At 70.0% G+C, this 55640-nt stretch carries 60 protein-coding genes and 2 riboswitches (2 of these 62 only partly in view); of the genes, 27 read left to right on the top strand and 33 right to left on the bottom strand.

Going from position 1 to position 55640, the window contains the following annotated elements:
- The 5 genes from ACFWV3_RS30890 to ACFWV3_RS30870 form a co-directional block, all read left to right on the top strand.
- Positions 1-310 carry the 3' portion of a hypothetical protein gene (locus tag ACFWV3_RS30890; protein ID WP_382416328.1) on the top strand. The gene continues 119 nt to the left of window position 1, outside the view, so 310 of the gene's 429 nt are visible here — the last part of the coding sequence; the start codon falls outside the window, past its left edge; its stop codon occupies positions 308-310.
- 66 nt (positions 311-376) lie between these two features.
- Entirely contained in the window at positions 377-1057 is a 681-nt protein-coding gene (locus tag ACFWV3_RS30885) for a response regulator (RefSeq protein WP_382416326.1), read from the top strand.
- Entirely contained in the window at positions 1054-2436 is a 1383-nt protein-coding gene (locus tag ACFWV3_RS30880; protein WP_382416324.1) for an ATP-binding protein, read from the top strand. The genes ACFWV3_RS30885 and ACFWV3_RS30880 overlap by 4 nt, the downstream gene beginning before the upstream one ends.
- Positions 2437-2516: 80 nt before the next feature.
- Entirely contained in the window at positions 2517-2948 is a 432-nt protein-coding gene (locus ACFWV3_RS30875; RefSeq protein WP_382416323.1) for a GerMN domain-containing protein, read from the top strand.
- An 8-nt stretch (positions 2949-2956) separates the two neighbouring features.
- Positions 2957-3883, top strand: a complete 927-nt coding sequence (locus ACFWV3_RS30870) for an o-succinylbenzoate synthase (protein WP_382416428.1) — start codon at positions 2957-2959, stop codon at positions 3881-3883.
- On the opposite strand, the gene ACFWV3_RS30865 is transcribed toward ACFWV3_RS30870, so the two are convergent.
- The 9 genes from ACFWV3_RS30865 to ACFWV3_RS30825 all read right to left on the bottom strand — a co-directional run bounded on the left by ACFWV3_RS30865 (position 3873) and on the right by ACFWV3_RS30825 (position 12789).
- A complete protein-coding gene (locus tag ACFWV3_RS30865) occupies positions 3873-4349 on the bottom strand; it encodes a Uma2 family endonuclease (RefSeq protein ID WP_382416426.1) in 477 nt (158 codons plus the stop codon). The two genes, ACFWV3_RS30870 and ACFWV3_RS30865, sit on opposite strands and share 11 nt — an antisense overlap.
- 9 nt (positions 4350-4358) lie before the next feature.
- Positions 4359-5447, bottom strand: a complete 1089-nt coding sequence (locus tag ACFWV3_RS30860) for a CapA family protein (protein ID WP_382416321.1) — start codon at positions 5445-5447, stop codon at positions 4359-4361.
- A gap of 26 nt (positions 5448-5473) precedes the next feature.
- Positions 5474-6070 carry an SRPBCC family protein gene (locus ACFWV3_RS30855; RefSeq protein WP_382416319.1) on the bottom strand — a complete coding sequence of 199 codons (597 nt, stop codon included), beginning with the start codon at positions 6068-6070 and terminating at the stop codon, positions 5474-5476.
- A complete protein-coding gene (locus ACFWV3_RS30850; RefSeq protein ID WP_382416317.1) occupies positions 6067-6891 on the bottom strand; it encodes an FAD binding domain-containing protein in 825 nt (274 codons plus the stop codon). Before ACFWV3_RS30850 ends, ACFWV3_RS30855 begins: the two co-directional genes overlap by 4 nt.
- Positions 6888-9314 (bottom strand): xanthine dehydrogenase family protein molybdopterin-binding subunit, encoded by a 2427-nt coding sequence (locus tag ACFWV3_RS30845; protein ID WP_382416316.1) that lies wholly within the window; start codon positions 9312-9314, stop codon positions 6888-6890. Before ACFWV3_RS30845 ends, ACFWV3_RS30850 begins: the two co-directional genes overlap by 4 nt.
- Positions 9311-9826, bottom strand: coding sequence for a (2Fe-2S)-binding protein (locus tag ACFWV3_RS30840; RefSeq protein ID WP_382416314.1), 516 nt, complete (start codon positions 9824-9826; stop codon positions 9311-9313). Before ACFWV3_RS30840 ends, ACFWV3_RS30845 begins: the two co-directional genes overlap by 4 nt.
- 77 nt (positions 9827-9903) lie before the next feature.
- A complete protein-coding gene (locus ACFWV3_RS30835) occupies positions 9904-10995 on the bottom strand; it encodes an XdhC family protein (protein ID WP_382416312.1) in 1092 nt (363 codons plus the stop codon).
- Complete coding sequence (locus ACFWV3_RS30830; RefSeq protein ID WP_382416310.1) at positions 10988-11962, bottom strand: VWA domain-containing protein; 975 nt, start codon at positions 11960-11962, stop codon at positions 10988-10990. Before ACFWV3_RS30830 ends, ACFWV3_RS30835 begins: the two co-directional genes overlap by 8 nt.
- Positions 11959-12789, bottom strand: a complete 831-nt coding sequence (locus tag ACFWV3_RS30825) for an AAA family ATPase (RefSeq protein WP_382416308.1) — start codon at positions 12787-12789, stop codon at positions 11959-11961. The genes ACFWV3_RS30830 and ACFWV3_RS30825 overlap by 4 nt, the downstream gene beginning before the upstream one ends.
- Positions 12790-12818: 29 nt before the next feature.
- Here ACFWV3_RS30825 and ACFWV3_RS30820 point away from each other — a divergent pair, with 29 nt between their 5' ends.
- On the top strand, positions 12819-13202 hold the full coding sequence (locus tag ACFWV3_RS30820; protein ID WP_382416306.1) for a VOC family protein: 384 nt from the start codon (positions 12819-12821) through the stop codon (positions 13200-13202).
- On the opposite strand, the gene ACFWV3_RS30815 is transcribed toward ACFWV3_RS30820, so the two are convergent.
- Entirely contained in the window at positions 13199-14059 is an 861-nt protein-coding gene (locus ACFWV3_RS30815; protein ID WP_382416304.1) for a MerR family transcriptional regulator, read from the bottom strand. The genes ACFWV3_RS30820 and ACFWV3_RS30815 overlap by 4 nt on opposite strands.
- Before the next feature lie 122 nt (positions 14060-14181).
- Here ACFWV3_RS30815 and ACFWV3_RS30810 point away from each other — a divergent pair, with 122 nt between their 5' ends.
- Entirely contained in the window at positions 14182-14412 is a 231-nt protein-coding gene (locus ACFWV3_RS30810) for a PspC domain-containing protein (RefSeq protein ID WP_382416302.1), read from the top strand.
- On the opposite strand, the gene ACFWV3_RS30805 is transcribed toward ACFWV3_RS30810, so the two are convergent.
- The 5 genes from ACFWV3_RS30805 to ACFWV3_RS30785 form a co-directional block, all read right to left on the bottom strand.
- Positions 14413-15780, bottom strand: a complete 1368-nt coding sequence (locus ACFWV3_RS30805; RefSeq protein ID WP_382416300.1) for a beta-N-acetylhexosaminidase — start codon at positions 15778-15780, stop codon at positions 14413-14415. It abuts the gene before it with no gap.
- Positions 15777-16610, bottom strand: a complete 834-nt coding sequence (locus tag ACFWV3_RS30800; RefSeq protein WP_382416298.1) for a carbohydrate ABC transporter permease — start codon at positions 16608-16610, stop codon at positions 15777-15779. Before ACFWV3_RS30800 ends, ACFWV3_RS30805 begins: the two co-directional genes overlap by 4 nt.
- A complete protein-coding gene (locus ACFWV3_RS30795) occupies positions 16607-17491 on the bottom strand; it encodes a carbohydrate ABC transporter permease (RefSeq protein WP_382416297.1) in 885 nt (294 codons plus the stop codon). The genes ACFWV3_RS30800 and ACFWV3_RS30795 overlap by 4 nt, the downstream gene beginning before the upstream one ends.
- Positions 17492-17493: 2 nt before the next feature.
- On the bottom strand, positions 17494-18771 hold the full coding sequence (locus tag ACFWV3_RS30790; protein ID WP_382416295.1) for an extracellular solute-binding protein: 1278 nt from the start codon (positions 18769-18771) through the stop codon (positions 17494-17496).
- Positions 18772-18853: 82 nt separating this feature from the next.
- Positions 18854-19513 carry a copper homeostasis protein CutC gene (locus ACFWV3_RS30785; RefSeq protein ID WP_382416293.1) on the bottom strand — a complete coding sequence of 220 codons (660 nt, stop codon included), beginning with the start codon at positions 19511-19513 and terminating at the stop codon, positions 18854-18856.
- Between the two features lie 366 nt (positions 19514-19879).
- Between ACFWV3_RS30785 and ACFWV3_RS30780 the strand changes: the two genes are divergently transcribed.
- Both ACFWV3_RS30780 and ACFWV3_RS30775 read left to right on the top strand, forming a co-directional pair.
- The gene (locus ACFWV3_RS30780) at positions 19880-20485 is read left to right on the top strand and encodes an RNA polymerase sigma factor (RefSeq protein WP_382416291.1); all 606 of its coding nucleotides are present in this window, start codon (positions 19880-19882) and stop codon (positions 20483-20485) included.
- Positions 20486-20544: 59 nt separating this feature from the next.
- A complete protein-coding gene (locus ACFWV3_RS30775) occupies positions 20545-20967 on the top strand; it encodes a carboxypeptidase regulatory-like domain-containing protein (protein ID WP_382416424.1) in 423 nt (140 codons plus the stop codon).
- A gap of 920 nt (positions 20968-21887) precedes the next feature.
- Here ACFWV3_RS30775 and groL read toward each other — a convergent pair.
- From groL to ACFWV3_RS30755, 4 genes are all read right to left on the bottom strand, one after another.
- The gene (groL, locus tag ACFWV3_RS30770) at positions 21888-23507 is read right to left on the bottom strand and encodes a chaperonin GroEL (RefSeq protein ID WP_285642802.1); all 1620 of its coding nucleotides are present in this window, start codon (positions 23505-23507) and stop codon (positions 21888-21890) included.
- Positions 23508-23721: 214 nt separating this feature from the next.
- On the bottom strand, positions 23722-24951 hold the full coding sequence (locus tag ACFWV3_RS30765; RefSeq protein ID WP_382416288.1) for a serine/threonine-protein kinase: 1230 nt from the start codon (positions 24949-24951) through the stop codon (positions 23722-23724).
- 67 nt (positions 24952-25018) lie between these two features.
- Positions 25019-25225, bottom strand: coding sequence for a cold-shock protein (locus tag ACFWV3_RS30760; protein WP_030470913.1), 207 nt, complete (start codon positions 25223-25225; stop codon positions 25019-25021).
- 78 nt (positions 25226-25303) lie between these two features.
- A complete protein-coding gene (locus tag ACFWV3_RS30755) occupies positions 25304-25945 on the bottom strand; it encodes an AIM24 family protein (RefSeq protein ID WP_382416286.1) in 642 nt (213 codons plus the stop codon).
- A 71-nt stretch (positions 25946-26016) separates the two neighbouring features.
- On the opposite strand from ACFWV3_RS30755, the gene glp reads away from it, so the two are divergent.
- The 4 genes from glp to pssA all read left to right on the top strand — a co-directional run bounded on the left by glp (position 26017) and on the right by pssA (position 30525).
- A complete protein-coding gene (gene glp, locus ACFWV3_RS30750; protein ID WP_382416283.1) occupies positions 26017-27210 on the top strand; it encodes a gephyrin-like molybdotransferase Glp in 1194 nt (397 codons plus the stop codon).
- Positions 27211-27238: 28 nt separating this feature from the next.
- On the top strand, positions 27239-28657 hold the full coding sequence (locus ACFWV3_RS30745) for a M48 family metalloprotease (RefSeq protein ID WP_382416281.1): 1419 nt from the start codon (positions 27239-27241) through the stop codon (positions 28655-28657).
- A gap of 204 nt (positions 28658-28861) precedes the next feature.
- Positions 28862-29557, top strand: coding sequence for a phosphatidylserine decarboxylase (locus ACFWV3_RS30740; protein ID WP_382416280.1), 696 nt, complete (start codon positions 28862-28864; stop codon positions 29555-29557).
- On the top strand, positions 29557-30525 hold the full coding sequence (gene pssA, locus ACFWV3_RS30735) for a CDP-diacylglycerol--serine O-phosphatidyltransferase (RefSeq protein ID WP_382416278.1): 969 nt from the start codon (positions 29557-29559) through the stop codon (positions 30523-30525). Before ACFWV3_RS30740 ends, pssA begins: the two co-directional genes overlap by 1 nt.
- Before the next feature lie 69 nt (positions 30526-30594).
- On the opposite strand, the gene ACFWV3_RS30730 is transcribed toward pssA, so the two are convergent.
- Complete coding sequence (locus ACFWV3_RS30730; RefSeq protein WP_382416276.1) at positions 30595-30801, bottom strand: hypothetical protein; 207 nt, start codon at positions 30799-30801, stop codon at positions 30595-30597.
- Between the two features lie 79 nt (positions 30802-30880).
- Here ACFWV3_RS30730 and ACFWV3_RS30725 point away from each other — a divergent pair, with 79 nt between their 5' ends.
- Complete coding sequence (locus ACFWV3_RS30725; protein WP_382416274.1) at positions 30881-33034, top strand: AAA family ATPase; 2154 nt, start codon at positions 30881-30883, stop codon at positions 33032-33034.
- 373 nt (positions 33035-33407) lie between these two features.
- Here the strand turns inward: ACFWV3_RS30725 and ACFWV3_RS30720 are convergent, their stop codons facing one another.
- Complete coding sequence (locus tag ACFWV3_RS30720; protein ID WP_382416272.1) at positions 33408-34016, bottom strand: LytR C-terminal domain-containing protein; 609 nt, start codon at positions 34014-34016, stop codon at positions 33408-33410.
- On the bottom strand, positions 34013-34294 hold the full coding sequence (locus ACFWV3_RS30715) for a DUF3263 domain-containing protein (protein WP_382416270.1): 282 nt from the start codon (positions 34292-34294) through the stop codon (positions 34013-34015). Before ACFWV3_RS30715 ends, ACFWV3_RS30720 begins: the two co-directional genes overlap by 4 nt.
- A 108-nt stretch (positions 34295-34402) precedes the next feature.
- On the opposite strand from ACFWV3_RS30715, the gene ACFWV3_RS30710 reads away from it, so the two are divergent.
- Positions 34403-34984, top strand: a complete 582-nt coding sequence (locus tag ACFWV3_RS30710; protein WP_382416268.1) for a peptide deformylase — start codon at positions 34403-34405, stop codon at positions 34982-34984.
- On the opposite strand, the gene ACFWV3_RS30705 is transcribed toward ACFWV3_RS30710, so the two are convergent.
- The gene (locus ACFWV3_RS30705; protein WP_382416266.1) at positions 34981-35916 is read right to left on the bottom strand and encodes an aldo/keto reductase; all 936 of its coding nucleotides are present in this window, start codon (positions 35914-35916) and stop codon (positions 34981-34983) included. The genes ACFWV3_RS30710 and ACFWV3_RS30705 overlap by 4 nt on opposite strands.
- A gap of 87 nt (positions 35917-36003) precedes the next feature.
- On the opposite strand from ACFWV3_RS30705, the gene ACFWV3_RS30700 reads away from it, so the two are divergent.
- The 3 genes from ACFWV3_RS30700 to thiD all read left to right on the top strand — a co-directional run bounded on the left by ACFWV3_RS30700 (position 36004) and on the right by thiD (position 39885).
- Positions 36004-36606 carry a LysE family translocator gene (locus ACFWV3_RS30700; protein WP_382416263.1) on the top strand — a complete coding sequence of 201 codons (603 nt, stop codon included), beginning with the start codon at positions 36004-36006 and terminating at the stop codon, positions 36604-36606.
- A gap of 709 nt (positions 36607-37315) precedes the next feature.
- A riboswitch (TPP riboswitch) is annotated at positions 37316-37438 on the top strand.
- Positions 37430-39070 (top strand): phosphomethylpyrimidine synthase ThiC, encoded by a 1641-nt coding sequence (gene thiC, locus ACFWV3_RS30695; protein WP_382416261.1) that lies wholly within the window; start codon positions 37430-37432, stop codon positions 39068-39070. It overlaps the preceding riboswitch by 9 nt.
- Positions 39067-39885 (top strand): bifunctional hydroxymethylpyrimidine kinase/phosphomethylpyrimidine kinase, encoded by an 819-nt coding sequence (gene thiD / locus ACFWV3_RS30690; protein WP_382416259.1) that lies wholly within the window; start codon positions 39067-39069, stop codon positions 39883-39885. Before thiC ends, thiD begins: the two co-directional genes overlap by 4 nt.
- Here thiD and ACFWV3_RS30685 read toward each other — a convergent pair.
- From ACFWV3_RS30685 to thiO, 5 genes are all read right to left on the bottom strand, one after another.
- A complete protein-coding gene (locus ACFWV3_RS30685) occupies positions 39882-40262 on the bottom strand; it encodes a VOC family protein (RefSeq protein ID WP_382416257.1) in 381 nt (126 codons plus the stop codon). The genes thiD and ACFWV3_RS30685 overlap by 4 nt on opposite strands.
- The gene (locus tag ACFWV3_RS30680) at positions 40259-40708 is read right to left on the bottom strand and encodes a MarR family winged helix-turn-helix transcriptional regulator (protein WP_382416255.1); all 450 of its coding nucleotides are present in this window, start codon (positions 40706-40708) and stop codon (positions 40259-40261) included. The genes ACFWV3_RS30685 and ACFWV3_RS30680 overlap by 4 nt, the downstream gene beginning before the upstream one ends.
- 76 nt (positions 40709-40784) lie before the next feature.
- Complete coding sequence (locus ACFWV3_RS30675; protein WP_382416253.1) at positions 40785-41540, bottom strand: thiazole synthase; 756 nt, start codon at positions 41538-41540, stop codon at positions 40785-40787.
- A gap of 1 nt (position 41541) precedes the next feature.
- Positions 41542-41742: a sulfur carrier protein ThiS gene (thiS, locus tag ACFWV3_RS30670; RefSeq protein ID WP_382416251.1), complete on the bottom strand. Its 201-nt coding sequence runs from the start codon at positions 41740-41742 to the stop codon at positions 41542-41544.
- Positions 41739-42716, bottom strand: a complete 978-nt coding sequence (thiO, locus tag ACFWV3_RS30665) for a glycine oxidase ThiO (RefSeq protein WP_382416422.1) — start codon at positions 42714-42716, stop codon at positions 41739-41741. The genes thiS and thiO overlap by 4 nt, the downstream gene beginning before the upstream one ends.
- 3 nt (positions 42717-42719) lie before the next feature.
- A riboswitch (TPP riboswitch) is annotated at positions 42720-42831 on the bottom strand.
- 26 nt (positions 42832-42857) lie between these two features.
- On the opposite strand from thiO, the gene thiE reads away from it, so the two are divergent.
- Positions 42858-43496, top strand: coding sequence for a thiamine phosphate synthase (thiE, locus tag ACFWV3_RS30660; RefSeq protein WP_382416249.1), 639 nt, complete (start codon positions 42858-42860; stop codon positions 43494-43496).
- Between the two features lie 31 nt (positions 43497-43527).
- Complete coding sequence (locus ACFWV3_RS30655) at positions 43528-44289, top strand: dioxygenase (RefSeq protein ID WP_382416247.1); 762 nt, start codon at positions 43528-43530, stop codon at positions 44287-44289.
- Here ACFWV3_RS30655 and ACFWV3_RS30650 read toward each other — a convergent pair.
- The gene (locus ACFWV3_RS30650; RefSeq protein WP_382416245.1) at positions 44282-44827 is read right to left on the bottom strand and encodes a TetR/AcrR family transcriptional regulator; all 546 of its coding nucleotides are present in this window, start codon (positions 44825-44827) and stop codon (positions 44282-44284) included. The genes ACFWV3_RS30655 and ACFWV3_RS30650 overlap by 8 nt on opposite strands.
- A 61-nt stretch (positions 44828-44888) precedes the next feature.
- Here ACFWV3_RS30650 and ACFWV3_RS30645 point away from each other — a divergent pair, with 61 nt between their 5' ends.
- Positions 44889-45788, top strand: a complete 900-nt coding sequence (locus tag ACFWV3_RS30645) for an NADP-dependent oxidoreductase (protein WP_382416243.1) — start codon at positions 44889-44891, stop codon at positions 45786-45788.
- A 50-nt stretch (positions 45789-45838) separates the two neighbouring features.
- On the opposite strand, the gene ACFWV3_RS30640 is transcribed toward ACFWV3_RS30645, so the two are convergent.
- Positions 45839-46834 (bottom strand): S1 family peptidase, encoded by a 996-nt coding sequence (locus tag ACFWV3_RS30640; RefSeq protein WP_382416241.1) that lies wholly within the window; start codon positions 46832-46834, stop codon positions 45839-45841.
- Between the two features lie 515 nt (positions 46835-47349).
- Positions 47350-47835, bottom strand: a complete 486-nt coding sequence (locus tag ACFWV3_RS30635; protein ID WP_382416239.1) for a hypothetical protein — start codon at positions 47833-47835, stop codon at positions 47350-47352.
- A 63-nt stretch (positions 47836-47898) separates the two neighbouring features.
- Here ACFWV3_RS30635 and ACFWV3_RS30630 point away from each other — a divergent pair, with 63 nt between their 5' ends.
- A complete protein-coding gene (locus ACFWV3_RS30630; protein WP_382416237.1) occupies positions 47899-48828 on the top strand; it encodes a threonine/serine dehydratase in 930 nt (309 codons plus the stop codon).
- Positions 48825-49727: a threonine/serine dehydratase gene (locus ACFWV3_RS30625; RefSeq protein WP_382416235.1), complete on the top strand. Its 903-nt coding sequence runs from the start codon at positions 48825-48827 to the stop codon at positions 49725-49727. Before ACFWV3_RS30630 ends, ACFWV3_RS30625 begins: the two co-directional genes overlap by 4 nt.
- Here the strand turns inward: ACFWV3_RS30625 and ACFWV3_RS30620 are convergent.
- Both ACFWV3_RS30620 and ACFWV3_RS30615 read right to left on the bottom strand, forming a co-directional pair.
- On the bottom strand, positions 49704-51161 hold the full coding sequence (locus ACFWV3_RS30620) for an MFS transporter (RefSeq protein WP_382416233.1): 1458 nt from the start codon (positions 51159-51161) through the stop codon (positions 49704-49706). The two genes, ACFWV3_RS30625 and ACFWV3_RS30620, sit on opposite strands and share 24 nt — an antisense overlap.
- The gene (locus ACFWV3_RS30615) at positions 51158-51913 is read right to left on the bottom strand and encodes a GntR family transcriptional regulator (protein WP_030480591.1); all 756 of its coding nucleotides are present in this window, start codon (positions 51911-51913) and stop codon (positions 51158-51160) included. The genes ACFWV3_RS30620 and ACFWV3_RS30615 overlap by 4 nt, the downstream gene beginning before the upstream one ends.
- A gap of 221 nt (positions 51914-52134) precedes the next feature.
- On the opposite strand from ACFWV3_RS30615, the gene ACFWV3_RS30610 reads away from it, so the two are divergent.
- The 4 genes in view from ACFWV3_RS30610 to ACFWV3_RS30595 are tightly spaced (at most 10 nt apart) and all read left to right on the top strand, a layout consistent with a single transcriptional unit that may run on beyond the window.
- Complete coding sequence (locus ACFWV3_RS30610; RefSeq protein WP_382416230.1) at positions 52135-53409, top strand: extracellular solute-binding protein; 1275 nt, start codon at positions 52135-52137, stop codon at positions 53407-53409.
- 10 nt (positions 53410-53419) lie between these two features.
- A complete protein-coding gene (locus ACFWV3_RS30605) occupies positions 53420-54415 on the top strand; it encodes a carbohydrate ABC transporter permease (protein WP_382416228.1) in 996 nt (331 codons plus the stop codon).
- Complete coding sequence (locus ACFWV3_RS30600) at positions 54415-55233, top strand: carbohydrate ABC transporter permease (protein WP_382416226.1); 819 nt, start codon at positions 54415-54417, stop codon at positions 55231-55233. Before ACFWV3_RS30605 ends, ACFWV3_RS30600 begins: the two co-directional genes overlap by 1 nt.
- Positions 55234-55236: 3 nt before the next feature.
- Positions 55237-55640 carry the beginning of a glycoside hydrolase family 3 protein gene (locus ACFWV3_RS30595; protein ID WP_382416224.1) on the top strand. The gene runs 1015 nt beyond the window's last position, so the window shows 404 of its 1419 coding nt (coding positions 1-404); the start codon lies at positions 55237-55239; the stop codon falls past the right edge of the window.

The raw sequence follows: 55640 nt of genomic DNA, 5'->3' as shown, positions 1-55640 counted from the left end.
GTGCCCCGAGCAACGCCGCCGCGCCACCGCCGCGCGGTCCGACTTCCTGTCCGTGACGGGCGACCCGGTGCAGGTCGCGCTGGTCGAGCAACGCCTGTGGACGCTGCTCGTGGCCCTGCGCCGGGCCCAGCCGGTGCGCGACGCGCTGGCGACCGCGGCTCCCAGGGCGGGCCGGGCGGCACTGGTCGCCGAACCCTCGCGCGAGCTGGCGGAGCTCGACCGCAGCTTCGACCGGTTCGCGGCCGCGCTGCGGGTCCTCGTCACCGACCCGACGCCGGAGCAGCTGCGCCACACCGCGGCGCTGGACTGAGGCTCGTTACGCAACGATGACATTCCTTGGACGTCCTCATGAGACCCGTCCGGAAGGCTGGAGGTCATGCCGCGCGTACTGCTGATCGAGGACGACGAGGCGGTCCGCGAGGGCCTGTCGCTCGCCCTGACCTACCAGGGCCACACCGTGGACGCGGTGCGCACCGGCGAAGAGGGCCTGGAACTGCTGACGAGCGTCGCCCCGGACGTCGTGGTGCTCGACCTGATGCTGCCGGGCGTCGACGGCTTCGAGGTGTGCCGCCGCATCCGCGCGTCCGGTGACCTGCCGATCATCATGCTGACCGCGCGCAACGACGACATCGACGTGGTCGCGGGCCTGGAGGCGGGCGCGGACGACTACGTGGCCAAACCGGCCCAGGCCCGTGTGCTGGAGGCCCGCATCCGCGCGGTGCTGCGCCGGTCGACCGCCTCGATGGTCGAGGTCGCGGCCGAACGCCACGGCGACCTGACGCTCGACCGCGACGGCCTGGTGGTGACGCGGCTGGGCAAGCCGGTGTCGCTGGCGCCGACCGAGCTGCGGCTGCTGCTGGAGCTCTCGTCGTCGCCTGGCCGCGTGCTGTCGCGCCAGCAGCTGCTCCAGTCGGTCTGGGACCAGGGCTACCTCGGCGACTCGCGGCTGGTCGACGCGTGCGTGCAGCGGCTGCGCTCGAAGATCGAGGACGACCCGGCGGCGCCGCGGTACGTTCAGACCGTGCGCGGTTTCGGCTACCGCTTCGGGCCGCTGTGACGCTTCGCCTGCGGCTGCTGCTCGCGTTCGGGTTCCTGAGCATCATCACCGCCGTGGCGGTGGCCGGGGCGGGCTACGTCCGTGCGCGCGACGCCATCGTGCAACGCGCGCAGGACAACGCCGTCGTCGAGATCACGAGCCGCGTCGAGCAGCTCTACCCGCTGCCGGCCCGGCCCCTCGACCAGGCCACCCTGGAGCGCATCGCCGCCAGGGTCTCCGGCCGGGAGGGCACGGCGCTGGCCTACGGCAACGGCATCACCTCGGGCAGCATGGACCCGTCCGTGATCACCCCGGAGCTGCGGACCCTGGTGGCGTCGGGCCGGGTCGGCTGGCAGCGCGTGCCGTACGCGGACGGGGTGCGGCTCGTCATCGGCATGCAGCTGGGCGTGGCTCCTGGCGGTCAGCCGTCGGGGATCGAGGTGTACGCGCTGCGGTCGTTCACGTCCGAGACGGAGTTCGTTGGCGAGCTGGCCCAGAACGCGTGGCTGATCGGCGGCGCCGGCCTGCTCCTCGCCCTGGGGCTGGGTTTCCTGGCCGCACGGGGTGTGCTGCGTCCCGTGCGGGAGCTGAAGCTCGCGGCCTGGCAGCTCGGCCAAGGCGATCTCACCGCTCGTGTGCCGGTGCGGGGCCGTGACGAGCTGGCGTCCGTCGCGACGACGTTCAACAGCACGGCCTCGTCTCTGGAACACCACGTCGGTGAGCTGCGACGGATGGAAGCCGACGCACGGCGGTTCGTGGCAGACGTGTCGCACGAACTGAGAACCCCTCTCGCCGCGATGACAGCCGTGACCGACGTGCTGGACGCCGAGACCGGTTCGCTGCCGGGAGTGGCGGGCCAGGCGGCCCGGCTGGTGAACCGCGAGACCCAGAACCTGACACGGCTGGTGAACGACCTGATCGAGGTGACCCGCTTCGACTCGGGCACCGCGGCACTGGCGCTGGACGACGTGGACGTGGCCGAGGTGGTGCTCTCCAGCCTGCGGATGCGCGGGTTCTCAACCGGCGTGACGACGTCGCTGCCGTCCGGGGTGCGGGCGCGGCTCGACCCGCGGCGGCTGGACGTGATCGTGGCGAACCTGGTCGGCAACGCGCTGCGGCACGGGTCGCCGCCGGTGTCGGTCCGGCTGTCGGTGGACGGCGAGTTCCTGGTGATCGCGGTGGCCGACTCGGGGCCGGGGCTGTCCGCGGAGGTGCTGCCGCACGTGTTCGCGCGGTTCTACAAGGCCGACTCCGCGCGCGGGCGGTCGGAGGGAAGCGGGCTCGGGCTGGCGATCGCGTGGGAGAACGCGCGGCTGCACGGGGGCACGCTGACGGCGGCGAACGAGCCGGGCGGCGGTGCGCTGTTCACGTTGCGCCTGCCGCTGGAGGGCGAGCTGTGACGCCGAAAATTGTCGGTGCTACCTGGAAGAATGGAATCCGGGGGACCCCCTGGAGGGGACCCCTGCGCGAGCTCGGCCTCGTGGCGCTGGTGGTGCTCGTCGTCAGCGCGTGCGGCATCCGGCCGACCGACCCAATCCCCGGTCTCCAGGCGCCGAACGGTCCCATCGAGAACACCACGCCGTCGCTCTACTGGGCCGCCGGCAGCTCGGTGGTCCCGATCAGCCGGTCGCAGGAGAGCCTGAGCGGCTACGACGTCATCGCCCTGCTGGCCCAGGGCCCGGCCACCGGCGAGCAGGCGCGCGGCCTGGCCACCGAGGTGCCGCTGGACGCCGCGCCCGCCACGATCAGCCGCGTGGCCAGCGGGCTCGACGTGACCCTGTCCAGCGACGTGTCGCAGCTCAGCCCCGTGGCCGTCCAGCAGATCGTGTGCACGTTGCTCGGCATCCAGCCGGTCGGCACCGTGAACCTGCGCGGGGGCGGACATTCGCTGGAGTACCTGAAGTGCGCTTGAATCGGGACGTGCACGTCTACTCCATCCCGATGCGCGCCCGGTTTCGCGGCATCACCCGGCGCACCGGACTGCTCTTCGAGGGACCGGCCGGGTGGGGCGAGTTCTGCCCGTTCGAGGAGTACGACGACGACGAGGCCATGGCGTGGCTCGCGTGCGCGGTCGAGGCGGCGAACGAGGGCTGGCCGGCGCCGGTCCGTTCGCGGATCCCGGTCAACTGCACGGTGCCGGTCGTGGAGCCGGAGCGCGCCCACGAGATCGTCGCCCGGTCGGGCTGTTCCACGGCCAAGGTGAAGGTCGCCGAGTCCACGCTCGCCGAGGACTGCGCACGGCTCGAGGCGGTGCGCGACGCGGTGGGGCCGCACGGGTTCGTGCGGGTCGACGCGAACATGATGTGGGACGTCGACACCGCCGTTACGGCGATCAAGGCCATGGACAAGTCCGCCGGCGGACTCCAGTACGTCGAACAGCCGTGCCGGACGCTGGACGAGCTCGCCGCGGTGCGCAGGCGGGTCGACGTGCCGATCGCGGCCGACGAGTCGATCCGCAAGGCCTCGGACCCGCTGAAGGTCGCGGTGTCGGGAGCCGCGGACATCGCGGTGATCAAGGTGGCCCCACTCGGCGGGGTGCGCCGGGCGCTCGAGGTGGCCGAGGCGTGCGGGTTGCCGTGCGTGGTGTCGTCGGCTTTGGAGACCTCGGTCGGGATGGCGGCCGGGGTGGCGCTGGCGGCGGCGTTGCCGGAGCTCGACTACGCGTGCGGGCTGGCGACGCTGCAGTTGCTGGACGGGGACGTCACCGGTGACTCGCTGGTGCCGGTGGACGGGTATCTGCCGGTGTTGACGAAGGCTCCCGTGCCGGATCGGGTTGGGGAGTTCGAGAGCGGTGACCTGGGTTGGGTGGAGCGGTACGAGCGGGTGCTGGCCAAGCTCAGTCGGTGAGCCGGTCGACCTGGATCTTCAGCGGGAACGGCTCCACGGCCTCGTAGATCCTGGTTTCCGCGGGAGCCTCCTGGTAGCCGAACTCCCCCGCGAGACGCATGGCGGCCAGCGACACCGGCTTGTCGAGGTCGATCATCCAGTAGAACGGGATCCCCGCGTCGGCGTACTCGGCCCGCTTCGCACGGCGGTCGGTGTAGCGAGAGCCCGGTGACAGGACCTCGGCCACGAGGACGACCTCGGACGCCGTGACCAGACTGCTCCGGCGGCTGCGCCGGACGACGATCAGATCCGGGCGCCGGACAAAACCGGGCTGGCCCGGTGGCGCCAGCTCCAGGTTCACGTCCAGGGCGTGGATCACCTCCAGTTCGTCGGGGAGCTGCCCCGACAGCTGCACCACGAGGTTCATGGCCGCGACGTTGTGGGTGGCGAGAGGGTTGGGGCACGCCATCAGACGGCCTTCGAGCAGTTCGAGTGGTCACGGCCGCGCCCGAACCAACCCCTGCTGATTAGCTCCCAGGCTGAACACCACACCCTCGGTCCGAGTGATCGCCTCAGTCCGACGAGCCGTGACAGGCACCCGAGTCAGGTCCACCAACCGAATCGGCGGCCCCAACTCGACCAAAGTCGGCGTGTAGGAAGCCTCCACCACCGACCACCCAGCAGCGCCCTGCTCGAACTTGAACCGCGCGATCGCCCCCTCCTCCGTCACCCCGCGGGGCTCGGAGTGGCGCGCGACCTCGTTGCCCAGCCCGTAGACCACCCACTTGTCGCCGATCTTCTCGAACGGCTGCACCACGTGGACGTGCGTGCCGATGATCAGGTCCAGCGCCGGGTCGGCCAGCAGCTGGCGGGCCAGCGCCTTCTGGTCCGGGGTGGCCTCGTGCTGGTACTCGTTGCCCCACTGCACGGACAGCACGACCACCTCGGCGCCGGCGGCGCGAGCGGCGCGGGCGTCGGCGAGGATTTTCTCGGCGTTGATCTGGTTCGCGCGCCACGGTTGGGGTAGCGGGATGCCGTTGAAGCCGTAGGTGAAGGAGAGTTGGGCCACGCGTACGCCGCCCGCGTCCAGGATCAGCGGGGCGGCTGCCTCCTCGGGCGTGCGGAACGAGCCGGTGTGCTTCAGGCCGACGGCGTCCATCGCGTCGAGCGTCGACTGGATGGCCGAGACGCCTCGGTCCAGCGTGTGGTTGGAGGCGGTGGAGCAGGAGTCGTAGCCCACGTCGACCAGGCCCTTCGCCACCTCGGGCGGTGCCAGGAAGGCGGGGTAGCCGAAGAACGGGCCCTCCTTCGGGCCCAGCGGGACCTCCAGGTGGCACAGGGCCAGGTCGGACTTCAGGGTGTCGCGGACGCCCGACAGCAACGGCAGGTAGTCGCGGCCCGCGGCGCCGCCGTCGGCCACGGCCTGGTCGGTCAGGGCCGGGTGGATCAGGATGTCGCCGCCCGCGGTCAGCGTGAACGAGCGCGGTGGGGGCGGGCCCGACGACGTGGCGGGCACCGGGGTCGACGAGGTGACGACGGCCGGGGAGCCGGTGCACGCGGACAGCGCGAAGCCGGTGGCCAGCACGAGTGCCGGCCACCGGGCTGCACGCCTCAGCGCTGCCGCCGGCGTCGCAGGACCACGAACAGCACAACGGCCAGCGCCGCGCCCGCGACGGGGAGCGCGCGCTTCAGGACCGGTACGCCTGCGGTGTCGATCAGGTCGATCGGCTCGTCGGGAACGACTCGGAGATGCTGCTGTTGTGCCACCTCGTCAGGATCCCCGGATCCCAGCGTGCCCGCCAGGCATTCGGCGAACTGGGCGACGAGCTTGCCGCTGACCTCGGAGATCAGTCCCCGTCCCAACTGGGCGGGTCTGCCGGTGATCGCCAGGTCGGTCTCCACCTCCACGGTGTCGCCGACCTGGAACGTCACCGTGGCGGACGCCGTGCCGTTGCCGCGGGTGTCCTTGCCGGACGCCTTGAGCACCGCACGGCGCTGCACCGGGTCGACCTCCACGAACTCGCCGGTGCCCCGGTACAGCAACTGCACGGGGCCGAGCTTGACCTTCACCTCCCCGCCGAACGTCTTGCCCTCGACCGAGGTGAGCGTGGCGCCCGGCAGGCAGGGCGCCACCCGCTCCGGGTCGAGCAGCGCCTCCCACACCTCCTCGGCGGGGCCCGGTGAGACGAACGAGTGCGTCAACTTCATCCCGCTACCGCCGCCGTCACAGCGCGACCGGTGAGCACGCGGGCCAGGTTGTCCTTGTAGGTGTCGCCCGACGACGCCTGCCGGGCCGCGGCGGAGATCACGGAGGCCGACGCCTCCTGGCCCACCAGCGCGGCCTCGACGTCCACGGCGCGCACCGGCCCGGACCCCACGTTCGTGAGCCCGACCCTGGCCGCCACGATCGAACCGTCACGGACCTGCACGGCGGCCGCGACCGCGACGATCGACCACGCCTGCGCGACCCGGTTGAGCTTCTCGTAGTGCGCGCCCCAGCCCGTGTACTTCGGCACCCGCACGTCGACCAGGATCTCGTCGGGTCCGAGAGCCGTCGTGAAGTAGTCGACGAAGAACTCCGCCGCGGGCACCTCACGCCGTCCGCCGGGTCCGGCGATGATCATCGTCGCGTCCAGGGCCAGTGCGGGGGCGAGCAGGTCGCCCGCCGGGTCCGCGTGGGCGAGCGCGCCGCCGAACGTGCCGCGGTGCCGCACCTGCGGATCGGCCACCGTGTCCGTGACCAGCTTCAACAACAACGCGTGGTCGTGGATCAGGTGGTCGCGCTGCACCTCGTAATGCGTGGTCATGGCACCGATGAGCAACGAGTCGCCGTCGTCGCGCACGCCGGTCAGCTCGGTCAGGCCGCCGATGTCGATCAACGCCGTCGGCGCCGCCAGCCGCATGCGCAGCACCGGCACGAGCGACTGGCCGCCCGCGATGACCTTCGCGTCCTCGCCCTCCTCGGCGAGCATCCGCACGGCTTCGTCCACACTGGACGGGAACAGGTACTTGAACTCGGCCGGGATCACGACTGTCCTCCCTGCGCGTCGATCGAACCGAGCCCGCCCGCGGCCACGTCGCCGGAGCCCGGGTCGCCCCGGCCCTGCAGCGCGGTCCACACGCGTTCCGGCGACATCGGCATCTCGATGTCGCGGACACCCAGGTGCCGCACGGCGTCCAGCACGCTGTTCACCACGGCCGGCGTCGACGCGATCGTGCCCGCCTCGCCGACTCCCTTGGCACCCAACGGGTTGGACGTCGCCGGGGTCTCGGTGCGGTCGGTGATGAACGACGGCAGGTCGGCCGCGCACGGCACCAGGTAGTCCGCGAGCGTCGCCGACGTCAGGGTGCCCATCTCGTCGTGCGTGGCCTCCTCGTACAACGCCTGCGCGATGCCCTGCGCCAGCCCGCCGTGCACCTGGCCGTCGACGATCAACGGGTTCATGACGGTGCCGACGTCGTCCACCGCCACGTACCGGATGATCTTCACCATGCCGGTCTCGGTGTCGACTTCCGTTGCGCACAAATGGGTTCCGTGCGGGTACGAGAAGTTGTCCGGGTCGTAGGTGGCGTCGGCGTCCATGCCGGGCTCCATGCCCTCGGGCAGGTCGTGCGCCACGTGCGCGGCCAGCACGACGTCGCCCAACGTGCGGGCGGTCGACGTCCCGCGCACGGAGAACGACCCGGAAGCGAACTCCACGTCCGCCTCGTCGCACTCCATCATGTGCGCGGCCAGGGTCCTGGCCTTGGCGAGCACCTTGTCCGCCGCCTGCACCAGCGCGGTACCGCCCACGGCCAGCGACCGCGAGCCGTAGCTGTCCATGCCCTTGTGCGACGTGGCCGTGTCGCCGTGCAGCACCTCGACGTCCTCGAACGGCACGCCGAGCTTGTCCGCGACGATCTGCGACCACACCGTCTCGTGGCCCTGCCCGTGCGGCGACGTCCCGGTGATCACCTCGACCTTGCCGGTGGGCAGCATCCGGATCGACGCGGTCTCCCAGCCACCCGCGCCGTAGCGCAGGGCGCCCAGCACGCGGGACGGCGCGAGGCCGCACATCTCGGTGTACGTGGAGATCCCGATGCCCAGCTGGACCACGTCACCCGAGGAGCGACGCCGTTCCTGCTCCTCGCGCAACGACTCGTACTCGAACAGCTCCATCGCGCGCGCCGTCGCGGCCTCGTAGTTGCCGGAGTCGTAGGTCAGCCCCGCGACCGAGGTGAACGGGAACTCCTCGTGCTTGATCCAGTTCAGCTCGCGGACGGCCATCGGGTCCATGTCCAGCTCGACGGCGAGCTCGTCCATCATCCGCTCGATCGCGAACGTGGCCTCCGGCCGGCCGGCACCGCGGTAGGCGTCCGTCGGCACCTTGTTCGTGAACACGTTGGTGCACACGAAGCGGTAGGCCGCGAACTTGTAGATCGCGTTGAACATGAACGCGCCCAAGATCGGCACACCCGGCGTGACCAGGCGCAGGTACGCGCCCATGTCGGCGAGCAGCTCGACCTTGAGCCCGGTGACGGTGCCGTCGCGGCGGGCCGCCAGCGTGATCTTCTGGACCTGGTCGCGGCCGTGGTGCGCGGACAGCATCGACTCGGTGCGCGTCTCCGTCCACTTCACCGGACGGCCCATCCGCCGCGCCACCAGCAGGCACAGCAGCTCCTCCGGCGTGACCTGGAGCTTGCCGCCGAAACCGCCGCCGACGTCCGGCGCGATCACGCGGAGCTTGCTCTCGGAGATGCCGGTGACCGCCGACAGCATCCAGCGCAGGATGTGCGGGATCTGCGTGGCGGACCAGACGGTGTACATGCCGGCGGTCGAGTCCACGACGACCGACCGGGGTTCCATGAACGCCGGGATCAGCCGCTGCTGCCGGAACGTCCGCTCGATCACGACCTCGGCGGCGGAGATCTCGTCCTCGACGTTCGTGCCGCTGCCTGCCTCGGCGGAGTCGAAGATCCACGTCGCGCACTTGTTCGTGCCCAGGTCCTCGTGCACGAGGTCGTTGTCCTGCAACGCTTCTTCCATGTCGAGCACGACGGGCAGCTCGTCGTAGTCGACGTCGATCTCGGAGAGCGCGTCCGCGGCGTGGTACGCGCTGTCGGCGATCACCAGCGCCACGGCCTCACCGGCGAAGTTGACCCGGTCGACGGCCAGCGCGGGCGCGGCGGGGGCCTTCATGTCCTCGGTGATCGGCCACGCGCACGGCAGCGAGCCCTGCTCGGCGGCGAAGTCCTCGCCCGTGAGCACCACGGCGACACCGGGCATCGCGGTCGCCCTGCTGACGTCGATGTTCGTGATGCGGGCGTGAGCCACGGGACTGCGCAGCACCGCCATGTGCAGCATGCCGGTGAGCTGCAGGTTGTCGGTCCACCGGGTCTGGCCCGTGATCAGCCGCGCGTCCTCCTTGCGGCGCCGGGGCTTGCCGATCTCCGGTTCTGCCGTGGCGGTCATTCGCCACCTACCGCGTGCGGCGTGCGCTGCTCGATCTCGGGGCCCGCGCCGGGCTTCATGCTCTGCGCGGCGTCCTGGACGGCGCGGACGATGTTCTGGTAGCCGGTGCAGCGGCAGAGGTTGCCCTCGAGCCCCTTCCGCACGGTCTCGTCGTCCGGATCGGGTTCGTCGGCCAGCAGGTCGATCGCCTGCATGATCATGCCGGGGGTGCAGAACCCGCACTGCAACGCGTGGTTCTGCCGGAACGCCTGCTGCACCGGGTGCAGCTTGCCGTCGCGGGCGAGGCCTTCGATCGTCGTGATGTCGTGCCCGTTCGCCTGGACCGCGAACATCGAGCACGACTTCACGCTGTGGCCGTCCAAGTGCACCGTGCAGGCACCGCAGTTTCCGGTGTCACAGCCGACGACGGTGCCGGTCTTGCCCAGGCGTTCGCGCAGGTAGTGCACGAGGAGCAGCCGGGGTTCGACCTCGTCGGCGTGCGTCACTCCGTCGACGTTGACCGAGATGTGCATGAACCCTCCCAGTGGTGGGTGATCATGTGACGAGGGCCACTCCAGCTTGCTCTCTGTTTGCCGGTTCAACAACCCGATCAGCGGTGAATGGGCATTTCGACCTCCGTCAACCGCCGCCCGGTTCCCTTCCACCGCAAGGAAATGATCTCCGCCGCAATCGCAACTGCGGTCTCCTCCGGCGTGCGTCCACCGAGATCGAGGCCGATCGGCGACGACAACGCCGCAAGTTCGGATTCGGTCAACCCGACCTCCCGCAACCGCTGCAACCGATCCTCGTGCGTGCGGCGCGAGCCCATCGCTCCGATGTAGCCGACCTTCAGTCGCAACGCGACTTCCAGCAACGGCACGTCGAACTTCGGGTCGTGCGTCAGAACGGCGATGACCGTGCGTTCGTCGAGCTTGGACGCTTCGCCTTCGAGGTACTTGTGCGGCCAGGCCACGACGACCTCGTCCGCCTCCGGGAAACGCGAGCGCGTCGCGAACACGGGCCGTGCGTCGCACACGGTCACGCGGTAGCCGAGGAACGCGCCGAGCCGGGCCATCGCCGCGGCGAAGTCGATCGCGCCGAACACGAGCATCCGCGGCGGCGGCTCGAACGAGTTCACGAACACGCTCATGCCCTCACCACGCCGCTGACCGTCCGGCCCGTACTGCAAAACGCCGCTGCGACCCGACGCCAGCATCCCGCGCGCGTCGTCCGTGACGGCGTCGTCGATCCGGGACGACCCCAGGCTGCCGTCCCGCCGGTCCGGCCAGACGACCATGCGCCGGCCGATGCCGTCCGGGTGCTCGATCACGGTCGCGACCGCCACCGGCGCCTCGGCGCGCACGCTCTCGACGACCTCGGCGAGCTGCGGGAACGACTCGGCGTTGATCTTCTCGACGAAGATGTCGATGATCCCGCCGCAGGTCAGCCCGACCGCGAACGCGTCGTCGTCGCTCACCCCGTACCGCTGCAGCACGGGCTCGGCGGTCTCCTGCGCGAGGTCGTAGACGGCACCCTCGACGCACCCGCCGGACACGCTGCCGACCGCCTCGCCGTCCTGCGTCACGAGCATCGCCGCACCTGCGGGCCGGGGTGCCGAGCTGAAGGTCGCGACGACCGTCCCGACGCCCACGGTCTCCCCGTTCGCCACCCGTTCGGCGAGGTCGAACAGGACATCACGCATTGCGCATCTCCTTCAACAGTTCCTCCAACGCGTGCACGCTGTGGCCCGCGACCATCCTGTCGACGTGCGGGAGCACAGCCACCACGCCGCGTTGCACCGGCTCGTATCCAGGTTTACCCGCGTGCGGGTTCGCCCAGATGATCTTGTGGCTCACCCGCCGCAACCGCGCCATCTCGGTCGCCAGCAACGTCGGGTCGCCGCGTTCCCAGCCATCGCTGAACAGGACGACCACGGCTCCCCGCTGCCGCCACTGCTGGTTGAACCGCCGCAGCGCGTCACCGAGCCGGGTGCCGCCCTCGTAGTCGGGGATGGCCCGCCCGGCCGCGCGCAGGGCCCGCTCGGGGTCGCGTTCGCGCAGCTGACGGGTCACGCGGGTGAGCCGGGTGCCGATCGTGCGGACCTCGATGGGCATGGCGTGCGCGATCACGTGCGCGAACCGCAGCAGTGCGTCGGAGTAGGCGGCCATCGAGCCGGACACGTCGATCAGCAGCACGAGCCGACGGGCCTTCTCGCCCCGACGGCGGTGTCTCGGCAGGGCGATCTCACCGCCGGTCTCGATCATGGCTCGCACCGTGCGGCCGAGGTCCATCCGGCCCCTGCGGGCCTTGCGCAGCCTGCGCGAACGCCGGCGCGGCGGGAGCGGTCTCAGCCGGGCGATCAGCGGTGCGGCGGCGAACTCGGAGATGTCCTTGTGCTTCAGCCTTTCCACATCGGACGCGGCGACGCCGACCGTCATCGAGTCCAGCTCGAACGTCGTGCGTGGACGGGGTGGCGTGCCGCCGAAGTACGCGCGGTAGACGGCGTCGTAGCGCGGCAGGTCGTCCGGGTCGGCGCACAGCGTGAGGCGCCCCGCCCAGTACAGGTCGACGTGTTCGGTCGCCCGCAGGAACGCCTGGACGCGGTCGGGTCCGCACTGGAGCCCGGCACCCCGCAGGACGCTCGTGAACCCGACGCAGGCCTCCGTCATCCCACGATTGTGCTCCCGATCACGCGATCCGCGTCCTCCCGGTATTTCAGGACGGCGCCGAGCGTGGTCGCGTCGGGTTCGGTGCGGCCGAGCGCCTGCAACGCGCGGGCCCAGTCCAGCGACTCCGCGACGCCGGGCGGTTTCAGCAGGTCGAGGCCTCGCATCCGGTGCACGGCCTCGGCGACCTTGAAGGCCAGCCGTTCGTCGAGGCCGGGCAGGGTGCGGCGCAGGATCGCGACCTCGCGGTCGAGCGAGGGGTGCTCCAGCCAGTGGTAGAGGCAGCGGCGCTTCAACGCGTCGTGCACCTCGCGGGTCCGGTTCGAGGTCAGCACGGTCAACGGCGGCGTGGTCGCCCTGATCTCGCCGAACTCGGGGATGCTGACCGCGTTCTCGGAGAGCACCTCCAGCAGGAACGCCTCGAACTCGTCGTCCGCCCGGTCGATCTCGTCGACGAGCAGCACGCACGGCGCGTTCTCCAGCGCCTGCAGCAACGGCCTGGCCAGCAGGAACCGTCGCGTGTAGAGGGAGGCTTCGTCCACTTCGCCCCGCGTCTCCAGCACGCGCAGGTGCATGAGCTGCCGCGGATAGTCCCAGTCGTACAACGCCTGCGTGGCGTCGATGCCCTCGTGGCACTGGAGCCGGATCAACGGCACGTCCATCGCCTTGGCCAGCGCCAGCGCGAGCGACGTCTTGCCGGTGCCGGGTTCGCCTTCGAGGAACAGCGGCCGCCCCATCCGGACCGCCAGGAACGCCGCCGTGGCGACGCCGCCGTCCGGCAGGTACCCGGCGCCGTCGAGCCCTGACGCGAGCTCCTCGGGGGACTCCATGAGGATCAGCGTACGACTAACGTGAGGGGATGGCGTCGGTGAAGAAGGTCCAGGTCACGTTCGACTGCGCGGAACCCGTGCGCGTCGCGGAGTTCTGGAGCCAGGTGCTCGGCTACGACGCGCCGCCGGAGAGCGACGGGTCGTGGTCCGCGTGCGCCGACCCGACGGGTGAGGGCCCGCGGTTCTACTTCCAGCGCGTTCCCGAGGGCAAGGTCGTGAAGAACCGGGTGCACGTCTGCGTGCGGGCCGGCACCGGGCTCGTGGGAGCCGAGCGGCTGGCCGCGTTGCAGGCCGAACGCGCGCGGCTGGAGCCGTTGGGCGCGACGCTCGTGCGCGTGATGGAGGCCGACGAGGAGAACGAGTCGTGCATCGTCATGCAGGACGTCGAGGGCAACGAGTTCTGCCTGGACTAGGCGCTGTCCCGGACGGACAGCTCCAGGGCCAGTTCCATGCAGCGCAGACGGGCCGGGGAGAAGTCGTAGGGCATCTTGCCGACCGCTTCGAACGCGCTCATGGAGCCGGGCTCCCGCTCCACGGGCCCGAGGTCGTCCGCGGGAGCGGGGTGCAGGGCGTCCCAGGCGTCGAAGAGGGCGTCGTCGGCCTCGTTCTGGCCGGACTCCTCCAGGAACGTCTGCAGGGCGCTTTCGAAGGCGTGCCGCTCGGCCGCCACCAGGGCCACCCGCGGGTCGTCGACGGCAACGCCGTCGTCGAGGGCTTCCTCGGCGGCGTCGACGCGGTCGGACTCCGCCCGCAGAACGGGGTTCGTGGCCAGTGCGACGAAGCGGCCGGCCTGGACGGCCGCGCCGAGCGGGCCGAAGATCCGTTCGGTGACCAGCAGGGTGTCGAGGTCCGCCGCCCGCAGCGAGCCCTCCGGGAGGCCCTTGAGGCGGTCGGCGACGAAGTCGGAGAGCAGGCCCATCCGGCTGCCTTCCGCGCGCATCCGCTGCACGGCGGTCCGTTGCCGCCGCAGCTCCTCCTCCTGCGCGGCGAGAGAACCCTCCAACCGTTCCAGGACGCCCGCGATGTCGCCGCCGCCGGTGAAGGCGTCGCGGACGTCGTCCAGGGCGATCCCCGCGTCGGCCGTCCTGCGGACCCACAGCAGGCGGATCATGTCCTCGTACCCGTAGCGGCGGCGGCCGTCACCACCGCGTTCCGGCTCGGGGAGCAGGCCGATCTCGTGGTAGTGGCGGATCGCCCGCGGCGTGCAGCCGGCGAAGGCAGCGGCGTCACCGATCTTGACCTGGCGCGGTGGCGTGAAAGACGAAGGCACGGGGTCCACTGGACCACATGCCGCTGCGGAAGGTGCAACCCCTGAGGTCCCCACCCCGGTTCAGGGTCCGGTTCGGGGTGGTCACCGATGTGCGGGGCCGCGAGAACGACGACTCTTGAGCCATGACGAACAACGTGCTCAACGAAGCCACCGACCAGGTCAAGAAGCTCCGTCGCAGTCGCAGCGACAAGATGCTCGCCGGTGTCTGCGGCGGCGTCGCCAAGATGATCGGGGTCGACGCCGCGATCCTGCGGATCATCCTCGTGGCGGCGACGCTGCTCGGGTTCGGCACCGGTGCCGTCCTCTACGCCGCCGCCTGGATCCTCATGCCCGAGGAAGAGCCGGCGATGTGATCACCTTGGAAACCCGGGAACACCAGGTAGCCGCTGCCACGGGTGGGGTCCGGTGAGGGGCCGGTACTCCACCCCCAGCGCGTCGAGCCGCGGCAGGTGGTGCTCCTGGAGTCGCTGCAGGAACGCAGGATCCTTCTCCGCCGGGGACCACACGACCTCGGCGAACGCGGCCAGCCTCGGGAACGCCGCGTAGTCCACCCGCCGGGCCGAGTCGAGGTGCTCGGTCCAGATGTTCGCCTGGGCGCCCAGCACCCGTCCTGGCTCGTGTCCCGTGAGCCCGGCAGGCACCGGCTCCCACGCGTAGACGTCCTCCAGCGTGGTGATCGTCCCCACCGGGATCGGTTCGTCCGGCGAGTCCGACTGCCGGTAGTCCAGGTACACGAACTCCTCCGGGCACATCACCACGTCGAGCCCGTCGCGCAACGCCGTGACGCCGCCCTCGACACCGCGCCACGACGCGATGACCGTGCTCGCGGGCAACGGTCCCGACTCCAGGACCTCGTCCCAGCCGTACGGCCGCCTTCCGTTGCGCACCAGGTGTTCCGCGATCGCGCGCACCAGTTCGCCGTCGTGACCTGGAGCCTCGTCGCCGCCGAGACCGATGACCTCGGACGGGAAGACGTCCATCAGCTCGTCGAACACGTTCCGGTAGAAGTCCGCTGTGGACGCCTCGGTGTTGAGCACGCGTTCGTTGACGCCCCAGTCGGTCCAGACGCCGCCGCCGTGCAGGCCGAGCTCCGGGTACGCCGCGATCGCCGCCTGCGAGTGGCCGGGGATGTCGATCTCCGGGACCACCGCGATGTGCCGCGCCCGTGCGTACTCGACGATCTCGCGCAGGTCGTCCTGCGTGTAGAAACCGCCGTGCGGCCGCCCTTTCAGGCCGCCGGAGCGCCGGTCGCCGAACCGCGAGTCCTCCCGCCACGACCCGACCTCGGTGAGCTTCGGGTACCGGTCGACCTCGAAGCGCCAGCCCTGGTCGTCGGTGAGGTGCAGGTGCAGGACGTTGAGCTTGTGCGCGGACAGCAGCTCGACCCAGCGCAGCACCTCCCGCTTGGGCAGGAAGTGCCGTGCCACGTCCAGCATCACGCCGCGCCACGGGAACCGCGGGTGGTCGACGACCTCGCAGGCGGGGATGACCGACGGCTTCGCACCGGCCGTCCGGAACGCCTGCGCGCCCAGCAGCTGCCGCAACGTCTGCAACGCGTTCATCTCGCCCGCCGCGTCGTGCGCCTCGATCAGCACGCCGTCGTCGGACGAGACCAACCGGTAGCCGCCGGGCGGACCGTCGACGAGGACCGTCTCCCAGCCCCGGTACTCGCAGAGCCTCCCACCGTCCACGTAGGACACCGGGCGTGGCAGCAGGTTCATCCCTTCACCGCCCCCGCCAGGCCGGACACGAGCCGGCGCTGCACGAGCACGAAGAAGATCAGCACGGGGATGGTCATCAGGGTGGAGCCCGCCATGATCGCGCCCCAATCGTTCTGGTCGGGTTTGACGAACACCTGGAGCGCCAGCGGCAGGGTCTGGTTCTCCACGGCCGAGATGATGAACGTCTTGGCGAACAGGAAGTCGTTCCAGGCGTGGATGAACGACAGCACGCTCGTCGCCACCAGGCCCGGCGCGACGAGCGGGAACAGCACCTGCCAGAGGAACCGGAACCGCGAGGCGCCGTCGAGCGTGGCGGCCTCCTCCAGCTCCACCGGCACCGCGGCCACGAACCCGCGCAGCATCCAGATCGCGAACGGCAGGCTGAACGCCAGGTGCACCAGCACGAGCGAGCCGAGGTGGTTCAGGCCGAACACCGGCACCGAGTCGCCCACGGACCGCATCAGGAAGAACAGCGGCACGGTCAACGCCTCGACCGGCACCATCTGCACGACCAGCAGCATGATCAGCAACGTCGTGCGGCTGCGGAACCGGAACCGGGTCAGCGCGGTCGCCGCGAGGAATGAGATCAGGATGCTCAGCGCGACCACGATCAGCGCCACGATGATGCTGTTCATGAAGTAGCGCCCGAAGTTCGCGACGGTCAGCGCCCGCGTGAAGCTGTCGAGCGTCGGCCGCGTCGTCCACGGCACCGGGTCGGCCGAGATGATCTCGTCCTCCGGCTTGAACGCCGACAGCACCATCCAGAACAGCGGGAACGCCACGACCGCGGCGACGACGAGGACGAAGCCCTCGGTGACCCAGCGCCTCACAGGACCTCCCCCGACCGCCGCAGCGCGCGGAGGTAGAACATCGTGATCACGAGCAGCAGCACGGTCATCACGACACCGATGGCCGCGCCCAGGCCGTACTCGGACGCCGCGAACGCCTGCTGGTAGGCGTAGACGTTGAGCACGAGGTTGCGCCCGGCGATGCCGCCGCCGTTGGTCATCACGTAGATCTGCGTGAAGACCTTGAAGTCCCAGATGATCGACTGGATCGTCACCACGAGGATGATCGGCCGCAGCAACGGCAGCGTGACGCTCCAGGCCGTACGGAACGCCGACGCGCCGTCCAGCGCCGCGGCCTCCAGCACCTCGCCGGGGATCGCCTTGATGCCCGCGTAGAGCGTCACCATGACGAACGGGAACGAGCACCAGATCACCTGCGCGGCGACGAGCCCGAAGGCCGTCCACTTGTCGAACGTCCAGGAGAAGCCCTGGATGCCCAGGACCTCGTTGACGAACCCGAAGTTCGCGTCGAACAGGAACAGCCAGATCGTCGAGCCGGCGACGGCGGGCGTGGACCACGCGCCGAGCGCCGCCAGGAACAACGTCATGCGCACCCACGTGCGCACGCGGGTGGCCAGGATCGCGAGGAACGCGCCCACCAGCAACGTGCCGACCACGCAGACCGCCGCGAACGCGACGGTCTGCCCGAGCACACCCCAGAACTGCTGGTCCCCCAACAGCTTCTGGTAGTTCCCGAGACCCAGGAACGTCAGCGGAGCGCCGCCGCTGACCTGTTCCTGGCCGTAGTCGTAGAGCGAGATGAGCACCAGCTGGTAGATCGGGTAGGCCAGCAGGCCCGCGAGCACCAGCAGCGCTGGGGTCAGGTAGGCGAACGCGGTCCGCCCCTGGCCTTTGGACGTCACGCTCACGACGTGAAGGCCGCGTTCATGGTCTTGGCGGCGTCGGTGGTGGCCGTGTCGACGTTCTTCGCGCCGGTGACGACCTCCTGGATCATCGTCGGCACCACGGTCTGCGCCTCGATCTTCGCCCACGCCGGGGTGACGGGGACGAACTTCGTGCCGGACTGCAGGGTCTTCGTGAACGGCTCCAGGAACTCGTCGGAGTCGCTGACCTGCTTCTGCACGTCGGCGAACGTCGGCAGGTTGCCCATCGCCGTGTACATCTTCTGCTGGTACTTCTTCGACGCCAGCAACTGCGTGAACTCGGTGGCGAGCGTCTTGCGCTGCGTGCCCTTCATGACGCCGAGCAGGTTGCCGCCGGCGAACGCGGGCGCGATCGAGCCCTTCTCCTTGCCGGGCAGCGGAACCACCTTGTACTTGCCGGCGGCGGACGACGCGTCGACGGACTTGCGGTTGAAGTCGCCACCGATGGTCATGGCGGCCTTGCCCGCGCGGAACGCCTCGACGCTCGCGTCACCGCCGTTGCCCGCGCAGGTGGCGGGCGGGCAGATGTCGTCCTTGATCAGCTCGGTGTACTTGGCGACACCGGCCCTGGCCTCTGCGCTGTCGATCGTGGCGGTGAACTTGCCGCCGTCCTGCTTGGCGAGGTCGCCGCCGTTGGCCCAGATGAACGGCAGTGCCGCGAACAGGTACTTGCCGCCGGCCGAGATGCCGATCAGCTCCGGCTTCTTCTGCCGGATCTCCCGGGCGGTCGTCGCGATCTCGTCCAACGTCGCCGGCGGCTTGAGACCGAGCTCGGTGAACACGTCCGTGCGGTAGTAGAGCGCACGGACGCCGACGAACCATGGCACGCCGTAGGTCTTCCCGTCGACCTTGGCCGTGTCGAGGATCGTGGGGACGAGGTCCTTGGACTCGTCCCACTTGCCCAGGTCGAGCTCCGAGAAGCCACCGGCGGAGACGTAGCCCGCGAGGTCGGTGTTGCCGAACTCGGCCACGTCCGGAGCGCTCTTCGGGTCGCTGAACGCGGCCTTGAAGCGCTCGGCACGGCTCGCCACCTGGATGTACTGGACATCGACCGTGACGCCGCTGTGCTTGCCCTGGAACTCGGAGACCGCCTCCTTCACCACGGCCTCCTTGGGGCCGCGGTTGACCTCGTCGAACAGCCACACCCGCAGCTGCCCGGTCTGCTCGTCGGTGCCGGAGCTCGTCGGTCCGGACTGCACCGGTGCGCAGGCGACCACCGCGCCCACGCCCAGCACCGCCGCCAGAGTCTTCAGCCGCATCGTCGCGCCCTCCACGTTGCGTATGTTGCAACAGCTATTTCACAGGAAGCAACGTGACTGTAGAACGGACCGGAGCAAGGGTCTAGACCAGACGAGTGACCCAATCCCTCACAGATGAGACGTCCACCGGTGAATCCCAGCCGGACGGGCGGACGGCGCTGCCGACGTGGAAGCCCGTCACGCCCGCTGCCAGCAGCTCCGGGACGTGCCGCTGCTGCAGCCCGCCGCCGACGAGCAACGCGGGCGGCGCCTGGGACGTCAGTTTCTTCAGGTTCTCGAGCCCGTCCTCCACACCCTTCGGGCTGCCCGCGGCGAGCACGGTGTCGCAGCCGAGGGTCTGCACGGTCGCCCAGGAGCGGAAGACGTCGTTGGAGTTGTCGAGCGCGCGGTGGAACGTCCAGGCACACCCTTCCAACTCCGCGAGGAGGTTCAAGGTGACGCCCTCGTCGATCTCACCTTCCGCGTCGAGGAAGCCGAGCACGAACTCGGTGGCGCCCGCCTCCCGCAGCTCCCACGCCTGCCGGCGCAGCTGTTTGAGGTTGCCGGGCGCGAACCCCTTGGCGTCCCTGAGCATCACGCGGATCGGGATGTCGACGGCCGCGCTCGCCTCCTTGAACGTGGCGACCGAGGGCGTGAGTCCGTCGGAAGCCATGTCGGAGACCAGTTCGAGCCGGTCGGCGCCACCCTCCTGGGCGGCCACGGCGTCCTTCGCGGTGAGTGCGATCACTTCGAGAATCGGCATGGTCTAGACCATAACGGTCCGCCACCGCGGTGCCGCGAGAGTGCTTTCGCGAATGGGGAGCCGAGTCGCACTTCCGTGCGTCTGAGGGCTGCATCTGCTCGCCTGAGTTCCGCTCTTCCTGGATGAGCGCTGTGCACAGGCGCGGGGCACGCGTCAGCCGGTTCGAGGGGTGCCGGCTGACGCAGGTCCCGACACCGGCGGCCCGTGATGCGGAGGGGGAATCACGGGCCGTTGGCATGTCCGGGAAAGATGAGGTCAGCTGGTCGTCGATACTGCTCCAATCGAGTGAATTTCGTATCTACCGCCCAGTTAGCCCCTCATGAGTTGGCGGACGGCGCTGACAGGGCGACCGATCGGAGGTGCTGCATGGACGAGCTGCACACGGCGGATGACCGTCCGCCGTGGGACGGGCTTGAGGGCACCGAACGACACGCGGTGTGCGTGACCGCGGCGCGCGACGGCAACCGGGACGCGTTGAACGTCCTGGTGGACGAGCTGAACCCGGTGCTGTGGCACGTGGCCAGGGGTCAGGGCCTCGACCGGTCCGTCGCGGAAGACGTCGTGCAGACCGTGTGGCTCGCGTTCTTGAAGAACATCGAGAACATCCACGAGCCGAAAGCCCTGGTCGGCTACCTGGTCGTCACCACGAGGCGTGAAGCGCGCCGAACTTGGACACCCAACAAGCGTGAGACGCACCTGTCCGACGAGTACGCAGAACAGCTCGAGTCCAACACCGGCCTGCCCGAGGACGTGACGCTGATGGACGACCGCGACCGCCGCCTGTGGCTCGCGTTCGGCCGCCTGACCACCAGGTGCCAGGAACTGCTCAGGCTCACGGTGCTGGCGGGGCGCGCCGAGTACCGAGCGGTCGCCGAGGCACTCGCCATGCCCCACGGCAGCATCGGTCCGACCAGGGGACGGTGCCTGACACTGCTGCGCAACTACCTGGAGACGGAAGGAGGATCGCGGTGAACGAGACCGACCCGCGCGACGACCGCAGGGGCCTTGAGGACACCGCAGTCCTCTCCGAGCTGAACAGGCTCGTGGACGAACTGGACCCACCCCCCGCCGACCTGGTGGACCGCGTGAAGTTCGCGATAGCCCTGGAGTCGCTGGACGTGGAGGTGGCCCGCTGGGAACGAGCGGGCTCGTTCGCCGGTGTCCGCGGCGGCCAGACGGGCACGATCACCTTCACCGTCGACAACCTGACCCTGATGGTGAACTTCACCTCGACCGGGTCCCGTCACCGGATCGACGGGTGGCTGGTGCCGGCCGGCGAGCACGAGGTCGAGGTGCGGGTGGCCGACCACAAGTCATCCTGCACGCGTGCGGACGACGGAGGCCGGTTCGTGCTGCCCGACGTGCCGGCTGGGACCACGCAGATCCTGGTGCACCTGGTGAACTCCCGGGGGGAGCCCGGGCGGACCGTGGTCACGCCGACGATCATGCTTTGACGGTTTTGGGATTGGCTGGGGTTTCTGGGGTTTTAGCTGGGTTGCGTGCTGGGGGGCGCGTTTCGGGTTTTGGGGTGAGTTCCAGCGGAGGGGTCCCGTTGGGGTGCGTTCCGGGCGCGGTTCCAGGGTTGGCCGTGCGAGTTCCAGCGTTGGCCGTGCGAGTTCCAGCGTGGTCGCCGTGCGTTGTGCCGTTCCTGTTCCAGCGTGGTCATGCACCTCGGACGAAGCATCGGGGTACATCGCCGCTCCGCGACGATTGCGATTGGGGCTTGACTTCGGGGCCCTTGCGAGGCGCTTGGTCGGCCGGAAAAGGCCGGATGCTTCGCACCCGGCCGATCCCGAAAATGGGTAGCACCTCGCACCCAAAGTCAAGCCCCAATCGCCAAACCACGAATGGGCCCACCGCTACCCATCGGCGCAAGGTCTGCACGGCTCGCCTTCGGCATCGCGCACGCCAGTGGCTCGACATCACGCATGCCCCGCACCTCAGCCGCGTTGGAATGCCGCCGGTGGCGATGCGCAGCGAGCCGACAAGACCACCGCATTTTCAAGCGATGCCGAAGGCGAGCCGTCTTCCCTGACGCCGCTGGGCAGCGGTGCACCCACTCGTTTTTTGCGATTGGGGCTTGACTTTGGGTGCGAGGTGCTACCACTAGTGGATCGGCCGGTTGCGGAGCATCCGGCCTTTTCCGGCCGAACCAGCGCCTCGCAAGGGCCCCGAAGTCAAGCCCCAATCGCGGATCGTCGCGCAGCGGCGATGAACACCCTCGCTTCGTCCGAGGTGCATGACCACGCCGGAACCGGCACGGACCACACAGGCAGAACCACGCTGGAACTCGATCCAACCCTGGAACCGCACCCGGAACGCCGAGAGGCCCGGCTCGCCGAAGCGAACCGGGCCTCTCGGAGGTGGAACGGACTCAGAAGTCCATGCCGCCGGCGTCCGGAGCGGCCGGGGCCGCGTTCTTCTCCGGCTTGTCCGCGACGACGGCTTCCGTCGTCAGGAACAGGGCGGCGATGGACGCGGCGTTCTGCAGCGCGGAACGCGTGACCTTGGCCGGGTCGATGATGCCCGCGGCGACCAGGTCCTTGTACTCGCCGGTGGCGGCGTCCAGGCCCTCGCCCGCGGGGAGGGACTTGACGCGCTCGACGACGACGCCGCCCTCGAGACCGGCGTTGACCGCGATCTGCTTGAGCGGGGCCTCGACGGCCACCTTGACGATGTTGGCACCGGTGGCCTCGTCGCCCGTGAGCTTCAGGCCCGCGAAGGCGGCCTCGGCGGCCTGCAGCAGCGCGACGCCACCGCCAGCGACGATGCCCTCTTCGACGGCCGCCTTCGCGTTGCGAACGGCGTCCTCGATGCGGTGCTTGCGCTCCTTGAGCTCGACCTCGGTGGCCGCGCCCGCCTTGATGACGGCCACGCCGCCGGCGAGCTTGGCGAGGCGCTCCTGGAGCTTCTCGCGGTCGTAGTCGGAGTCCGACTTCTCGATCTCGGCGCGGATCTGGTTGACGCGACCCTGGATCTGGTCGGCGTCGCCGGAGCCCTCGACGATGGTCGTCTCGTCCTTGGTGACGACGACCTTGCGGGCCTTGCCCAGCAGCGAGATGTCGGCGTTCTCCAGCTTCAGGCCGACGTCCTCGGTGATGACCTGGCCGCCGGTGAGGGTGGCGATGTCCTGGAGGATGGCCTTGCGGCGGTCGCCGAAGCCCGGGGCCTTGACGGCGACGGACTTGAAGGTGCCGCGGATCTTGTTCACGACCAGGGTCGCGAGGGCCTCGCCCTCGACGTCCTCGGAGATGATCAGCAGGGGCTTGCCGCCCTGCATGACCTTCTCCAGGAGCGGGAGCAGGTCCTTGACCGTGGAGATCTTGGAGCCGAACAGCAGGATGTACGGGTCCTCGAGGACCGCTTCCTGGCGCTCGGGGTCGGTCACGAAGTAACCGGAGATGTAGCCCTTGTCGAAGCGCATGCCTTCGGTGAGCTCGAGCTCGAGACCGAGGGTGTTGCTCTCCTCGACGGTGATGACGCCTTCCTTGCCGACCTTGTCCATCGCCTCGGCGATGAGCTCGCCGATCGTCGGGTCGGCGGCGGAGATGGACGCGGTAGCAGCGATCTGCTCCTTCGTCTCGATCTCCTTGGCGGCCTTCAGCAGCTGCTCGGCGACGGCCTCGACGGCCTGCTCGATGCCGCGCTTGAGGCCCAGCGGGTTGGCGCCGGCCGCGACGTTGCGCAGACCTTCGCGAACCAGTGCCTGGGCGAGAACGGTCGCGGTCGTGGTGCCGTCACCGGCGACGTCGTCCGTCTTCTTCGCGACTTCCTTGACGAGCTCGGCCCCGATCTTCTCCCACGGGTCCTCGAGCTCGATCTCCTTCGCGATGGAGACGCCGTCGTTCGTGATCGTCGGCGCACCCCACTTCTTCTCGAGCACGACGTTGCGGCCCTTCGGGCCGAGCGTCACCTTGACGGCGTCAGCGAGGGTGTTCATACCCCGCTCGAGACCGCGGCGGGCGTCCTCGTCGAACGCAATCATCTTGGCCATTGCGGTGTGTTCCTCCGCCTTTGTGGTTTCCGGGCCACTGCGGGCCGGCAGAGCCCACAGCGGAACACGATGCGAGTGGCCAGGTTGGTGCCCGCGACGGACGACCCCGGAGGGCCTCACCGTCCCAGCCTCACTTCTTGGCACTCGACTGCGCCGAGTGCTAGTTCGTGTTTAGCACTCGGGCACGGCGAGTGCAAGCGACCTCAGGCGACTCTCAGCGTGACGTGCGCACCGGCACGGAGGTGGGCAGCGGCTTGCGCGAGGTCGGGCCCTCGTCGCCGATGTTGAGCGTCGGCGAGCTGTTCGTCTTGGGCTGACGCGCGGGCTCGTCGCCGGGCGACAGGATGATCACCACGATGATGATCACCACGATCGCCACCGCGGCCGCGATGACCGGCGCGAACCACGCGGGCCGTTCCTTGCGGCCGGAGGTGAACGCGCTCGCGCCCACCTGGTTCGGCGGGCGCAGGCGGACCGGGTCGCCCAGCGGTTGCTGCTGGTAGCCGCCCTGGTACGGGTTCTGCTGCGGCATCGGGCCCGACACCGGCGACTGGCCTTGGGCGGGGACCGAGCCGGACTGCGGCCCGAGCTGAGCGGGAGCCGAGCCGAGCGCGACCCCGGAGAGGGCGACGCGGGCGGCGTTGATGAGCTCGGCGCAGTTGGCGAACCGCTGCGCCGGGTCCTTCGAGGTGCCCTTGCGGATGACCTCGTCGATCGCCGGCGGCAGCGCCACGAGCTGCGACAGCGCAGGGACGTTCTGGCCGAGGTGGCCCGCGATGACCTCCTGCACGCCGCCCTGGAACGGCGGGCGGCCGCTCAGGCAGGCGAACAGCATGCAGGCCAGCGCGTACTGGTCGGTGCGGCCGTCGACCGGCTCGCCGCGCAGGTGCTCCGGCGCCGCGTAGGTCGGCGAGCCGAGGAAATCACCCGTACGGGTGCGGTGGCCGGTGGCGCCGCGGCGGGTCAGGCCGAAGTCGGCGACGTAGACGTGCTCGCGCGACCCCTCCTTGGTGGTGACCAGGACGTTCGCCGGCTTCACGTCGAGGTGCACGAGGCCCTTGCCGTGCAGCATGTCGAGCGCCTCGGCGACCTGGCCGAGCAGCGTCAACGTGCGCGCGGGGGTGAGCGGGCCCTCCTTGATGTGGCCCGCCAGGTCCTGGCCGTCCACCAGCCGCATGGCGATGTACAGCAGGCCGTCGACCTCGTCGAAGTCGTACAGCGGCACGATGTTCGCGTGGTCGATGGCAGACGTGTTGCGCGCCTCGTCGACGAACCGCTCGCGGAACTCCGCGTCGGGCGCGAGGTGCTCACCGATGACCTTGAGCGCGACCTTGCGACCGAGCCTCACGTCCGTGGCCCGGTAGGTCACGCTCATGCCACCACGGCCGAGCACGCCGTCGATCCGGTAGTGGGCGATCCGCCGTCCGCTCAGGTCCTCAGACACGCGAGGCAGCCTAACGCGCGACGAGATCGACGTGCTCGGGGTTGGTCCAAGCTGTGATCAGGAAGGCTCACCCGGCGCGGCGCACGTCCGATGCCTGGCTGCGCCCATCGCGTCCCGCCTGCACCTCGAACTCCACGCGATCGCCTTCGGAGAGCGTCCGGAAGCCTTCCATCTGGATCGCCGAGTAGTGCACGAACACGTCGGGCCCGCCGTCGGTTGCGATGAAGCCGTATCCCTTTTCGGAGTTGAACCACTTGACGGTACCGAGAGCCAAGGCGTCCTCCTTCAGATCACGCAAACGCAGAACGCAACGCTAAAAGAAGACAAGTCACGCGGATACCTCCTTACGGAGTCATGAACGCGAGCTGACTCCGTTGGCGCGCAACCAGGTGGTGAGCCGTCGCGGGCCGCGCGTCTGGGTGATGACCGCGCCCGGACCAGCGAAGTCGAACACCAGGCCCTCGCCGGTGTGAATGGATTGCACGCCGTCGGGCACCGACGGGCGGAGCCGGCATTGCAGCGTGTCGGCGAACGCCACGACGTGGTCGCTGCTGATCGTCACGGCCTCGCCCACCGCCAGCGTCACGAGGTCGAGGGCGCCGTAGCAGGCGAGCACGACCGCCCCCTGGCCGTGCGCGTAGTTCAGGAAGCCCTCCGCGCCGCCGAAGAGCGCCTTCATCATCGGCGACTCGGGGTTCATCGCCACCGTGCTGCTGGACGCGACCCAGCCGTGCCGGGAGACGCACCAGCCGTTCTTCCCGTCGAGCTCGACCTGGTGCAGGTCGCCGGGCAGGACGGGCGCCGCGTCCAGCCAGCCGCCCTCGACCCCCGCCGTGCACAACGCCACCGCCTTCGAGCCCGTGCCCTTCACCTCGACCCCGAGCCCGTAGCTCGTGGCCGCGATGGTCATCGGGTCGACCAGCACCATCTCGCCGGGCGCGAGCACGAGTCTCGCGACGCCGAACGTCGGTGTGTGCCTGGTCCGGACCTGCACGAACAACACCTCCGGTGGAGAACTGGGCAAGGCGGTCGTCACGACCGGCGCGACGTTGGCAGTATGCAGTCGTGCCCCCCACCTCTGTCGCCGAACACCGTCAACGCGTCGCGGATCTCGTCGGGCTGATGCCCGTGCTGCAGCTGCCGCTCGAGGACTGCCTCGGGCTGGTGCTCGCCGCCGACGTGATCGCGCCGCTCTCCCTGCCGCCGTTCGACAACTCGGCGATGGACGGGTATGCGGTGCGCGCGGCCGACCTGGGCGAGCTCCCGGTCCGGCTGCCGGTCGCCGACGACATCCCGGCGGGCCGCGTGGAGCTGACGCCGCTGGAGCCCGGCACCGTGCAGCGGATCATGACGGGCGCACCGGTGCCGTCCGGCGCGGACGCCGTGGTCCAGGTCGAGTGGACCGACGCCGGCACGGAGACCGTGACGATCAACCGGGCCGTCGAGGCCGGCGCGAACATCCGCACCGCGGGCGACGACGTCGGCAAGGGCGACCCGGTGCTGGTCGCGGGCACGGTGCTGCGTCCGTCCACGGTCGGCCTCGCCTCCGCGCTGGGACTGGCCGAGCTGCCGGTGCGCCGCCGCCCGCGCGTGCTGGTCCTGTCGACGGGCTCCGAGCTGGTCGAGCCGGGCACGCCGCTGCTGCCGGGGCAGATCTACGAGTCCAACGGCATGATGCTCGCCTCGGCCGTGCGCGAGGCCGGCGCCGAGGCCGTGCGGCTGAGGTTCGTGCCGGACGACGTGGACGCGTTCCACGAGGCGTTGCGGCCGTACCTGGGCTCGGTGGACGTGATCGTGACGTCCGGCGGGGTCAGCGCGGGCGCGTACGAGGTGGTCAAGGACGCCCTGGCGAGCCACGACGTGGAGTTCACCAAGGTCGCTATGCAGCCGGGCGGGCCGCAGGGCTCCGGCCGGTACGAGGGCCTGCCGGTGCTGACGCTGCCGGGCAACCCGGTGAGTGCGCAGGTGTCGTTCGAGGTGTTCGTGCGGCCCGCGCTGCTCGCCTCGATGGGCCACCGGCAGGTCGAGCGGACGACGGCCCGCGCCTCGCTGTCGGCCGGGCTGACCTCCCCCGCGGGCAGGACGCAGTTCCGGCGCGGCCTGTACGACCCGGCGTCCGGCGAGGTCGTGACACCGGTGGGCGGGCCGGGGTCGCACCTGCTGTCGGCGCTCGCGCTGTCGAACTGCCTGATCGAGGTGCCCGAGGACGTCACCGAACTGGCTGCGGGCGACGAGGTCGTCGTGAGATACCTGCAGTAGTTCAGGAGCGATCTGGGGGAAGCACGACATGAGAGCGGCACTGGCGCTGGCCATGCTCGCGGGGTTCTTCGTGCTCGCGGTGGCGGTGTTCGCGGGTTTCGGCGGGGTGGCGGTCACGCTGTTCCAGCGCGGTGAGGTCGAGGGCGGGGCGTTGGTCGCCTGCCTGGCGCTCGTGCTGGGCGGCCCTCCGCTGGTGGCGATGGCGATCGCGGTGTGGGTGAGCCCGAAGCCGGAGGGCGTCGCACTGACCAGGGAGACGCACCCGGCGCTCTGGCAACACGTCGACGAGCTGGCGCGGATCGCGGGCACCCGCGGCCCCGACGACATCCGGCTGGTCGCCCACGCGAACGCGAGCGTGTGGGAGCGCCACGGCACGCGCTACCTGGAGCTCGGCCTGCCGTTCGTCGCGGGGATGTGCGTCGGCGAGCTCAGGTCGGTGCTGGCGCACGAGCTCGGCCACTTCGGCGGCGGGCACACCAAGACCTCCGCGCTGACGTACCGGGCGCTGCTCACCCTGAGGCTCACGGCCCAGCGGTTCGACACACTCGGTCTCCTCTACGCGTGGGCCCGGCTGTACGCGCTGGTCGCGGCGTCGGAGAGCCGCAAGCACGAGCAGTTCGCCGACGAGGTCGCGGTCGCCGCCGCCGGACGGGAGGCCGCAGCGCGGGCGATGCTGCGGATCGGCCCGATCTCCGAGGCGTGGGACGACTACCTGCAGTGGTACGTGTCGCTCGCGGCCCATGCCGGCCGCACCCCGCCGCTGCTCGACGGCTTCCGCTCCTACCTCGACCACCCGCGGCGTGTGCACCGGCTGCGGGAGCTGGAGCCGGTGCTCGCGGAGCAGGAGCCGGTCTCGGTGTTCGACAGCCATCCCCCGGTCCGCGAGCGGGTGGCCGCGATGAGGTCGGCCCGGCCGTCCTCGGTCGTGGCGGACGCCGTCGACGAGCGCCCCGCCCGCGCGTTGCTGGAGGGCACCGCGCCCGAGGAGGTCGCGGACCTGGTGCGGGTGTCCGGGCCGCCCGTCAGCTGGGAGGAGCTCGCCACGACCGCGGGACCCGCCCTGCTGCGCTGGAACGCGGAGAAGCTCCGGCACGCGGGCAGGGTGAGCAGGATCGGCGACTCGCTCGCGGCCGTGCTGACCGGTCTCGAGCAGGGCAGGCTGCACGACCTCACCGGACGGCCGGTCGATGCCTCGCTGACCACGGAACAGGTGCACGACGCCGCCGTGCGCGCCGTGACGGAACTCCTCGCGTGCGCGGTCGCGGACCAGCTCGTCTCGGCCGACCGCGCGACCCCGGAGCTGAACTGGGGCGGGATGTTCGTGCTGCGGCTACCCGACGGAGCTGCGGTCTACCCGGACGACCTGGTCGCCCCCGCCGTCCGTGACGCTAACCAGGTCGCGCTGGTGCGGCAGCGGCTGCGGGCGATCGGCGTCGACGGAGTGTGACGGAAGGCTCACCCAACGACGTTGTTCACCCCATGTGACGGGGATTACACTCAATGGAGGTGCCGGTCGGCGCGTGCGTTCGTCGGGGGATGCACGGGCCGACCGGCCACTTGTCTTCGCGGCGGTCCCGATGGGCGGTTTGGCCCGTTGCCGTAGCGTGATGCCGCCCGACAACCCACCGAAGCTACGGAACCCACAGACACGATGAGCAGCGAGAAGCCCGTCTCCCACTTCCTCGAACTCGCGCGCGGCATGGTGCCGCCGATGCACCCGGCAGGGCGCCCGTTCGTCGCCGGTGCGGCGATCGCGACCCTCCTCGTCCGGCTGCGCTTCAAGCGGCTCGGCGTCGTCCTCGGCCTGGTCACGGCGTGGGTGGCGTGGTTCTTCCGCGAGCCGAAGCGGGTGACCCCGACGCGTCCGAACATCGCCGTGGCCCCGGCCGACGGCACCGTCTCGCACGTGGTCGACGCCGTCCCGCCCGCCGAGCTCGGCCTGGGCTCCCAGCCGATGACGCGCGTCAGCGTGTTCCTCTCGGTCTTCGACGTGCACGTGCAGCGCGTGCCCGCGGACGGCGAGGTCGTCCAGGTCTCGTACCACCCCGGCAAGTTCCTCTCGGCCGACCTGGACAAGGCGTCCGAGGAGAACGAGCGCAACACCGTGTGGCTGCGCACGGTCGACGGCCACGACCTCGTCGTCGTGCAGATCGCCGGCCTGGTCGCGCGCCGCATCGTGTGCGAGGTCGCCGAGGGCGAGAAGGTCGCCGCCGGCCAGACCTACGGCCTGATCCGCTTCGGCTCGCGCGTGGACCTCTACGTCCCGCGCGGCAGCCGCGTCCTGGTCGAGGCCGGCCAGCGCACGATCGGCGGGGAGACCGTCCTCGCCGAGCTCCCGGAGGCCTGATGGCGCCCAGCGGGCCCGGCGTTCGCCTGCTGCCGAACGCGATCACGGTCCTGGCGATGTGCTCGGGCCTGTCCGCCGTGCACTTCGCGAACGTCGGCATGTGGGGCGCGGCCATCGCCTCGATCGCGGCAGCCGCCGTGTTCGACGGCCTGGACGGCCGCATCGCCCGCCTGCTGGACGCGACGTCGAAGATGGGCGCGGAGCTGGACTCGCTGGCCGACGCCATCTCGTTCGGCGTCGCGCCCGCTCTCGCGATCTACCTCTGGAAGTTCGAGGGCGACCGCACCGGCTGGGTCATCGCGCTGATCTTCGCGGTCTGCATGGTGGTCCGCCTGGCCCGCTTCAACACGTTGCTGGAGAAGGAACAGCCGCCGTTCGCGAAGGAGTTCTTCGTGGGCGTCCCCGCCCCGGCCGGCGGGTTGCTGTTGCTCCTGCCCCTGATCATCGAGGAGCAGGTGCGCCGCGACGGCTGGTGGAACTCGCCGGTCGTGGTCGGCATCTGGACGGTCGTGGTCGCGATCCTGCTGGTGTCGCGCATCCCGACCCTGTCCGTGAAGACCGTGAAGGTGCCCCCGCGCGCCGTCGCCCCGCTGCTGGTGGCCGTCGGTCTGCTGGCAGCCGCCGTGATCACGTACCCGCTGGTGGCGCTGATCATCGCGATGGTCGTGTACCTCGCACACCTGCCGTACTCGGTGCGCCGGTACATGTGGCTGTCCAAGCACCCCGAGGCGTGGACCGTCACGGGCGCCGACCGCCGTGCGATCAAGCGCGCGCACGGCGTGGCTGCGCGTCGTCTCGGCTTGCGTCAGCCTTTGCAGAGCCGTGTCGCTGGTGCGGCTATCCGGGCCGTGCGTCGTCCGCGACGTGACGCGTCCACTGCTGCGGCGGCGGAGGGGACGGCTCCTTCTGCCGGGAACCGGCGGCGGTCCTGGCGGCAGCTGGGGTTGCGGCGACAGTCGAAGCCCTGATCTCTTTTGCTTGGCCTGCGGGTCGGACACGTACATCACGTGTCCGGCCCGCAGTCTTTTTCGGCGTTGCTACTTGCCCTCGGAGATCAGGCGAGCCGCATCCTCGACAACTTCTGCCCCGACGTCGACGCCCTCTGCTGCGCACGCTTCCAGAAGCGCCTCTCGCACTTGCTCGACCGGATGACCGACATGGGTTTCACGAACGACGGCGAGAGCACGTCCGAACTTCTCGACGTGCGCTTGCACGAGCGGCATGACCTGGTCGTAATCGCTCACTTCGACATCACACCACCGACCACGCGGGCGGAGTCGCATCGGCGTACGGCGAGCGGCTCCAGCAACTAGAGTCGTCGTCGTGATCACGCTGACGGCTCGCCTGTCCCCGTCCGCACTGGACACCCGGCGCGGCGTCGTCCGCCTCCACCCCGAGGTGCTCGACGCCTTGGGCTTGCGCGCCTGGGACGCCGTGAAGCTCACCGGCGCCCGAGTCAGCGCCGCGCTCGCCGCCGCGGGCGACCACCCGCCGGGTGTGGTGCTGGTCGACGACGTGACGCTCACGAACCTCGGTGTGGTCGAGGGTGCCGAGATCGTGGTGGCGCCGGTCGAGGTCACGGCGGCGCGGTCGATCACCGTTGCGGGCTCGCGGCTGGCGACCACCGCGTTGACGCCGGAGCACGTGCGGATGGCGTTGACCGGCAAGGTCCTGACGGTGGGCGACAGCGTGTCGTTGCTGCCGCAGGACCTGGCGCCGCCGCCCGGTGCGAACGTGTCCGAGACGCGGCGGAAGCTGTCCAACGCCATCGGCATGACGTGGACCAACGAGCTGATCACCATCACCTCCACCGACCCCGCCGGTCCGGTGGCCGTGCAGCCGTCGAGTGTCGTGGGCTGGCGTTCGGTCTCGGCGCCCGCCGCCGAGGTGACGCCCGTGGTGGTGCAGGAGAAGCACGAGGCGTTGCCCGTCGCGGACCTGGTCGGGCAGCGTGAGCAGGCCAAGCGGCTGACGGAGTGGCTGGAGCTGATGTTCCGGCAGCCCGAGCTGCTGATGAAGCTGGGCGCGTCCGCCCGGCTGGCCGCCATGGTCAGCGGACCCGAGGGGGTCGGCAAGGCGACGCTGGTCAGGGCCGTGGCGCGGTCCGTCGGCGCGGAGCTGGTGGAACTGGCGGCGCCCAGCATCGCGGTGCTGGAGCCGGGTGCGATGGCCAAGCAGCTGGGCGACACGATCGCCGGCGTGCTCGAGCAGCCCACGGTGCTGCTGCTCACCGACATCGACTCGCTGCTGCCCACCGCACCGCCGCCCGTCGCGACCGTGGTGCTCGACATCCTGCGCACGGCCGTGTCCCGCCCGAACCTCGCGCTGGTCGTCACCTCGGCCCGCGCCGAGTCGGTGGACGCCCGCCTGCGCGCACCGGACCTGGTCGACCGCGAGCTGACGCTCCCCCTCCCGGACGCGGCCGGCCGCACCGAACTGCTCCGCGTGCTGCTGCGCGACGTTCCCGTCCAGTCCGATGTGGACTTCGGCGAGGTCGCCGCCCGCACACCGGGATTCGTGGCGGCCGACCTGTGCGCCCTGCGCCGCGAGGCCGCGGTCAGGGCTGCACTCCGCCAACGCGAGGCAGCGGAACCCCGTGTGGGACAAGAAGACCTGCTCGGCGCACTGAACACCGTGCGCCCGATCTCGATGTCCGCTTCGGACACCGTCCAGACCGGCGGCCTGACGCTGGAGGACGTGGGCGACATGAAGGAGGTCAAGCAGTCGCTCACCGAGGCGGCGCTCTGGCCCCTGCGCTACCCGGACTCCTTCGCCCGCCTGGGCGTCGACCCGCCACGCGGCGTGCTCCTCTACGGCCCGCCCGGCTGCGGCAAGACCTTCCTGGTCCGCGCACTGGCGGGCTCCGGCCAGCTCAACGTCCTGACGGTCAAGGGCGCCGAGCTGATGGACAAGTTCGTGGGCGAGTCGGAACGAGCGGTCCGCGAACTCTTCCGCCGAGCCGCCGACGCCGCCCCGGCCCTGGTCTTCCTGGACGAGGTCGACGCACTGGCCCCACGCCGAGGCCAGTCCTCCGACGCAGGCGTGGCGGACCGCGTGGTGGCAGCCCTGCTGACCGAACTCGACGGCGTAGAACCCCTCCGCGACGTAGTGGTGATCGCCGCAACGAACCGCCCGGAACTGATCGACCCGGCCCTGCTCCGCCCAGGCCGCCTGGAACGCCTCGTCTACGTGCCACCACCGGACGCCGAAGCCCGCACCGAGATCCTGAAGGCCGCGTCCCGCAACACCCCGCTGACCAGCGACGTAGACCTGAAGGCTCTGGCAGAGGAGCTGGACATGTACTCGGCAGCGGACTGCGCAGCCCTGGTGCGGGAGGCAGCGCTGACCGCGATGCGGGAGTCCCTGGACGCCGCCGAGGTGACGCAGGCACACCTGGCAAAGGCACGCGAAGTGGTGAGGCCTTCACTGAACCCGGCACAGCTAGCGTCACTGGCGGCGTACGCGGCGGGCCGCTAACGCGAAGCCGAAGGCGAGCAAGCGAAGGCGAAGCCGAGCCCTTTGCTTTGAGCCAAGAGCGCCGGCGGTGGGGTGCCCGTCACGAGTCGCGCCACAGCTCTCGCTGCACGTGAGGAGGGGTGTCAACCCGGCACGCTTTTCGCCGGGTTGACACCCCTCCTCACGTGTGGCTCGCTCCTGGTGCGGCTCGTGACGGGCACCCCACCGCAACGCAACCACGAACGAAACAGGCAGCCGCCCAACACAAACAGGCGTGCCATCAACCCGCCGACGGCGCGGGGCCCCCGATCAGATTGCCGGGGGTCTGGGGGCAGAGCCCCCAGGTGGAAGCACGCAACAGCACCAGCACAACTCAACCCAGGACGAACGCGACCTACTTCGACTTAGAAGCACCCTGATAATCGTTCGTCACGATCAAAATGATCCCAGGCGCAGAAGACTCGATCCCGTCGAACCGAGGCTCAACCCGAGCCCGCAACACCGCAGCAAGCTCCTTAGCGGAAGCCTCCTCAGCAGTCCCAGGCCGGAAGTACACGGTCGTGGTCGGAATGGTCCCCTGCGAGTAGTTGCCGGTCCCGGCAACAGTCCACCCGTTCGCGCGAACCTCATCAGAAGCCTTGGACGCCAACCCGGTGATCGTCGAGTTGTTGTAAACCCGCACAGGCTCCTTGGCGACACCCGGCTGGGTGACAGGAGGAGGCGGCACCGCAGCGGACGACGCGGGAGGTGCAGTCGTCGTCGTGGTGGCCGGAGGCGCGGACGACTGCGTTGTGGGCGCAGCCGAAGTCTCGGAGGAAGCGGTGGAAGCGGAAGTAGAAGCCGGCGGCGCGGTGGACGACCCCTCAGCGGAGGGCGGGGTGTCGGACCCCCCGCCGAACAGGCTGATGACGCCGATCACCAACGCGACGGCGGCGACGCCGAGCAGGGCGAAGCCGGCGGCTTTGGCCGGGCGGGACGGGCTTGCGGACTCGGGGGAGGTCATCGGTCCTCGGTGCTCCTGGCGCGTGCGCGCACCCTTTGGCGGCCAGTCCGCACTCCCCGCAGCCGCTTGATCAGCATCGGGTCGGCGGCCATGGCGGCCTCGGACTCGATCAGGCCGTTCAGCAGCTGGTAATACCGGGTGGCGGACATGTCGAACAGTTCCCGGATGGCCTGTTCCTTGGATCCCGAGTACTTCCACCACTGGCGCTCGAACGCGAGCATCGTGCGATCACGGCTGGTCAAGCCGTCAGCGGAGGTGAGCGTCTCGGTGTGATCCATCTGGCTCCCCACGGTCGCCACACCATCTCAGGTGCGGGCAATTCAATCACGTGATCGTTCCAACCTACCGCGCGACACCGACAGTTTTGGCTCGCTTAAAGTTTGCCCATGGCCGTGCACCGCATCTGCATCGTTGGCAACCCCGTGCTCCACCACCCGACGCGCGAGGTCACCGAGTTCGGCGCCGAGCTCAAGGCTCTCGCCGACGACATGTTCGAGACGATGGCAGCGGCGCGCGGAGTCGGCCTCGCGGCCAACCAGATCGGCATCGACCTGCGGCTCTTCGTGTACGACTGCCCCGACGACGAGGGCAAGCAGTACCGCGGCGCCATCTGCAACCCGGTGCTCGAGACCTCCGAGATCCCGGAGACCATGCCGGACCCGGACGACGACTTCGAGGGCTGCCTGAGCGTGCCCGGCGAGGCGTACCCGACCGGACGCGCCCGTTGGGCGAAGGTGACCGGGCTCGACCTCGACGGACAGCCGTTCGAGGTCGAGGGCACCGGCTTCTTCGCGCGCTGCCTGCAGCACGAGACCGACCACCTCAACGGCTTCACGTACCTCGACCGCCTCGTCGGCCGGTACAAGAAGGAGTCGAAGCGGATGCTGCGCGACAACGACTGGAACCGGCCGGACCTCGACTGGGACCCGGCCGACCCCGCGAACTTCGGCGACGACGAAGAGGACTAACGCAGCACCGACTCCACCTGCGCCAGCTCGTCCGCCGACAGCGGGCCGAACGCCAGCGCACCCGCGTTCTCCTCGACCTGGGCGACCGTCCGGACACCGGGGATCGGCACCAGCCGGGGAGAACGCGCCCAGAACCACGCCAGCGCGCCCTGCACCAGCGTGCGGCCGCCGGACGTCAGCACGTCCCGCACGGCCTCCCGCGCCGCGAAGTACGACGGTGACGGCTTCCCGTCGACGAAGAACCGCAGCCAGTCCGGGTTCGTGACGCGCACGTCGTCGGCCGGCAGTTCGACGAACGTCTCCCGCGCCAGCAGGCCCATCGCGAGCGGGCGGCGGCACAGCACCGCGAACTCCCCCGCGTACATCTGCGGGTTGTCGAACAGCAGGTTGATGTCCGCCTGCGCCGCGATCCCGTGCTCGCCCGCGCAGAAGAACCGCGCCCGCTCGACGTCGTCCGTGCTCCACCCGTAGGCGCGGATCTTGCCCTCGGCGACCAGCACCTCGCACTCGTCCCGCAGCAGCGCCGCCTCCTCGAACGACAGATCGCCCACGTGCAGCTGGTACAGGTCGATCCGGTCGGTCCCGAGCCGCCGCAACGACCCCTCGACGGCGCGGCGCAGGTACGCGACCGACCCCTCGTTGCCGGTCATCCGGCGTGCCGAAGCGTCGAACCCGCACCCCCACTTCGTGGCGATCACCACCTGGTCACGCACGGTCGCAAGCGCTTGCCCCACCACCGTCTCCGCGTGCCCGCAGCCGTAGACGTCGGCCGTGTCGAACAACGTCACGCCCAGCTCGACCGCCCGCTGCAGCGCCTTCACCGACTCCACGTCGTCGGCCGGTCCCCAGCCGACCGGCAGGCCGTCCGGGCCCGAGAACGGACCACCCATGGCCCACGTGCCGAAACCCAACTTCCCCAGTTCCAAGGTCATGCCGACCACCGAACATCCTGGAGCGCGCTCCAGGTCAACCCGCCGCTTCCAGGAAAAGCAATTGCGGCCGGAGCGACCATCAAAGGCATGCCACTCGAAAACATCGTCGCCTTCGTCGCGGCCTCGTTCCTCATCGCACTGTCGCCAGGACCCGGCACGGCCATGGTCCTGCGACAGTCGGTGCACGGGCGGAAAGCCGCGCTGGCGACGGTGTTCGGCATGGAGGTCGGCGTCGCCTGCTGGGCGGTCGCGGCCGCACTGGGCCTGTCCGTGCTGCTCACGGCGTCCGAGATCGCCTACCACGGACTGCGGATCGCCGGCGCGGCCTTCCTGATCTACCTCGGCGTCAAGGCGTTGATCAGCAAGAGCCTGCCGGACGCGGAACCGCCGCCCGCGAGCCACGCGTTCCGCAGCGGGCTGGTCGTGAACCTGGCCAACCCGAAGCTCGGCGTCTTCGCGATCTCGTTCCTACCGCAGTTCGTGCCTGCCGGGGAGGCCGGCCAGGGGGTTCTGCTCTTCCTCGCCGTCGGCTGGGTCGTCATCGACACCGTCTGGTACCTGGTCATCGTCTCGATCCTGCACACCATCCGCGGCTGGCTGAGCCGGCCGCGGGTCCGTCCTGCTCTCGAGAAGCTGTCGGGCGGCGTGCTGCTGGCGCTCGGAGTCAGGCTGGTACTCGACCCGCGTTGAGATCGGGTCGCCCCGGCGCCAGAACAGCTCGGGCAGCCCGGCCAGCTCGGCCAGGGTGTGGCAGGCGGCCAACGTCTCGTAGCCGCCTGCCAGCACGTGCGCGCGGATCCGGTCCAGGCGGCCGAGCTCGATCACCTCGCCGGCGATCAGGAACGGCAGCACCAGCTGCCAGGCCTGCACCACGGCCGGACGGCGCCGGTGGGGTGCGCGGAGAGCGGCGCGGGCGACGCGGAGCAGGTGCTCGTTCGCGCTCATCGTGTGCGGGTGCGCCGAGTGGTCCCAGTGCCACCGGCGCTCCTCCGTCACCGCGCACCGCACGCACTCGACGGGCCCGGTGCCGAGCTCGGCGCCGCAGCGTGAGCACGCCAGCAGCGTCATCGCCCAGTCCACGCACGTCCACGGGTACTGGCCGACGTCGGCGGAGGTCACCAGCTCGGCCAGCTCGCGGTCGGCGAGCTGCGACGACATCCGCAGCGCCTCCCAGTCGGCGAGCCAGAACTGGTCGAGCAGCTCGGCGCAGAAGCCGCAGTCGGGGTAGCCGCGTCCTGCCAGCTCACCGCACGAAGGGCATGCCGAGACCACGGCGGGACGTTGACCGCGACGCGCGCCGGGCGGGAACGGCTGATGATCCGCCACGGGAGAAGATTAGGGCCAAACCGTGCCCTTGGCAGCTGTGGCGCGCGCTGACTATGGTCGGTTCTCGACAACTCAACAAGAACGCGGGAGCTCGCGCCTGAGCGGGCTGAGAGGGTGACTGGCAGTAGTGCCGGTGTCACCGACCGCCTGAACCTGACCGGGTAATGCCGGCGTAGGGAGGAATGTCGTGACGGCACTTGACGACCGTTCGGTCAAGCCCAGTGTGACCACCGGCCCGATCTCGGGCTCTCGCAAGGTCTACCGCGAGGGTGTGCCTTTCCGCAGGGTGGAACTGACCAACGGCGAGCATGTCGATCTGTACGACACTTCCGGTCCGTATACCGACGAGAACGCGACCATCGACGTCCACAGTGGACTGGCTCCGCTGCGCGCGGGGTGGGTCGCCGCACGGGAACCGATCAACGGAGCTGTCAGCCAGCTCGCGTACGCGAAGGCAGGGGTCATCACCCCGGAGATGCGCTACATCGCGACGCGGGAGAACCTCGACGCGGAGTTCGTCCGCGAGGAGGTGGCCATCGGGCGCGCGGTCATCCCGTTGAACCGCAAGCACCCCGAGGCCGAGCCGATGATCATCGGCAAGAAGTTCCTCGTGAAGATCAACGCCAACATCGGCAACTCCGCCGTGTCGTCGTCGATCGAGGACGAGGTGGACAAGATGGTGTGGGCGACCCGCTGGGGTGCCGACACGATCATGGACCTGTCCACCGGCAAGCGGATCCACGAGACGCGCGAGTGGCTCCTGCGCAACTCCCCCGTGCCGGTCGGCACCGTGCCGATCTACCAGGCGCTGGAGAAGGTCAACGGCGACCCGGCGGCGTTGTCGTGGGAGGTCTACCGCGACACCGTGATCGAGCAGTGCGAGCAGGGCGTCGACTACATGACCGTGCACGCGGGCGTGCTGCTGCGGTACGTGCCGCTCACCGCGAAGCGCGTCACGGGCATCGTCTCGCGCGGCGGGTCGATCATGGCCGCGTGGTGCCTCGCGCACCATCAGGAGAGCTTCCTCTACACGCACTTCGAGGAGCTCTGCGACATCCTGCGCACCTACGACGTGACGTTTTCGCTGGGCGACGGGCTGCGGCCGGGTTCCATCGCGGACGCCAACGACGAGGCGCAGTTCGCGGAGCTGAAGACCCTGGGCGAGCTCACGCACATCGCGCGGGCGAAGGACGTCCAGGTGATGATCGAGGGCCCCGGCCACGTGCCGATGCACAAGATCGCCGAGAACGTCCGGCTCGAAGAGGAGTGGTGCGGCGAGGCGCCGTTCTACACCCTCGGCCCGCTGGCCACGGACATCGCACCGGCCTACGACCACATCACGTCCGCGATCGGCGCGGCCCAGATCGGCTGGCTGGGCACCGCGATGCTCTGCTACGTCACGCCGAAGGAGCACCTCGGCCTGCCGAACCGCGACGACGTGAAGACCGGCGTGATCACGTACAAGATCGCTGCCCACTCCGCGGACCTCGCCAAGGGCCACCCCGGCGCCCAGGACTGGGACGACGCGCTGTCGAAGGCGCGCTTCGAGTTCCGCTGGGAGGACCAGTTCAACCTGTCGCTCGACCCGGACACCGCGCGCTCGTTCCACGACGAGACGCTCCCTGCGGAACCGGCGAAGACGGCGCACTTCTGCTCGATGTGCGGGCCGAAGTTCTGCTCCATGAAGATCACGCAGGACGTGCGGCGCTACGCCGAGGAACGCGGACTGTCCACTGTGGAGGCGATCGAGGCGGGCATGGCGGAGAAGTCCGACGAGTTCGCCGGCACGGGCAACAAGGTCTACCTCCCGGTCGTGGAGACTTCGTGACCACGGCACCACCCAGGGTCCTCACCATCGCCGGAAGCGACTCCGGCGGTGGTGCGGGCATCCAGGCCGACCTCCGCACGTTCTTCGCGTGCGGAGTGCACGGCTGTGTCGCGCTCACGGCCGTGACGGTGCAGAACTCGCTGGGCGTCACGGGCGTCGCGGAGATCCCGCCGGACACGGTCGCGGCGCAGGTCATCGCGGTGGCCGAGGACATCGGGCTGCAGGCGGCGAAGACCGGGATGCTGGCGTCGTCGGCCATCATCGAGGCCGTCGTGCCGGCGCTGGACCGCGTCGGGATCGGCCGCTCGGGCAGGACGCCGTTCGTCGTCGACCCCGTGTCGGCATCGATGCACGGCGACCAGCTGCTGGCCGACTCGGCGCTGGACGCGTTGCGGGGCTTGCTCTTCCCGCGCGCGACGCTCGTGACGCCGAACCTCGACGAGGTGCGGCTGATCACCGGGATCGCCGTGAAGGACCGGGCGGACCAGCGGCTGGCGGCGGAGGCGTTGCACGCGCTGGGACCCGAGTGGGTGCTGGTGAAGGGCGGCCACATGTGGGACGACCCGGAGTGCCTCGACCTGCTCCACGACGGCCGGGAGTTCATCGAGCTGCCCGGACCTCGTTACGACACCCAGAACACGCACGGCAGCGGCGACACGCTGGCGTCGTCGATCAGCTCGGCGCTGGCGCACGGTGCGTCGGTGCCGGAGGCGGTGCGGTTCGGCAAGGACTTCATCGTGCGGTCGGTGGCGGCCGCCTACCCGTTGGGTGCGGGCGTGGGGCCGGTGTCGCCGTTCTGGAAGCTCACGGGTTAGGCGTCCAGGCACAGGCAGAAGGGGTGGCCGGCGGGGTCGAACAGCACCCTGACGTTCGGTTGCGGCTGGAACTCCGCCGGCGTCGCCCCCAACGCCACCGCCTCGGCGACGGCCTCGTCCAGGTCACCGACCTGGAAGTCGAGGTGCATCATCGGGCGCTGCTGTCCGTCGACCGGCGGCCACACCGGCGCGCGGTAGTCCTCGGCGCGCTGGAAGACGAAGAACGGGCCGTTCGGGGAGGCCGCGACGATCGCCGTGTCCGGTTCCTCGTGGCCGACGTGCCATCCGAGCAGCTCGGCGTAGAACCTCGACAGCGCGCCGGGGTCGGGCGCCTCGACCGACGTTCCCCACCACATGCCGCCGGTGCGGGACCTCACGCGCCCTTCGACTCCTCGCCGACCAGCGTCTCCAGCGCGTCCAGTGCGTTCACCAGCGCGGAGACGTGCTCGGGCGTGAGCTGTTCGATGCGGCGCTGCAGCTCGCGCACCCGCGCGGACCGCACGCCGGAGACCATCGTCTCGCCCTCGGGCGTGGGGGTGGCGAGCCAGGCGCGGCCGTCCTGCGGGTCGGGTTCGCGCTTCACGTACCCGGCTTCGACCAGGGCGGCGACTATCCGGGAGAGCGTCGGGGGTGCCACGCCCTCCTTGGTCGCGAGGTCGCCCAGGCGCATGGGACCGCAGCGGGCGAGGGTGGCGAGCGCGGAGACCGCGCCGGGGCCGAGTCCGGGGGAACCGGTGCGTCGCAGCAACCGGGCCAGCCGGCCGATCGCCAGGTACAGGCGCGCGGTCGCGTCCTCGACCTCGGCGTCAATGGGGGCCGTCACGGCTTGTCGTCCTCCTCGGCGGGATTCAGGTAGTTGTCAATCATCCCCCAACGTGTGAGTACCCACGGTAGCGACCTCAGAGACCCGGCGAAGACGCTTGGGCCCAAAAGCGCTGCGGAATTCGTCCGGCCAAGCGCGCCAGACGTCCGCCCTCGACCGCACAACGCATGGCGGCGCCCATGCGTTCCGGGTCCTGAGCCCTGGTGACGGCCGTCGCCAGCAGCACGGCCGAGCAGCCGAGCTCCATCGCCAGCGCCGCGTCCGACGCCGTGCCGATGCCCGCGTCGAGAACTACTGGAACAGCCGCCCTGGAAGTGATCAGCTCGATGTTGTGCGGGTTGCGGATGCCGAGGCCGGTGCCGATGGGCGAGCCCAGCGGCATGACGGTGGCGCAGCCGACGTCCTCCAGCTTGCGCGCCAGCACCGGGTCGTCGTTCGTGTACGGCAGGACGACGAAACCGTCGCCCACCAGCCGTTCGGCCGCGTCGAGCAGCTCGACCGGGTCCGGCAGCAGGGTCTCCTCGTCGTGGACGACCTCGAGCTTGACCCAGTTCGTCTCCAGCGCCTCGCGGGCGAGCTGCGCGGTCAGCACGGCCTCGGCGGACGTGCGGCAGCCGGCGGTGTTCGGCAGCACGTCGATTCCCAGTCGCCGCAACAATTCCAGCACGCCGGTCCGGCCCGCCGCGTCGACCCGGCGCATCGCCACGGTCGTCAGCTCGGTCCCGGACGCGACCAGCGCCCGTTCCAGCACGGAGAGGTTGGCGGCACCGCCGGTGCCGGTGATGAGCCTCGACCGGAACTCCCGGCCGGCGATGATCAACGGGTCGTCCACGTCAGCCTCCCTGGACCGCGGTCAGCACCTCGACCACGCCGCCGTCCGGCACGATCGTCTTCTCCCACAACGCCCTCGGCACCACGGCACCGTCGAGCGCGACGGCCACGCCCTTCTCGGGAGCGCCCACGAGCGACACCACCGCGGCCACCGACGTGCCGTCGGCCAAGTCGCGCGCGGTGCCGTTGACCTGTGCTTTCACGAGCTTCCTCCCTGCAGCAGCCCGACGACGTGACGAGCGGTGTGCGGTGCCAGCAGCAGTCCGTTGCGGTGGTGGCCGGTCGCCGCGATGACGCCGGGTTCGAGCCAGCGCACGACGGGCACGTTGTCGGGACTGCCCGCGCGGAACCCCACGGCGGCTTCGGTCAGCGCGTACTCGGCGATGCCCGGCAGCACGGTTTCCGCGTCCCGCAACAGATCCCGCACGCCCGCGACCGACACGTCGGTGTCGAACCCCGCCTCGTACTGGGTGGCGCCGACGACCAGACCGTCCTTGCGCGGCACCAGGTACACGGACCGCCCGGACACCGACCCGCGGATCGTCCTCGTCGGCGGCGGCAACGCGCCCGGCCGCCACGACAGCCGCAGGATCTCGCCCTTCACCGGCCGGACCACGTCCCGCAGCGCCGGGTGCAGCGACCCGCTCCACGCCCCCGCGGCGATCACCACGACCCGTCCGTCCACAGTGGAGTCGAACGTCACACCCGCGTCGACACAAGCCTTGCGCAGAGCGAAAAGCAGCTCGCGGTTGTCGACAGCGAGATCACCCCGCACGAGCATCCCGCCGCGCACCGCCGGCCCGAGCGAGGGTTCGAGTTGTCGGATCGCTCGATTGTTCAACAATTCTACCTCCGAATTGTTGAACAATCCGACGATCCTACGCAGGTCGGCGAGGTCACCGGGCGACGTCCCGATCGTGATCGTCCCCTGGTCGAACAGCTCGACCCCGAGGTCGGCCGCGAACTCCGGCCACAGAGCCAGGGCCTCGACCCCTTGCGACGTAACGGTTTCCTCGCCGTGCCACGCCTCGGCGACAGGAGCGAGCATCCCACCGGCGACCCGCGACCCGGCGTGCGGCGACCCGAGATCGCTGACGGACACCGAGAACCCGGCCCGCGCCGCGAACCAAGCGACGGACAGACCGATGACACCGCCACCGACGACGGCCACTTCCACACTGCTCAAGGCATTCACGCTCCCTGCGCCGGCATGACCCGGATCAGGTTCGACGGTCGGAGCGAACCACGCTCCCTCTCAGCCCGGTGTTCTCCAGGCTCCCGTGCGGACCGACTTCAACATAACGGTTAACGTGCGTGCGTGCCAGGACTCGACGGAAACCTGATCAGGCAACGACTCGCCGACGCGACGCTCTACCTCTGCACCCCGAACCGGCCCGACCTGGCCGAGTTCGCGGACGCGGTCCTCGCGGGCGGCGTCGACGTCATCCAGCTGCGGGACAAGTCACTCGAGGCGAAGCAGGAGATCGAGGCGATCGAGGTCCTCGCCGAGGCCACCGAACGCCACGCGAAGCTGCTCGCCGTCAACGACCGCGCCGACATCGCCCACGCCGTGGGAGCCGACGTGCTGCATCTCGGCCAGGACGACCTCCCCGTCCCGCTCGCCCGCGGGATCATCGGCGACGAGATGGCGATCGGCCGCTCCACGCACGACGTCGACCAGATGCGCGCGGCGGCCGACGAACCCGGCGTCGACTACTTCTGCACGGGCCCGTGCTGGCCGACCCCGACGAAGCCCGGCCGTCCCGCACCTGGACTCGACCTCGTCCGAGCCACGAAGTCCACACGCCCGTGGTTCGCGATCGGCGGCATCGACCTGAAGAACCTCCGCGAGGTCAAGGAAGCCGGCGCCACCCGAGTGGTCGTCGTCCGCGCCATCACCGACGCCGAGGACCCGCGCACCGCCGCCGAGTCGTTCAAACTCGAACTTGATAGTTGAAACTTGAACTAATCGGCGTACGCTCGACGACGTGAGCGCACCAGTGCTGTACCTGAGCCACGGGGCACCCCCGCTGGCCGATGACGAGACGTGGACCAGAGAGCTCAAGGACTGGTCCGCCACCCTGCCGCGCCCGGAGGCCGTCCTCATGGTCTCCGCGCACTGGGAGGAGGCGCCGACCACCATCGGCGCGACCACGACCGTGCCGCTGGTCTACGACTTCTGGGGCTTCCCGCAGCGCTACTACCAGGTCACCTACGCGGCGCCGGGCGCACCGGGGCTGGCCGAGGACGTGCGCAAGCTCCTCGGCGGCCACGTCGAGCAGGACGAGGGGCGCGGTCTCGACCACGGCGCCTACGTGCCGCTGAAGGAGATGTTCCCGAACGAGGACGTGCCGGTGCTGCAGATGTCGCTGCCCACGCTCGACCCGCGCAAGCTGCACGAGGTCGGCCGCAAGCTCGCGCCGTTGCGGGACAAGAACGTCCTGATCGTCGGCAGCGGTTTCATGACCCACAACCTGAGCTGCGTGAACTTCCCCGCCGGACCGGACTACGAGCCGCCGTCGTGGTCTAGGGAGTTCGACGACTGGGCCCACCAGCAGCTGGCGAACGGCGACGTCGACGCGTTGCTCGACTTCCAGCAGAAGGCCCCCGCGGCCGGCATCGCGCACCCGCGGACCGAGCACTTCGCCCCGCTGTTCGTGGCGCTGGGTGCCGCGAGCGACGAGAAGGCGCAGACCAGCGTCGACGGCTTCTGGTACGGCCTGTCGAAGCGGTCCGTGCAGTTCAGCTAGCCACGCCTTCGAGGAACAGGGTGGCGAACCGGCGGGCGGCGGCCGTCGTCGACAGACGCACGCCGCTGCTCGCCATGAGCAGCAACACCAGGTCGTCCACGGTGAAGTCCGCCCGCAGCCGGCCGGTCTCCCGAGCCCGCCGCACGAGTTCCGCGAGCTGACGGAACGCCGTGGCGCGCACGGTCGCGAAGTCGATCGCCCTGGGGAACGCGCTCGTGAACGCCGCCGCGAACCCCCGGTTCAGCACGTGGACGACGCAGACCTCCTCGACGGTCCGGCGGAACCCCTCCCACGGGTCGGGGTGCGCGAGTCCCGCCGCGACCGCCGCCGAGCAGGCGTGCATCTGCTCCGAGAACACCTCCACCACCAACGCCTCCTTGGTGGGGAACCGCCGGTAGAGAGTCGCCGGACCCACTCCGGCACGACGCGCGATCTCTCTCATCGACACGTCGAGTCCGTCCGCGGCGAAGGTCTCCCGTGCCGTCTCCAGGATCCGGTCGCGGTTGTCGCGGGCGTCCGAACGCAGGTTGTGAGTCATCTCCGCCGTCACCGTCTCAGTTTGGACTAAGCGGACGCCCTGTTCCACTAACTTCGCCGCCATGCGAGCCCTCCAGTACCTCGACCACGGCCCCGCCGACCTGCTGAAGGTCGCCGACGCCCCGGAACCGCACGCGGGCAGGAACCAGATCCGGATCGCCGTGCGCACGTCGGGCGTGACCCCGGCCGACACCGCGCTGCGCTCAGGACGGCTCGGGCGGCGCGTTCCCCTCCCGCACGTGCCGGGCGTGGACGCGGCGGGTGTCGTCGACGAGATCGGCGAAGGCGTGACCGACGTCCGGAAAGGCGACGAGGTCTTCGGCATCGTGGACCTGGGGAAGCTCGGCGGCGCCAACGCCGACCACGCCGTGCTGGCCGCGTGGGCACCCAAGCCGGCCGCCCTGAGCTGGGAACAGGCCGGCGGCGCCGCGGCGAACACCGAGACCGCCACGAGGGCGTTGGACCTGCTCGGCCTCAACGACGGGACGACGTTGCTCATCGCCGGAGCGGCGGGCGGTGTCGGCACGCTCGCGGTCCAGCTGGCCGTCGCGCGGGGCGTGAGGGTGATCGGCACCGCCGGCCCGGCGACCCAGGACTTCGTGGCGAGCCTCGGCGCCACCCCGGTCGTCTACGGAGAGGGCCTGACGGAACGGGTGGGCGAGGTGGACGCGGTGCTGCACTGCGCCGGCACCATCGCGGACCTGGTGACGATCGCGGGCGCGCCGGACCGGGTGCTGACGATCGCCGACATGGCACCTCCGGAAGGCGTCCGCACGTCCTTCATGGCGGACCCCGGCACGTTCCGCCAGGCCCTGCACGGCCTCGCCGACGCGGCTGCACTGGCCGAGAAGGGCCTCTTCACCGTGCCGCTCGCCGGTGTCTTCCCGCTCGCCGGGGGCCCGGAGGCGCACAGGCTGAGCGAGACCGGCCACGCCCACGGCAAGATCGTCCTCGTGAACTGAGGAAGCGCCGCGACACCGGAGTGCCGCGGCGCTTCTCGGAGAAGGAACCGCTACCCGCGCGTCAGGGTCAGGCCGTAGCGCGACAGGATCGGGTTGACCGGCTGGAAGTAGGTCGTGCCGCCGGAGGTGCAGTTGCCGGAACCACCGGACGTCACGCCCTGGGCCTGGCTGTAGTTCGAGCCCGCGACCCACGAACCACCGGAGTCACCGGGCTCCGCGCAGGCGTTCGTGCGGGTCAGACCGCGCACCGTGCCCTGGGAGTAGCTCACCGACTGGTTCTTGGCCTGGACGGTGCCGCAGCGCCAGCCCGTGGTGGAGCCGGACCGGCAGATCGCCGCGCCGACGGCCGCCTCGCTGGAACCCGTGATCGTCACGTTCGAGCCGTTGTAGCGGTTGACCCACGGGCGCGGGGTCCAGTTCGAGTTGGTGCGCACCCAGGAGTAGTCGTTGCCGGGGAACGTCGAGCCCGCGAACGAGCCGGCGGAGACCCGGTTGTAGCCCTGGACGGCCGTGCCGGTGGTGCCGCAGTGGCCCGCCGTCACGAAACCGCCGGACACGGAGAAGCCGAGCGAGCAGCGCCCGCCGCCCATGTAGATGGCGTCACCGCCGCGCAGGTCGTACAGCGTCCGCGGGTTCTCGGTGACCTCTTCGACCGTCACGGCCGACCCGACGGACTTCGCGGTGGCGATGAACTGGTCCGCCGCGGCGTCGCGGGTGTTCTTGTTCACCTCGACCACGACCGAGTTCGACTTCTCGTCGACCCGCCAGCTCGTGATGGCCGCGGGGGCGCTCATGAGGTCGAGGACCGACTTCGTCCCGTTGAGCCGGGTCAACGAGTTCGACACGACCTTCGTGTCGGCGCCGGTGACGGAGAGTCCCGGCTTGGTCACGGCGACGGTCAGTCTGCCGCTCGCCTGGTCGATCCACGCTCCGCCGAACGCGTCGCCCAGAGAGGCCTTCGCCTGCTCCGCGGCTTCGCCCGCTTTCTGGTCGGACGCCAACCGGACGCGTGCCTGGTCAGCGTTCAGGCCCAAATCGCGTTGCATCGCTTGGAGCAATTCGGCCGGGTAGCTCTCCGTGTCGGAACCGGTTGGGGCGACTGGTGCAGCAGGGGCGCCAAACGCCGGTACGCTGAGAGCAGTCACGACTCCGGTGGCGAGCAACACGGCACCGGTAACACGGGCCGCACTCGTGCGGTTCATCAGACGTCTCCCTCACTTTCGGGTGCAGGGGAACCCGAGAGATCGGTTGCAGGGACCTCTCTCGGGGGCTCTAGGGGGACGGGTGGTGGGGCGGCGGCAGGGGTCGCCCCACCCCTCCCAATCCCGTCCGGAGTGACTTCACATCGAGGGCGCCGCGCTCAAGTGGTGCTTCCACGAGCCTCATCGCGCCCTCCCTCTGTCTCTTTTGGGGCTAAAGGTTCGCCCGTTCGAGTGACGTTTCCGAACTTCCGGCTATGACGCTCAGCCCCGTTCGTGGTCGAAGTGTGTCACAGCTCACGACAGATCAACTCCGTTGCGTAGCAATTGACAGTTAACTATCGCTCAACGTAGTGAAGTGATCACCGAATGGGTTCGGGCGTCGACGACGGCGTCGAGCTGTCGCTCGGCTGTGAGGACACCGTCGAGGACGAGGGCGGCGTGGTGCTTTCGGCGGGCGACTGACCGGACGTGCCCGGCGGGACCGTCACGGTCACCGTCTCGATCCTGGTCGTCTCGGTGCGGGTCTCGGTCTCGGTGTGCGTGGTCGGCGTCGGTCCACTCGGGTCGGCGGTGACGGGTCTGCCGCTCACCAGCTGGACGCTCGTCGCGGCGAGGACGGTCACCACGAAGACGAGCAGACCGCCGACAACGATGATCTGCCAACGCTTCTCGCGTTCCATCGACCGTTGGTAGAACACGGCGCCGAGCGTGGTCACCACGCTGGCGAGGACGGCACCGACGATGGTGCCGACGAGGTTCAGGCGAAGGCTCAGCACGGCCGCGGTGACGGCGGCGAGCACACTCGCGACGAGCTTGACGGGGGTGATCTTCTCCTTCTCAGACATGACATACGTAGGACGTTGGGCACAGTTCAGCGGTTGTGGCCTGGTGACGGGCATCATCGACCCATGCGCCTGGTGACTCTCGAAGACGTCCAAGCGGCTGCCGCCGCGATCGCCCCGCATGTCGTCCGCACCCCGTTGCTGGCGTTCGACTCCGGCCTGATGATCAAGCCGGAGAACCTCCAGCCGATCGGCGCCTTCAAGCAGCGCGGCGCCGTGAACGCGTTGCAGCGCATCCCTTCCGAGGACCGCGCCCGCGGTGTCGTGGCGTACTCGAGCGGTAACCACGCGCAAGCGGTCGCCTACGCCGCCAAGACCCTGGGCATCCCCGCGGCGATCGTGGTGCCGGAGAACACACCGCAGCTCAAGATCGACGCGACGCGGGCGCACGGCGCCGAGGTGTTCGTCGTCGGCATCACCGAACGCGAGTCGCGCGCCGCCGAGCTCGTCGAGGAGCGCGGGGCGACGCTGATCCCGCCCTTCGACCACTTCGACGTCATCGCGGGCCAGGGCACCGTCGGCCTGGAGATCGCCGAGGACTTCCCCGACGTGGCAACGGTTCTGGTGCCGGTGAGCGGCGGCGGGCTGATCTCCGGCGTCGCGACGGCGATCAAGGCGCTGCGCCCGAACGTCCGCGTGATCGGCGTGGAGCCGGAGCTGGCCGGCGACGCCGCCGCGTCGTTCGCCGCCGGCGAGCTGGTCCGCTGGGACGCCCACGACCGCGCCCGCACGTCCGCCGATGGCCTGCGCGCCGAGCCCTCTGAGCTGACCTGGGCGCACATCCGGAAGTACGTCGACGACTTCGTCACCGTCACCGAGGACGAGATCCACGACGCCGTGAAGCAGATCGCCCGCCGCACGCGGGTCGTGGCCGAGCCGAGCGGTGCCGTGCCCGTCGCGGCCTACCTGAACCGCGATCTGCTGAGCGGTCCGACCGTCGCGGTGGTCTCCGGCGGCAACATCGAGCCGTCTCTGCTGGCGTCGATCCTCGGATGATCACGTTGTCAGAAGTCCGGTCGGCGGCGGCGGTGATCGCGCCCCACGTGGTGCGCACGCCGCTGCTGCCGTTCGGTCCTGGATGGATCAAGCCCGAGAACCTCCAGCCGATCGGCGCGTTCAAGCTCCGCGGCGCTCTGAACGCGTTGGCACGGCTGGAGAACCGCACGAACGGCGTGGTCGCGTACTCCAGCGGCAACCACGCCCAGGCCGTGGCGTTCGCGGCCCGGCTGCACGGCGTTCCCGCCGCGATCGTGATGCCGGACAACACCCCGGCGGTCAAGGTCGAGGCCACGAGGGCGCTGGGTGCCGAGGTCTTCATCGTCGGCATCACCGAACGCGTCGAACGCGCGGAAGCGCTGGTCAGCGAACGGGACGCGACCCTGATCCCGCCGTTCGACCACCCCGACGTGATCGCCGGCCAGGGCACGATCGGCCTGGAGATCCTCGAGGACCTGCCGGACGTCGACACCGTCGTGGTGCCGATGTCGGGCGGCGGCCTGATCTCCGGCGTCGCCACGGCGATCAAGTCGCTGCGCCCCGAGGTCCGCGTGATCGGCGCGGAACCCGAACTGGCCGCCGACATCGCGGAATCACTCAAAACGGGCGAACTGGTGCGCTGGGACCCTCTGAAACGCGCTCAGACGGCCGCTGACGCGCTGCGGGACGAACCGTCGGACCTGACCTGGTCCCACATCGCCAAGCACGTGCACGACGTCGTCACGGTGTCGGAAGACGAGATCTTCGCGGCCGTCACCGCGCTGGCCCGCCGGGCCCGGCTGATCGCCGAACCGAGCGGGGCCGTCGCGGTCGCGGCGCAGGCCAAGCTGGGGACCGGCGTCGCCGTGGTGAGCGGCGGCAACGTCGAGCCCGAGCTACTGGTGCGCCTTCTCGCCTGACCTGATGTGCGTCGGAGGTCCCTCCACGCCGCAGTGCAGGCACTCGCCGGGGTGCGGCGCCTCGTCCTGTTCCGGCGCCGCCGCCAGCACGCGGTTGTCCACGCCGAACGCCAGCAGGCCACCGACGATCGCCGCCGCGGCGCACAGCACGAGGGCCATCTGCCAGCCCGCGGTCATGACCGACGGGTTCGCGTAGTCGTCGCCCACCAGGCCCACGGCGGCGGGCAGCACGGCCGTGGCCAGCAGACTTCCGGTGCGGGCCACGGCGTTGTTCACGCCCGACGCGACCCCCGCGTGGTGGTCGGGCGCCGAAGCCAGCACGGTCGCGGTCACCGGGGCGACCACGGCGGCCAGCCCCACGGCGAACACCAGGATGCCGGGCAGCACGCCGGTGAGGTACGAGCTGCCGGGAACGGCGTTGCGCAGCAACAACATGCCCAAGCCGATCAGCACCGGACCGGCGATCAGCTGCACGCGCGGGCCGTAGCGCTGGGCGAGCTTGCCCGAGGTCGAGGACGCCAGCAGCATCACGATCGTCAAGGGCACGCTGGCCAGGCCCGACGCGGTCGGCGAGTACCCAAGCGAGATCTGCAGCTGCAGCACGAGCAGCACCATCACGCCGCCCAGAGCCGCGTACACCAGGAACGTCAGGACGTTGGACAGCAGGAACGTCCGGTTCCCGAAGAGCTCGGGTGGCACGAGCGGATCGGCGGAGCGCCGCTGCACCAGCCCGAACGCGATCATCGCGACCGCACCGGCCGCCGCCACCACGTACGACTGCTCGACGAGCCCGCCCGTCAGCAGCGCGAGCCCCAACGCTCCCACCAGCGCGGACGCGTAGTTGGGGTGTCCGGCCTGGTCGTCCTTCGACTCCGGTACGAACCGCAGCGCGAGGAACACGCACGCCGCCGCGACCGGCAGGTTCACCAGGAACGCGAGCCGCCACGACCAGGCCTGCACGAGCAGACCGCCGACCAGCGGCCCGATCGCCGTAGCCACGCCGGACAACCCGGACCAGGCACCGATCGCGCGAGACCGGTCCTCGCGGTTGAACGACGACTGCAGGATCGCCAACGCACCCGGTGTGAGCAGCGCCGCGCCGATGCCTTGCAGCACACGGGCGGCCACCAGCACCGGAACGTTCCACGCGGCACCGCACAGCAGCGAGGCCAGACCGAACCAGATCACGCCGGCCACGTAGACCCGCCGCCGGCCGAACCGGTCGCCGAGCGACCCCGCGATCAGGATCAGCGAGGCCAGGGCCAGCAGGTACCCGTTGAGGATCCACTGCAGGTCGGTGACCGACGCGCTGAACTCCGCCCCGATCCTGGGCAGGGCCACGTTGACGATCGTGCCGTCGAGCATGGCCATGCCGGAGCCGAGGATCGTGGTGGCGAGCACCGCGCGGGCGCGCGGTGTCCCCCAGGCGATCAAGACGGCCTGTTCAGCGTGGCCACGAACTTGTAGCGGTCACCTCGGTAGACCGAGCGCACCCACTCGATCGGGTTGCCCTCGGTGTCGAACGAGTGCCGCGAGAGCAGCAGCATCGGCAGGCCGATGTCGGCGCCGAGCAGCTCCGCCTCCTCCGGCGAGGCGAGCGCGGTCTCGATGGTCTCCTCCGCGTGGCCCATCTCGACGCCGAACCGCTCGGACAACACCTGGTACAGCGAGGCGCCGGGCGCCAGGTACCGGCGCAGACCGCGGAACCGGCCGAGCGCGAGGTGGGTCGTCTCGATCGCCATCGGCTCGTTGTCGGCGAGGCGCAGGCGGTGCAGGCGCAGCACCTTCGCACCGGGACGCACGCCCAGGTAGCGGGCGAGCTCCGCCTCCGCCGGCATCTCCGAGGCCTCGATGAGCTTGGACGACGGCACGCGGCCCTGGGCGCGCATGTCCTCTGTGTACGAAGACAGCTGCAACCTCTGGGCGACCTTGGGTTCGGCCGCGAAGGTGCCCTTGCCCTGCACCCGGAGCAGCCGGCCTTCGACCGTCAGCTCGGCGAGCGCCTGGCGGACGGTCGTCCTGGAGACGTCGAACTCCGCCGCGAGCGACCGTTCCGTGGGGATCGGCGACCCCGGTGGCAGCGCCCTCAGCAGGTCGAGCAGGTGCCGCTTGAGACCCCAGTACTTGGGTTCGCGTTGCGCACGCGTCCTGGCGTCCACGCCCGATGCAGGCGTCGTCTCCAGCATGGCCTCCTCCTCGCACTCCACATCACGCCACACAAGGATGCCTTGTCCACGCCGGTTCGCGCGTGCGAACCCCCGCCAATCGACACAAAAAAGGTCCGAGGACTCCGCAACGCTTTGGCAACGCGCTTGACAGGACCGGTGACGCAGCACACGCTGTTCCGCATTGGTCTACACCACTTGGACGTTCCGGCGAGGGCCGGGCTTGGTGAAAGGGCGCGACTGTGAAGGGCTGGAAAGGACTCGCTGCTGGTGCCGCCGCACTGGCAGTGGCCGTGTCCGGATGTGGCACGAGCACGAACAGCGGTAGCAGCACGGAGACCAAAGAGATCACCGTGTGGCTCATGGACGGCTCCGCGCCGACGACCCTGACCGACGCCTTGAACAAGGAGTTCGAGAGCGCGAACGGCATCAAGGTCAAGTACGAGGTCCAGAAGTGGACCGGCATCCAGGAGAAGCTGACCACGGCACTGGCCAGCAGCACGCCCCCGGACGTGATCGAGCTCGGCAACACCCAGACCGCGAGCTTCGCGGACCAGGGCACCCTCGCCGACCTCACGGCGGACAACGGGCAGTTCAACGGCGGCGAGTGGCTGGGCGGCCTCAAGGACTCGCTGACGCTCAACGGCAAGCAGTACGGCGTTCCGTTCTACGCCGCGAACCGCACGGTCATCTACCGCACCGACCTGCTGCAGGCCGCGGGCGTCGCGCAGCCGCCGACCTCCCGCGCCGAGTGGCTCGACGCGATCAACAAGCTCAAGGCCGCGAACGCGTCCAACCCGGACTTCCAGGCCCTGTACCTGCCGGGTCAGTCCTGGTACTTCCTGCTCTCGCTGATCTGGGACGAGGGCGGCGACATCGCCAAGCAGGACGGCGGCAAGTGGACCGGCACGCTCGACACCCCGCAGGCGAAGGCGGGCTTCGAGGCCTACAAGGCGCTCTACGACGCGTCGGCCGCCAAGAAGGTGCCCGCTGACATCGACGAGGCGAAGCCCCAGCAGATGGAGGTCTTCGGCACGGGCAACGTCGGCATGATGGTCGGTCTCCCGTGGGAGCTCGCCGGTGCCGTCAAGGCCAAGCCGGAGCTGAAGGACAAGACCTCGGCGTTCCCGATCCCGTCGAAGAAGGCCGGCTCCGCCGCGCCCGTCTTCCTGGGTGGCTCGAACCTCGCGATCCCGGCCTCCACCAAGAACGCGGACGCCGCCAAGAAGTACCTGGCGCTGCTGTCGTCCAAGAAGTACCAGGACCAGCTCGCCGAGGGTGGTGCCGTCCCCGGTACCTCGAAGGACACGGCCAAGCTCGCCAGCAACGCGATCGGCAAGGCCATGGCGGACTCGTCCCCCAACGGCAAGGTCACCCCGGTGACGCCGAAGTGGGCGGCCGTCGAGGCGGGCCAGAACCCGCTGAAGGACGCGCTCACCGCGTACCTGACCGGCGCGAAGACGCTGGACCAGGCGACGAAGGACGCGAGCGACGCCGTCACCAAGGCCATGGCCTAGCCAAGCTGATATGACGGCCGTCAAAACGACCGAAACGGCAGCGCCGGCGGGGAACATCCCTCCGGCGCTGCCGCCTGCCAAGACGGGTGGCGCTCCCAGGCGCCGCCGGGGCAGCGCCTTCGACAGGATGCTGCCCTACCTGCTGCTGGCGCCCGCCCTCATCGCGATCCTCTGGCTGATCGGCTGGCCGGTCGTCTCCGTCTTCGTGACGAGCTTCCGCCAGCTGAACCTCGGCGAGCTGGTGCGCGGCGAGGTCGTGTGGACCGGCTTCGACAACTACGCGACCGTCCTGCAGGACGAGCGCTTCTGGACCGTCTCCCTGCGGACCGTCGTGTTCACCGTCGCCGTCGTCGGCGCCTCGGTGGGCATCGGCCTCGGGATCGCGCTGCTGATGCGCGTGCTCACGCCGTGGGTGCGGATCGCGTTGCAGATCGCGATGCTGTGCGCGTGGGCGATGCCGATCCTGGCGTCCACCACGGTGTACCAGTGGATGTTCGACCAGAACTACGGCATCTTGAACAAGACGCTGGTGCAGCTGGGCTTCGACTCCTTCGCCGGCTACTCATGGTTCTCCTCCGGCACCTCGACGCTCTCCGTCGTCGGCCTGCTGATCGTGTGGCAGGCGATCCCCTTCCTCGCCTTCTCGCTCTACGCAGGCCTCGTCGGCATCCCCCGCGACCTCTACGAGGCGGCGGGCATCGACGGTGCGACGGGCTGGCAGACGTTCCGCGCGGTGACGTGGCCGGAGATCAAGTCGCTGCTGATGATGGTGACGTTCCTGTCGACGCTGTGGGACTTCAAGGTCTTCGCCCAGATCTGGGTGTTCCGCGAGGGCGGTCCCAGCGGTGAGAGCACGACGCTGCCGGTGCTGCAGTACCTGGAAGGCATCGCGAAGAGCCACTTCGGCGTCGCGGCCGCGATCTCCGTGCTGATGATGGTCATCCTCGGCCTGATCACGTTCCAGTACCTGCGCAAGCTCCTGCAGACCGAGGAGGGGAAGATCTGATGCTCAAGAAGTCGGCGGCCAACGTCGTTGGTCTCGCACTCGCGTTGTTCTTCCTCTTCCCGACGTACTGGATGATCACGTCGGCGTTGAAGCCCAAGGGCACGACGATCACGTCGGACTACGACCTGGTCCCGTTCTCGGTGACGCTCTCGAACTTCGCCACGGCGTGGTCGAAGCCGGGCTTCCTGTCGTCGCTGGGCAACAGCCTCCTCGTGACGCTGACGGCGGTGCTCGCCGCGATCATCGTCGGCATCACCGCCGCGGTGGCCATGTCGCGCTTCCGCTTCCGCGGCCGCAAGGGCTTCGTGCTGCTGATGCTGGTGGCCCAGATGGCGCCGTTCGAGGCGTTGCTGATCCCGATGTTCCTGATGATGCGGGACCTCCAGCTGTACGAGCACCTCTCGTCGCTGATCCTCGTGTACTTCGCGGTGACGCTGCCGTTCTGCGCGTGGACGTTGCGCGGGTTCGTCAACGGCATCCCCCTCGAGCTCGAGGAGGCCGCGATGGTCGACGGCTGCGGCCGCTGGGGCGCGTTCCAGAAGGTCACCCTGCCGCTGCTCGGCCCCGGTCTCGTGGCGACGTCGGTGTTCGCGTTCATCACGGCGTGGAACGAGTTCCTGTTCGCCAAGGTGCTGATCCGCAGCCAGGACAGCGAGACGCTGCCCGTGTGGCTGTCCGGGTTCCAGACCGCGTTCGGCACCGACTGGGGTGGCGCGATGGCGGCGTCGGTCCTGTTCACCGTGCCGGCACTGGTGTTCTTCCTGATCGTGCAGCGCAAGATGGTCGCCGGTGTCACCGCCGGTGCAGTGAAGGGATGACGCGTGGATCAGTTGGCCGCAGCCGTTCTGCTTCCCGGTTTCCACGGAACGACCGCTCCCGACTGGTTGTTGCGGCGCGTCTCTGACGGCCTCGGCGGCGTTGTGCTCTTCGGGCGCAACGTCGTCGACGACGCCCAGGTGACCGCGCTGTGCGGCGAGCTCCGTTCGGCCCGCCAGGACGTGGTGATCGGCATCGACGAGGAGGGCGGCGACGTCACGCGTCTCGACGCGGGCCGCGGCTCCGAGGTGCCGGGCAACCACGCCCTGGGCGCGGTGGACGACCTCGACCTGACCCGCTCGGTCGCCGCGTCCATCGGGTCCCGGCTCGCCAAGTGCGGGATCTCGCTGAACCTGGCGCCGTCCGCCGACCTCGTGCTGACGCTGGACGACCCGATCATCGGCGTCCG

The sequence above is a fragment of the Lentzea sp. NPDC059081 genome (assembly GCF_042738015.1).
GTDB lineage: Bacteria > Actinomycetota > Actinomycetes > Mycobacteriales > Pseudonocardiaceae > Lentzea.
Note: the sequence above shows the minus strand (reverse complement) of the source record. Positions and strands in the feature narration are given on the sequence as shown.

Excerpts from the sequence above, each read along its gene's own strand:
- ACFWV3_RS30885 (WP_382416326.1), top strand. The coding sequence starts at position 377 with ATGCCGCGCGTACTGCTGATCGAGGACGACGAGGCGGTCCGCGAGGGC.
- ACFWV3_RS30855 (WP_382416319.1), bottom strand. The coding sequence starts at position 6,070 with ATGAAGTTGACGCACTCGTTCGTCTCACCGGGCCCCGCCGAGGAGGTG.
- ACFWV3_RS30845 (WP_382416316.1), bottom strand. The coding sequence starts at position 9,314 with ATGACCGCCACGGCAGAACCGGAGATCGGCAAGCCCCGGCGCCGCAAG.
- ACFWV3_RS30840 (WP_382416314.1), bottom strand. The coding sequence starts at position 9,826 with ATGCACATCTCGGTCAACGTCGACGGAGTGACGCACGCCGACGAGGTC.
- ACFWV3_RS30835 (WP_382416312.1), bottom strand. The coding sequence starts at position 10,995 with ATGCGTGATGTCCTGTTCGACCTCGCCGAACGGGTGGCGAACGGGGAG.
- ACFWV3_RS30830 (WP_382416310.1), bottom strand. The coding sequence starts at position 11,962 with ATGACGGAGGCCTGCGTCGGGTTCACGAGCGTCCTGCGGGGTGCCGGG.
- ACFWV3_RS30825 (WP_382416308.1), bottom strand. The coding sequence starts at position 12,789 with ATGGAGTCCCCCGAGGAGCTCGCGTCAGGGCTCGACGGCGCCGGGTAC.
- ACFWV3_RS30820 (WP_382416306.1), top strand. The coding sequence starts at position 12,819 with ATGGCGTCGGTGAAGAAGGTCCAGGTCACGTTCGACTGCGCGGAACCC.
- ACFWV3_RS30810 (WP_382416302.1), top strand. The coding sequence starts at position 14,182 with ATGACGAACAACGTGCTCAACGAAGCCACCGACCAGGTCAAGAAGCTC.
- ACFWV3_RS30805 (WP_382416300.1), bottom strand. The coding sequence starts at position 15,780 with ATGAACCTGCTGCCACGCCCGGTGTCCTACGTGGACGGTGGGAGGCTC.
- ACFWV3_RS30790 (WP_382416295.1), bottom strand. The coding sequence starts at position 18,771 with ATGCGGCTGAAGACTCTGGCGGCGGTGCTGGGCGTGGGCGCGGTGGTC.
- ACFWV3_RS30785 (WP_382416293.1), bottom strand. The coding sequence starts at position 19,513 with ATGCCGATTCTCGAAGTGATCGCACTCACCGCGAAGGACGCCGTGGCC.
- ACFWV3_RS30780 (WP_382416291.1), top strand. The coding sequence starts at position 19,880 with ATGGACGAGCTGCACACGGCGGATGACCGTCCGCCGTGGGACGGGCTT.
- groL (WP_285642802.1), bottom strand. The coding sequence starts at position 23,507 with ATGGCCAAGATGATTGCGTTCGACGAGGACGCCCGCCGCGGTCTCGAG.
- ACFWV3_RS30745 (WP_382416281.1), top strand. The coding sequence starts at position 27,239 with ATGAGAGCGGCACTGGCGCTGGCCATGCTCGCGGGGTTCTTCGTGCTC.
- ACFWV3_RS30740 (WP_382416280.1), top strand. The coding sequence starts at position 28,862 with ATGAGCAGCGAGAAGCCCGTCTCCCACTTCCTCGAACTCGCGCGCGGC.
- pssA (WP_382416278.1), top strand. The coding sequence starts at position 29,557 with ATGGCGCCCAGCGGGCCCGGCGTTCGCCTGCTGCCGAACGCGATCACG.
- ACFWV3_RS30720 (WP_382416272.1), bottom strand. The coding sequence starts at position 34,016 with ATGACCTCCCCCGAGTCCGCAAGCCCGTCCCGCCCGGCCAAAGCCGCC.
- ACFWV3_RS30715 (WP_382416270.1), bottom strand. The coding sequence starts at position 34,294 with ATGGATCACACCGAGACGCTCACCTCCGCTGACGGCTTGACCAGCCGT.
- ACFWV3_RS30710 (WP_382416268.1), top strand. The coding sequence starts at position 34,403 with ATGGCCGTGCACCGCATCTGCATCGTTGGCAACCCCGTGCTCCACCAC.
- ACFWV3_RS30705 (WP_382416266.1), bottom strand. The coding sequence starts at position 35,916 with ATGACCTTGGAACTGGGGAAGTTGGGTTTCGGCACGTGGGCCATGGGT.
- ACFWV3_RS30700 (WP_382416263.1), top strand. The coding sequence starts at position 36,004 with ATGCCACTCGAAAACATCGTCGCCTTCGTCGCGGCCTCGTTCCTCATC.
- ACFWV3_RS30650 (WP_382416245.1), bottom strand. The coding sequence starts at position 44,827 with ATGACTCACAACCTGCGTTCGGACGCCCGCGACAACCGCGACCGGATC.
- ACFWV3_RS30645 (WP_382416243.1), top strand. The coding sequence starts at position 44,889 with ATGCGAGCCCTCCAGTACCTCGACCACGGCCCCGCCGACCTGCTGAAG.
- ACFWV3_RS30640 (WP_382416241.1), bottom strand. The coding sequence starts at position 46,834 with ATGCAACGCGATTTGGGCCTGAACGCTGACCAGGCACGCGTCCGGTTG.
- ACFWV3_RS30635 (WP_382416239.1), bottom strand. The coding sequence starts at position 47,835 with ATGTCTGAGAAGGAGAAGATCACCCCCGTCAAGCTCGTCGCGAGTGTG.
- ACFWV3_RS30630 (WP_382416237.1), top strand. The coding sequence starts at position 47,899 with ATGCGCCTGGTGACTCTCGAAGACGTCCAAGCGGCTGCCGCCGCGATC.
- ACFWV3_RS30625 (WP_382416235.1), top strand. The coding sequence starts at position 48,825 with ATGATCACGTTGTCAGAAGTCCGGTCGGCGGCGGCGGTGATCGCGCCC.
- ACFWV3_RS30615 (WP_030480591.1), bottom strand. The coding sequence starts at position 51,913 with ATGCTGGAGACGACGCCTGCATCGGGCGTGGACGCCAGGACGCGTGCG.
- ACFWV3_RS30605 (WP_382416228.1), top strand. The coding sequence starts at position 53,420 with ATGACGGCCGTCAAAACGACCGAAACGGCAGCGCCGGCGGGGAACATC.
- ACFWV3_RS30600 (WP_382416226.1), top strand. The coding sequence starts at position 54,415 with ATGCTCAAGAAGTCGGCGGCCAACGTCGTTGGTCTCGCACTCGCGTTG.